At 57.5% G+C, this 55,655-nt stretch carries 58 protein-coding genes (1 of these 58 running past the window's edge); 24 read left to right on the forward strand and 34 right to left on the reverse strand.

Annotated elements, in window-relative coordinates:
- Both AC2TDJ_RS14420 and AC2TDJ_RS14425 read right to left on the reverse strand, forming a co-directional pair.
- On the reverse strand, window positions 1-1,443 hold the 5' portion of the coding sequence (locus AC2TDJ_RS14420) for a phage tail protein (RefSeq protein ID WP_480843666.1). It extends 1,026 nt beyond the left edge of the window; 1,443 of the gene's 2,469 nt are visible here — the first part of the coding sequence; it begins with the start codon at window positions 1,441-1,443; its stop codon lies beyond the left edge, outside the window.
- A gap of 473 nt (window positions 1,444-1,916) precedes the next feature.
- A complete protein-coding gene (locus AC2TDJ_RS14425; RefSeq protein ID WP_480843143.1) occupies window positions 1,917-2,804 on the reverse strand; it encodes a DMT family transporter in 888 nt (295 codons plus the stop codon).
- Between the two features lie 332 nt (window positions 2,805-3,136).
- Here AC2TDJ_RS14425 and AC2TDJ_RS14430 point away from each other — a divergent pair, with 332 nt between their 5' ends.
- On the forward strand, window positions 3,137-4,399 hold the full coding sequence (locus tag AC2TDJ_RS14430; protein WP_480843144.1) for a DEAD/DEAH box helicase: 1,263 nt from the start codon (window positions 3,137-3,139) through the stop codon (window positions 4,397-4,399).
- A gap of 84 nt (window positions 4,400-4,483) precedes the next feature.
- On the opposite strand, the gene mltG is transcribed toward AC2TDJ_RS14430, so the two are convergent.
- The 7 genes from mltG to fabD all read right to left on the reverse strand — a co-directional run bounded on the left by mltG (window position 4,484) and on the right by fabD (window position 10,822).
- Window positions 4,484-5,641: an endolytic transglycosylase MltG gene (mltG, locus tag AC2TDJ_RS14435; protein WP_480843145.1), complete on the reverse strand. Its 1,158-nt coding sequence runs from the start codon at window positions 5,639-5,641 to the stop codon at window positions 4,484-4,486.
- A complete protein-coding gene (fabF, locus tag AC2TDJ_RS14440; protein WP_480843146.1) occupies window positions 5,642-6,907 on the reverse strand; it encodes a beta-ketoacyl-ACP synthase II in 1,266 nt (421 codons plus the stop codon).
- Between the two features lie 208 nt (window positions 6,908-7,115).
- Entirely contained in the window at window positions 7,116-7,859 is a 744-nt protein-coding gene (locus AC2TDJ_RS14445; protein ID WP_480843147.1) for a 1-(5-phosphoribosyl)-5-[(5-phosphoribosylamino)methylideneamino]imidazole-4-carboxamide isomerase, read from the reverse strand.
- 123 nt (window positions 7,860-7,982) lie between these two features.
- On the reverse strand, window positions 7,983-8,522 hold the full coding sequence (locus AC2TDJ_RS14450; protein WP_480843148.1) for a GNAT family N-acetyltransferase: 540 nt from the start codon (window positions 8,520-8,522) through the stop codon (window positions 7,983-7,985).
- Window positions 8,523-8,659: 137 nt separating this feature from the next.
- Window positions 8,660-8,893: an acyl carrier protein gene (locus AC2TDJ_RS14455; RefSeq protein ID WP_008756330.1), complete on the reverse strand. Its 234-nt coding sequence runs from the start codon at window positions 8,891-8,893 to the stop codon at window positions 8,660-8,662.
- Window positions 8,894-9,102: 209 nt separating this feature from the next.
- A complete protein-coding gene (gene fabG, locus AC2TDJ_RS14460; protein WP_480843149.1) occupies window positions 9,103-9,840 on the reverse strand; it encodes a 3-oxoacyl-[acyl-carrier-protein] reductase in 738 nt (245 codons plus the stop codon).
- A gap of 43 nt (window positions 9,841-9,883) precedes the next feature.
- A complete protein-coding gene (gene fabD, locus AC2TDJ_RS14465) occupies window positions 9,884-10,822 on the reverse strand; it encodes an ACP S-malonyltransferase (RefSeq protein WP_480843150.1) in 939 nt (312 codons plus the stop codon).
- A 175-nt stretch (window positions 10,823-10,997) separates the two neighbouring features.
- On the opposite strand from fabD, the gene AC2TDJ_RS14470 reads away from it, so the two are divergent.
- Window positions 10,998-12,224, forward strand: a complete 1,227-nt coding sequence (locus AC2TDJ_RS14470) for a cytochrome b/b6 domain-containing protein (RefSeq protein ID WP_480843151.1) — start codon at window positions 10,998-11,000, stop codon at window positions 12,222-12,224.
- A 58-nt stretch (window positions 12,225-12,282) separates the two neighbouring features.
- Here AC2TDJ_RS14470 and AC2TDJ_RS14475 read toward each other — a convergent pair whose 3' ends face one another.
- Both AC2TDJ_RS14475 and AC2TDJ_RS14480 read right to left on the reverse strand, forming a co-directional pair.
- Window positions 12,283-12,867 carry a YceI family protein gene (locus AC2TDJ_RS14475; protein WP_480843152.1) on the reverse strand — a complete coding sequence of 195 codons (585 nt, stop codon included), beginning with the start codon at window positions 12,865-12,867 and terminating at the stop codon, window positions 12,283-12,285.
- Between the two features lie 126 nt (window positions 12,868-12,993).
- Window positions 12,994-13,512 (reverse strand): hypothetical protein, encoded by a 519-nt coding sequence (locus tag AC2TDJ_RS14480; RefSeq protein ID WP_480843153.1) that lies wholly within the window; start codon window positions 13,510-13,512, stop codon window positions 12,994-12,996.
- A gap of 269 nt (window positions 13,513-13,781) precedes the next feature.
- On the opposite strand from AC2TDJ_RS14480, the gene rpsF reads away from it, so the two are divergent.
- The 6 genes from rpsF to AC2TDJ_RS14510 all read left to right on the forward strand — a co-directional run bounded on the left by rpsF (window position 13,782) and on the right by AC2TDJ_RS14510 (window position 17,616).
- Window positions 13,782-14,135: a 30S ribosomal protein S6 gene (gene rpsF / locus AC2TDJ_RS14485; RefSeq protein WP_480843154.1), complete on the forward strand. Its 354-nt coding sequence runs from the start codon at window positions 13,782-13,784 to the stop codon at window positions 14,133-14,135.
- Window positions 14,136-14,162: 27 nt separating this feature from the next.
- Complete coding sequence (rpsR, locus tag AC2TDJ_RS14490) at window positions 14,163-14,390, forward strand: 30S ribosomal protein S18 (protein WP_005608650.1); 228 nt, start codon at window positions 14,163-14,165, stop codon at window positions 14,388-14,390.
- Between the two features lie 12 nt (window positions 14,391-14,402).
- Entirely contained in the window at window positions 14,403-15,023 is a 621-nt protein-coding gene (rplI, locus tag AC2TDJ_RS14495; RefSeq protein WP_480843155.1) for a 50S ribosomal protein L9, read from the forward strand.
- Between the two features lie 153 nt (window positions 15,024-15,176).
- Window positions 15,177-15,662 carry a transglycosylase SLT domain-containing protein gene (locus AC2TDJ_RS14500; protein ID WP_480843156.1) on the forward strand — a complete coding sequence of 162 codons (486 nt, stop codon included), beginning with the start codon at window positions 15,177-15,179 and terminating at the stop codon, window positions 15,660-15,662.
- Window positions 15,663-15,940: 278 nt separating this feature from the next.
- Window positions 15,941-16,642: an autoinducer binding domain-containing protein gene (locus tag AC2TDJ_RS14505; protein WP_480843157.1), complete on the forward strand. Its 702-nt coding sequence runs from the start codon at window positions 15,941-15,943 to the stop codon at window positions 16,640-16,642.
- Between the two features lie 119 nt (window positions 16,643-16,761).
- Complete coding sequence (locus AC2TDJ_RS14510) at window positions 16,762-17,616, forward strand: acyl-homoserine-lactone synthase (RefSeq protein ID WP_480843158.1); 855 nt, start codon at window positions 16,762-16,764, stop codon at window positions 17,614-17,616.
- A 100-nt stretch (window positions 17,617-17,716) separates the two neighbouring features.
- Here AC2TDJ_RS14510 and tig read toward each other — a convergent pair whose 3' ends face one another.
- The 3 genes from tig to AC2TDJ_RS14525 all read right to left on the reverse strand — a co-directional run bounded on the left by tig (window position 17,717) and on the right by AC2TDJ_RS14525 (window position 22,321).
- Window positions 17,717-19,048, reverse strand: coding sequence for a trigger factor (gene tig / locus AC2TDJ_RS14515; protein WP_480843668.1), 1,332 nt, complete (start codon window positions 19,046-19,048; stop codon window positions 17,717-17,719).
- Window positions 19,049-19,233: 185 nt separating this feature from the next.
- Window positions 19,234-20,370 (reverse strand): porin, encoded by a 1,137-nt coding sequence (locus tag AC2TDJ_RS14520; RefSeq protein ID WP_480843159.1) that lies wholly within the window; start codon window positions 20,368-20,370, stop codon window positions 19,234-19,236.
- 307 nt (window positions 20,371-20,677) lie between these two features.
- Window positions 20,678-22,321, reverse strand: a complete 1,644-nt coding sequence (locus AC2TDJ_RS14525) for an NAD(P)H-hydrate dehydratase (protein WP_480843160.1) — start codon at window positions 22,319-22,321, stop codon at window positions 20,678-20,680.
- A 169-nt stretch (window positions 22,322-22,490) separates the two neighbouring features.
- On the opposite strand from AC2TDJ_RS14525, the gene AC2TDJ_RS14530 reads away from it, so the two are divergent.
- The 5 genes from AC2TDJ_RS14530 (at window position 22,491) to AC2TDJ_RS14550 (ending at window position 26,684) form a co-directional block, all read left to right on the forward strand.
- Complete coding sequence (locus AC2TDJ_RS14530) at window positions 22,491-22,829, forward strand: P-II family nitrogen regulator (RefSeq protein WP_480843161.1); 339 nt, start codon at window positions 22,491-22,493, stop codon at window positions 22,827-22,829.
- Between the two features lie 34 nt (window positions 22,830-22,863).
- A complete protein-coding gene (glnA, locus tag AC2TDJ_RS14535) occupies window positions 22,864-24,270 on the forward strand; it encodes a type I glutamate--ammonia ligase (RefSeq protein WP_480843162.1) in 1,407 nt (468 codons plus the stop codon).
- Between the two features lie 145 nt (window positions 24,271-24,415).
- Window positions 24,416-24,694: a hypothetical protein gene (locus AC2TDJ_RS14540; protein WP_480843163.1), complete on the forward strand. Its 279-nt coding sequence runs from the start codon at window positions 24,416-24,418 to the stop codon at window positions 24,692-24,694.
- A gap of 90 nt (window positions 24,695-24,784) precedes the next feature.
- On the forward strand, window positions 24,785-25,579 hold the full coding sequence (locus AC2TDJ_RS14545; protein ID WP_480843164.1) for a lytic murein transglycosylase: 795 nt from the start codon (window positions 24,785-24,787) through the stop codon (window positions 25,577-25,579).
- A 199-nt stretch (window positions 25,580-25,778) separates the two neighbouring features.
- Complete coding sequence (locus tag AC2TDJ_RS14550; RefSeq protein WP_480843165.1) at window positions 25,779-26,684, forward strand: hypothetical protein; 906 nt, start codon at window positions 25,779-25,781, stop codon at window positions 26,682-26,684.
- A gap of 35 nt (window positions 26,685-26,719) precedes the next feature.
- Here AC2TDJ_RS14550 and AC2TDJ_RS14555 read toward each other — a convergent pair whose 3' ends face one another.
- The gene (locus AC2TDJ_RS14555; protein ID WP_480843166.1) at window positions 26,720-27,463 is read right to left on the reverse strand and encodes a heme-dependent oxidative N-demethylase family protein; all 744 of its coding nucleotides are present in this window, start codon (window positions 27,461-27,463) and stop codon (window positions 26,720-26,722) included.
- Window positions 27,464-27,587: 124 nt separating this feature from the next.
- On the opposite strand from AC2TDJ_RS14555, the gene dddP reads away from it, so the two are divergent.
- The gene (gene dddP, locus AC2TDJ_RS14560; RefSeq protein WP_480843167.1) at window positions 27,588-28,931 is read left to right on the forward strand and encodes a dimethylsulfonioproprionate lyase DddP; all 1,344 of its coding nucleotides are present in this window, start codon (window positions 27,588-27,590) and stop codon (window positions 28,929-28,931) included.
- Between the two features lie 4 nt (window positions 28,932-28,935).
- Here dddP and AC2TDJ_RS14565 read toward each other — a convergent pair whose 3' ends face one another.
- Window positions 28,936-29,130 (reverse strand): hypothetical protein, encoded by a 195-nt coding sequence (locus AC2TDJ_RS14565; protein ID WP_480843168.1) that lies wholly within the window; start codon window positions 29,128-29,130, stop codon window positions 28,936-28,938.
- A 241-nt stretch (window positions 29,131-29,371) separates the two neighbouring features.
- Here AC2TDJ_RS14565 and AC2TDJ_RS14570 point away from each other — a divergent pair, with 241 nt between their 5' ends.
- A complete protein-coding gene (locus tag AC2TDJ_RS14570) occupies window positions 29,372-30,586 on the forward strand; it encodes a bifunctional alpha/beta hydrolase/OsmC family protein (protein WP_480843169.1) in 1,215 nt (404 codons plus the stop codon).
- 52 nt (window positions 30,587-30,638) lie between these two features.
- Here the strand turns inward: AC2TDJ_RS14570 and AC2TDJ_RS14575 are convergent, their stop codons facing one another.
- The 5 genes from AC2TDJ_RS14575 to AC2TDJ_RS14595 all read right to left on the reverse strand — a co-directional run bounded on the left by AC2TDJ_RS14575 (window position 30,639) and on the right by AC2TDJ_RS14595 (window position 33,089).
- Window positions 30,639-30,962 (reverse strand): hypothetical protein, encoded by a 324-nt coding sequence (locus AC2TDJ_RS14575; protein WP_480843170.1) that lies wholly within the window; start codon window positions 30,960-30,962, stop codon window positions 30,639-30,641.
- Between the two features lie 10 nt (window positions 30,963-30,972).
- The gene (locus AC2TDJ_RS14580; RefSeq protein ID WP_480843171.1) at window positions 30,973-31,533 is read right to left on the reverse strand and encodes a hypothetical protein; all 561 of its coding nucleotides are present in this window, start codon (window positions 31,531-31,533) and stop codon (window positions 30,973-30,975) included.
- Between the two features lie 140 nt (window positions 31,534-31,673).
- Window positions 31,674-32,261 (reverse strand): biotin transporter BioY, encoded by a 588-nt coding sequence (locus AC2TDJ_RS14585; RefSeq protein WP_480843172.1) that lies wholly within the window; start codon window positions 32,259-32,261, stop codon window positions 31,674-31,676.
- Window positions 32,262-32,337: 76 nt separating this feature from the next.
- Window positions 32,338-32,760 (reverse strand): DUF6314 family protein, encoded by a 423-nt coding sequence (locus AC2TDJ_RS14590; RefSeq protein ID WP_480843173.1) that lies wholly within the window; start codon window positions 32,758-32,760, stop codon window positions 32,338-32,340.
- On the reverse strand, window positions 32,757-33,089 hold the full coding sequence (locus AC2TDJ_RS14595) for a hypothetical protein (RefSeq protein ID WP_480843174.1): 333 nt from the start codon (window positions 33,087-33,089) through the stop codon (window positions 32,757-32,759). The genes AC2TDJ_RS14590 and AC2TDJ_RS14595 overlap by 4 nt, the downstream gene beginning before the upstream one ends.
- Before the next feature lie 88 nt (window positions 33,090-33,177).
- Here AC2TDJ_RS14595 and purB point away from each other — a divergent pair, with 88 nt between their 5' ends.
- From purB to AC2TDJ_RS14615, 4 genes are all read left to right on the forward strand, one after another.
- The gene (gene purB, locus AC2TDJ_RS14600; protein WP_480843175.1) at window positions 33,178-34,482 is read left to right on the forward strand and encodes an adenylosuccinate lyase; all 1,305 of its coding nucleotides are present in this window, start codon (window positions 33,178-33,180) and stop codon (window positions 34,480-34,482) included.
- 376 nt (window positions 34,483-34,858) lie between these two features.
- Window positions 34,859-35,401, forward strand: coding sequence for a tetratricopeptide repeat protein (locus tag AC2TDJ_RS14605; protein WP_480843176.1), 543 nt, complete (start codon window positions 34,859-34,861; stop codon window positions 35,399-35,401).
- 68 nt (window positions 35,402-35,469) lie between these two features.
- On the forward strand, window positions 35,470-36,558 hold the full coding sequence (locus AC2TDJ_RS14610) for a flagellar motor switch protein FliG (protein ID WP_480843177.1): 1,089 nt from the start codon (window positions 35,470-35,472) through the stop codon (window positions 36,556-36,558).
- Between the two features lie 133 nt (window positions 36,559-36,691).
- Window positions 36,692-37,615: a lysophospholipid acyltransferase family protein gene (locus tag AC2TDJ_RS14615; RefSeq protein ID WP_480843178.1), complete on the forward strand. Its 924-nt coding sequence runs from the start codon at window positions 36,692-36,694 to the stop codon at window positions 37,613-37,615.
- Here AC2TDJ_RS14615 and AC2TDJ_RS14620 read toward each other — a convergent pair whose 3' ends face one another.
- Window positions 37,616-38,314: a DUF1223 domain-containing protein gene (locus tag AC2TDJ_RS14620; RefSeq protein ID WP_480843179.1), complete on the reverse strand. Its 699-nt coding sequence runs from the start codon at window positions 38,312-38,314 to the stop codon at window positions 37,616-37,618.
- Window positions 38,315-38,541: 227 nt separating this feature from the next.
- Between AC2TDJ_RS14620 and acnA the strand changes: the two genes are divergently transcribed.
- The 3 genes from acnA to AC2TDJ_RS14635 all read left to right on the forward strand — a co-directional run bounded on the left by acnA (window position 38,542) and on the right by AC2TDJ_RS14635 (window position 43,717).
- A complete protein-coding gene (gene acnA, locus AC2TDJ_RS14625; protein WP_480843180.1) occupies window positions 38,542-41,232 on the forward strand; it encodes an aconitate hydratase AcnA in 2,691 nt (896 codons plus the stop codon).
- Window positions 41,233-41,352: 120 nt separating this feature from the next.
- Window positions 41,353-42,855, forward strand: a complete 1,503-nt coding sequence (locus tag AC2TDJ_RS14630; protein WP_480843181.1) for a BCCT family transporter — start codon at window positions 41,353-41,355, stop codon at window positions 42,853-42,855.
- Window positions 42,856-43,015: 160 nt separating this feature from the next.
- Window positions 43,016-43,717, forward strand: coding sequence for an SDR family NAD(P)-dependent oxidoreductase (locus tag AC2TDJ_RS14635; protein ID WP_480843183.1), 702 nt, complete (start codon window positions 43,016-43,018; stop codon window positions 43,715-43,717).
- 22 nt (window positions 43,718-43,739) lie between these two features.
- Here AC2TDJ_RS14635 and AC2TDJ_RS14640 read toward each other — a convergent pair whose 3' ends face one another.
- The 10 genes from AC2TDJ_RS14640 to yajC all read right to left on the reverse strand — a co-directional run bounded on the left by AC2TDJ_RS14640 (window position 43,740) and on the right by yajC (window position 50,647).
- Window positions 43,740-44,279: a DsbE family thiol:disulfide interchange protein gene (locus AC2TDJ_RS14640; RefSeq protein ID WP_480843185.1), complete on the reverse strand. Its 540-nt coding sequence runs from the start codon at window positions 44,277-44,279 to the stop codon at window positions 43,740-43,742.
- Window positions 44,272-44,430, reverse strand: a complete 159-nt coding sequence (ccmD, locus tag AC2TDJ_RS14645) for a heme exporter protein CcmD (RefSeq protein WP_480843186.1) — start codon at window positions 44,428-44,430, stop codon at window positions 44,272-44,274. The genes AC2TDJ_RS14640 and ccmD overlap by 8 nt, the downstream gene beginning before the upstream one ends.
- On the reverse strand, window positions 44,427-45,200 hold the full coding sequence (locus AC2TDJ_RS14650) for a heme ABC transporter permease (protein ID WP_480843188.1): 774 nt from the start codon (window positions 45,198-45,200) through the stop codon (window positions 44,427-44,429). The genes ccmD and AC2TDJ_RS14650 overlap by 4 nt, the downstream gene beginning before the upstream one ends.
- 60 nt (window positions 45,201-45,260) lie before the next feature.
- On the reverse strand, window positions 45,261-45,917 hold the full coding sequence (gene ccmB, locus AC2TDJ_RS14655) for a heme exporter protein CcmB (protein WP_480531669.1): 657 nt from the start codon (window positions 45,915-45,917) through the stop codon (window positions 45,261-45,263).
- Complete coding sequence (gene ccmA / locus AC2TDJ_RS14660; protein WP_480843190.1) at window positions 45,914-46,528, reverse strand: heme ABC exporter ATP-binding protein CcmA; 615 nt, start codon at window positions 46,526-46,528, stop codon at window positions 45,914-45,916. Before ccmA ends, ccmB begins: the two co-directional genes overlap by 4 nt.
- A 67-nt stretch (window positions 46,529-46,595) precedes the next feature.
- Window positions 46,596-46,949, reverse strand: coding sequence for an Mth938-like domain-containing protein (locus AC2TDJ_RS14665; RefSeq protein ID WP_480843192.1), 354 nt, complete (start codon window positions 46,947-46,949; stop codon window positions 46,596-46,598).
- A 9-nt stretch (window positions 46,950-46,958) separates the two neighbouring features.
- Window positions 46,959-47,705, reverse strand: coding sequence for a sulfite exporter TauE/SafE family protein (locus AC2TDJ_RS14670; protein WP_480843193.1), 747 nt, complete (start codon window positions 47,703-47,705; stop codon window positions 46,959-46,961).
- A complete protein-coding gene (gene secF, locus AC2TDJ_RS14675) occupies window positions 47,698-48,666 on the reverse strand; it encodes a protein translocase subunit SecF (RefSeq protein ID WP_480843194.1) in 969 nt (322 codons plus the stop codon). The genes AC2TDJ_RS14670 and secF overlap by 8 nt, the downstream gene beginning before the upstream one ends.
- A 1-nt stretch (window position 48,667) precedes the next feature.
- Window positions 48,668-50,329, reverse strand: a complete 1,662-nt coding sequence (gene secD, locus AC2TDJ_RS14680; protein ID WP_480843196.1) for a protein translocase subunit SecD — start codon at window positions 50,327-50,329, stop codon at window positions 48,668-48,670.
- Between the two features lie 33 nt (window positions 50,330-50,362).
- Window positions 50,363-50,647, reverse strand: coding sequence for a preprotein translocase subunit YajC (gene yajC / locus AC2TDJ_RS14685; RefSeq protein WP_480843197.1), 285 nt, complete (start codon window positions 50,645-50,647; stop codon window positions 50,363-50,365).
- Window positions 50,648-50,848: 201 nt separating this feature from the next.
- Here yajC and AC2TDJ_RS14690 point away from each other — a divergent pair, with 201 nt between their 5' ends.
- Window positions 50,849-52,510 carry a mechanosensitive ion channel family protein gene (locus AC2TDJ_RS14690; protein ID WP_480843199.1) on the forward strand — a complete coding sequence of 554 codons (1,662 nt, stop codon included), beginning with the start codon at window positions 50,849-50,851 and terminating at the stop codon, window positions 52,508-52,510.
- An 87-nt stretch (window positions 52,511-52,597) separates the two neighbouring features.
- Window positions 52,598-53,890: a serine--tRNA ligase gene (serS, locus tag AC2TDJ_RS14695; RefSeq protein WP_480843201.1), complete on the forward strand. Its 1,293-nt coding sequence runs from the start codon at window positions 52,598-52,600 to the stop codon at window positions 53,888-53,890.
- A 53-nt stretch (window positions 53,891-53,943) separates the two neighbouring features.
- Here serS and AC2TDJ_RS14700 read toward each other — a convergent pair whose 3' ends face one another.
- Both AC2TDJ_RS14700 and AC2TDJ_RS14705 read right to left on the reverse strand, forming a co-directional pair.
- Window positions 53,944-54,492 carry a helix-hairpin-helix domain-containing protein gene (locus tag AC2TDJ_RS14700; RefSeq protein ID WP_480843203.1) on the reverse strand — a complete coding sequence of 183 codons (549 nt, stop codon included), beginning with the start codon at window positions 54,490-54,492 and terminating at the stop codon, window positions 53,944-53,946.
- A gap of 89 nt (window positions 54,493-54,581) precedes the next feature.
- Complete coding sequence (locus tag AC2TDJ_RS14705; protein ID WP_480843205.1) at window positions 54,582-55,568, reverse strand: fatty acid desaturase; 987 nt, start codon at window positions 55,566-55,568, stop codon at window positions 54,582-54,584.
- Between the last annotated feature and the right edge of the window lie 87 nt (window positions 55,569-55,655).

The following is a 55,655-nucleotide window of genomic DNA, read 5'->3' on the forward strand; positions in this document are numbered from 1 at the left end:
CTGGGCCTGTTCCAATCGGTCGATCCTGTAAAGCCCGCCCGGCCCTCTTTCTGATTCAGTAAACCGGACCACATCACCGGCGCCCAGATGCATCTGTGACGGAGGTAGCGCAAAACGTGCGGTCTCACGCGAAATCCGTGCCTCGCTGAGCCATCGCTCGACGGTCTGGCGACCTTCGGCACGCGTCAGTGACAATGGCATTTCGTTGACGGCCACGGCGTGTGTCCTGTCATCGGGCAACACAGCTTCCTCGGCAACTACGTCGTGATCGGCATCCGATTGCACGAACCGCAGTCGGACCCGACCAGTCATCTCAGCCTCTGCTTCACGCCGATACTCAACGCTGCCTTCAATATCTGAACTAATGGCTATGTATTCCGGATCCAGGTCCACGACCCCGCTTCCGTCCCGCATCCGAAAGGCAAGCACGCCATCCCGTTCAATCGCATCAAACCCATAACGAAGCATCAACGGTTGTAATGCCTGACGAGCATCCATGACATCCTGCATCGCGTACCCACGCACGACCCCGTGAAGGGCCGAGACATCAATATCCGTCACACCCGCGCCGTGACAGATCTCGGTCACAACCGAGGCCAAGGTACGCGATCCGGATCGACCGTTCAGCCAGTGTCCGCGCGCGTAGTTTTCACCGTCGCTCCATTGGGATCGCAAGTTCGGAAAGGTCGGAAATGGGCGCGCGTCCCAGGCCCACACATAGGCATTCGACAAATCAATCATCGGCCCATTGTAGACTTCCGAAACCGGGTTGATCAGCGGATCAGCCCAATAACCCAGAAGCGCCTTCAGGTATTGCACTTGAATGTAGTCATCCCGCATACCGTTGGAATATTTCGGTAAACTCGACTCCGAAGATTTCGGGTCAACAAACTTGTTGGGTTGGTTCGTTCCCTTGTCGACAGCGGCGCACCCCAATTCATCCACCCATCCTGCATCGAATTGCGGGCCCCGCAGCCCTTCGGGATCATGCGCCGAGAACGCCTGCGCCTCGGCCCCGTTGGGCCAAACCAGCTTGCGCTCGGAAGCTTTCCAGACCGGCCGACGATCCGGTGGTGAACACTGTAATATCCCGCTATCGCCAAAGACCATCACATCGCGCACCTGATCGTAGGTTTCGCCCACCAACGCCACACGACGCGCCTCACCTTGATCCAGCGGCTTGGCCCCCTCAACCATCGATCGCACCCATTCAGACCCGGCCCGCGTCTTACCCGCGCCGCGGCCGCCCATGATCACCCATGACCGCCAGTCGCCCTCGGGCGGCAGCTGATGCGGCAATGCCCAGAACTCGAACAGGAAAGGGAGGGCACACAGCCCTCCCTCCCCGATCTCACTCAGAAATCTCTCCCGCACCGCAGCATCGGCGGAGGCGAGCCAGCCTGCACCCGATTTCAAATCGAGCGCGCTCAAGGTCGAGCGCATACCCCCCTTGGGCAATTCCGGCTTGTCTGTGATGTTGTTCGACAAAGCTTGTCTCCACTTTCTGACAACTTCGGATCAGCCCCTCTAACTGCCCGAGTTGCTTGGCTGAACCAGCAAGATCTGCATCCTCCCCGGTTCCGATTTGCCTGCGCAGTTCTTCCGCTGCCTGGCGCAGATCGCGAATGGATGCCTCTAGCGACTGCAAAAGTTCTGCCGTCTGGGAAATCCGCTCTTCCGGGGTAATCAAAGTCATGTTTGCCTGTGACCTCATGCGTGAGTTTTCTCCGCACGAGAGAACCGAAAAACGGCCACCGGGTCGCCCCGTGGCCGTCGCCCACTTCTTCTAGCATGTCACAACCTATACGCGATTAAGCGCGCAAAGTCAATAAGTTGCGCAACACGCGCGCAACACGCAGCGCACGGTGGGTTCAGATTTCAACAGCACTCGCGCCGCAAAAATTCTCAGGGTCAATTCAGCCCCTCGCTATTTCCAGCAAGGCCGCACTGACGATAAGAGTGGCGCCGATCAGCTCTCGCAATCCGAACGGTTCGCCGGAAAAAATCGCAGCAGAAACCAATCCGACAACGACTTCGCTCATTAACAAAAGCCCCACTCGTGCGGGTGTCAGCTTGGTCGCCGGCCAGATCGTCAGAAACATCATTGGAAGGGTGTAAAAGGCTGAAAGAAGTGCAATCGGCACAACAGCCACAATTGCTGCGCCTTCAGGGTTTTGAGAAGCGACACCGGTACTGAAGGGAATGCTGAACAAAGACAAAACCAATGCACCGGCGACAAAGGCGAAAACCTGTCCCGAAACCGATACTCCCGCAGTGCGATAAAGGCCAAGTGTTCCCAGTGCCCACGTCATTCCGGAAATCAACGCCAACCAATCGCCGGTGTTTCTTGGCCACGGAATGGCCTGCTCTCCGCCAAGCACGATAAACATCCCACCCAGACCACACAGCAACCCCAAGACCCGAGTTGGGCTCAATCGCTCGCCCAGAAACAGAAAACCAAGGATCGTTCCCCAAACCGGTGTCAGATAAAACAAAAGGATCGAACGGACGACATCTGTGAACACCAGACTGATCGTGAACAGGCTGAAGGCGGCACCAGTAAACATGCCGCTGAGGATCAACCCTCGCCAGTCCTCTATGAGCGTTAGCCGCTCGCGCCACACTAATGGGAACAAAACGACGATCGCCGAAGCGTACATTACGATACCAGGCCAGGGGCCTTGCAACCCCTGATCCACGAAATAGCGCACCGGAATCCAGTACAGCCCCCACATCATCCCACCGATTACAAGGGCAATGCTGGCCGTTTTAAGATTGGAACCTTGTATAGCTCTGAATGTCATCACCTATCCCGGCATTTCCGCCCACAGGTATCCGGGATAGGTTATGCCTTAGCAAGCTCCGAGAGTGATCGAAGCTTGACAATCCTTCCCACACAGCGCATGAGCGCCCAAACACAGCGCTGACGCGTGAGCATTGGCGGGCCAATCGGCCCCTACAGCGCCCAACACTCTCCAGTTCCCCTTCACGCAGGGTTCTTGACGCGATGGCCGGATGGCGCAGGAACCGCCTGCACGTCCCGAGGCCTCGCACAACCCCTGCCCGGTCGCGCAGTGCGCGGCCAGATCAACGCGTCCGCGCGCTTTGCCGCCCGCGGATTACAAAGGATAGCTACTTGTACGACTTCGACATGCTCGGCCTTGCGCCAGCCCTGAACGACGCGCTGAAACGCGCGAATTTTTCTCAACCGACCCCAATTCAGAACCAGGCAATACCGCTGGCCCTGAATGGCCATGACATCCTGGGTCTTGCCCAGACCGGTACTGGCAAAACACTCGCCTTCGGCTTGCCTCTGATCGACCACTTGCTGGCGCAACCCGGCAAACCGGATCCCAAGACGGCGAAGGCACTGATCCTTGCCCCGACCCGTGAACTGGTCAACCAGATCGCCGACAGCCTGCGCAATCTGACACAGAAAACCAAACTGCGCGTCGCCACCGTGGTCGGCGGACAGTCGATCAACACACAGATCATGTTTCTCGCCCGCGGCACCGACATTCTGGTCGCCACCCCGGGCCGACTTATCGACCTGATGGAGCGTGGTGCCGTTGACCTTGGTTCTGTTCGCCATCTGGTTCTGGATGAAGCAGACCAGATGCTCGATCTGGGCTTCATCCACGCCCTTCGCAGAATTGCACCCGCGCTGGGCACGCCCCGTCAAACCATGCTGTTCTCGGCCACCATGCCCAAGCAGATGGAGGAACTGAGCCGCGCCTACCTGACCAATCCGCAGCGTGTGCAGGTTTCGCCTCCGGGCAAGGCTGCTGATAAGATCACCCAGTCTCTGCACTTCGTCAGTAAACCCGACAAACCTGCAAAACTGCGGGAAATCCTGTCGCAAGATACAGGCGCCCTTACTCTGGTCTTCGCACGAACCAAACACGGCGCAGAAAAGCTGATGAAAGGGCTGGTTGCCGATGGCTTCAACGCTGCGTCAATCCACGGCAACAAAAGCCAGGGACAGCGTGACCGCGCAATCAAAGCTTTCCGCGCAGGTGATATCAACATCCTCGTCGCCACAGACGTGGCTGCCCGCGGTATCGACATCCCCGGCGTCGCCTATGTGTTCAACTACGATCTGCCAGAGGTGCCTGACAACTATGTCCACCGCATCGGCCGCACGGCGCGCGCCGGACGCGAGGGTCAGGCCATCGCGTTCTGTGCCCCCGATGAGCTCGATCAACTGCGCCAGATCCAAAAACTGATGAAGATCGAAATCCCGGTCGCCAGTGGCACCATGCCCGAGTTTGCGGAGCCAAAAAAACCGGCGCGTCAGCAGCGCAATCGCCGACGCGGCTTCAAGCCCAAGCCCAACTCTGGCGCACAACAGCCCGCACCGAACAAGCGCCGCCGTCCGCGTCGCCGTTCGGCTGCCTAAAACAAAATCTCATCGGCAAAGCATCTGCCCGCCGATCAGATTAGTTTCTACCGTTTTCAGGAAGCGGACCCACCCGGGTCCGCATCAATTACCCGAATTTCGCTGGGCTTCGATTTCCCGCCATTTCGCAACATTGCGGTTGTGCTCTTGCAGCGTTTCCGCAAAGGCGTGACCGCCTGTACCATCGGCGACAAAGAACACAAAATTGGTGTCGTCCGGGGCCACCGCCGCCTCCAGGCTGGCCAGCCCGGGATTGGCGATCGGCGTTGGAGGCAAACCATCGATCAGGTACGTGTTCCAAGGTGTTGCACGCCGAAGCTCACTTCTGCGCAAACCACGCCCCAGAGTCCCTTGCCCTTTGGTTACACCATAAATAACCGTCGGGTCCGTCTGCAGCTTCATTCCCTGGTTCAAACGGTTCACAAATACGCTGGCCACCTGTCTGCGCTCTTCCGGAACGCCCGTTTCCTTTTCGATGATCGAAGCAAGGATCAGCATCTCTTCCGGGCTTTCAAGCGGCAGCCCTTCTTGGCGCGCTTCCCATACTGTGTTGATCCTCAGCTGCTGCTTTTCCGCCATATCCTGTAGAACGGCGTTGCGATCCTCTCCCGGCGTGACTTCGTAGCTATCCGGTGCCAACATCCCTTCCGGCGGGATTTCCGCCACTTCGCCGGCCAACACGTCCACCGATTTCAGCGCTTCAACAACCTGCCAGCTGGTGACACCTTCTGCGAGCGAAACACGATACCGCGTATCGGCTTCATCGCGTTTTTTAGCGTAGATTTCCGGGGCTTCCTCTTCCCCTACTTCGAATGCGGCGATTTCGACGAAGTTCAAGGTGGCAGGGTCCAACTCGCGCACACGCGTTTGCATACGGTTGATACCGATGCGGTACTCGATTTCTGTACCGCAGGTGCTTGCACCGCTGCGTGTGATCTCGTCAACGATCTGCTCCATCGACGCGCCCTCGCGCACCAGAAAGCTGCCGGCTTTCAGCTGCTGGGCCTTGTCCGAGTAATCCGCTGCCATCCGGAAAATCATTGCGTTGCTGATGGCGCCCTGATCCTCAAGATCGCGGCTGACCCGCGTCATGTTGGATCCGCTTTTGACCTGCAGACAGATAGCGGTTTCCAGCGGGCCCTCAGCCTTGTATTGCGATTGCCCCCACAGGATCAGACCGCCCATCAGAAACAGGCCGACCACCAGGATGGTCAGCGCGTTCGATGCTAAGGCCCGCCACATTTAACTGACCTTTCCGAAGATCACACTTGCATTGGTGCCGCCAAACCCGAACGAGTTCGACAACGCCACGCTGATTTCCCTTTCGCGCTTGGCGTTCGGCGCGAGGTCCAATGGCGTTTCCACTGCTGGATTGTCCAGGTTGATCGTCGGCGGCGCGACCTGGTCGCGGATGGCGAGGATCGAGAAAATCGCCTCGATCGCGCCCGCAGCACCAAGAAGGTGACCAGTTGCGGATTTGGTCGAACTCATCGTTGCGTTTGCGGCGTGCTCACCCAGCAGGCGCTCCACTGCACCCAACTCGATTGTATCCGCCATGGTCGATGTGCCATGCGCGTTGATGTAATCCAGATCCTTCGGCTCAAGTCCGGCACTGCGCAGCGCCGCTTTCATCGATCGTTCAGCCCCGTCGCCGTCCTCGCTGGGTGCGGTGATGTGATAGGCATCACCCGACATGCCATAACCCAGAACCTCAGCGTAGATCTTCGCTCCTCGTGCCTTTGCGTGTTCGTAGTCTTCAAGCACCACGATCCCGGCGCCCTCGCCCATTACAAATCCGTCCCGATCAATATCATAGGGTCGGCTGGCGGCCTTTGGATTGTCCGCATATTTGGTCGACAATGCCTTGCACGCGTTAAAACCGGCAATTCCAATTTCGCAAATGCAACCTTCGCCACCACCGGCAATCATGACATCGGCATCGCCCGAACGAATGATGCGGCTGGCATCTCCGATGGCGTGAGCACCTGTCGAGCAAGCCGTGACCACCGAGTGGTTCGGCCCCTTGAACCCAAACCGGATCGACACCTGACCCGATGCCAGGTTGATCAGCGCGCCCGGAATAAAGAACGGGGACACCCGGCGCGGACCCTTGTCGCGGATCAGGTTCGCGGTTTCGGCAATCGACCCAAGCCCGCCGATCCCGGAGCCGATCAAGACACCTGTGCGCAGACGATCCTCTTCGTCTTCGGGCAACCAACCGGCGTCCTTGCAGGCCATCTCGGCCGCAGCAATCGAATAGAGAATGAAATCCTCGATCTTGCGCTGTTCTTTCGGCGGCATCCAGTCGTCCGGGTTGAACGTCCCGTTTGTGCCATCCCCTCGGGGTACTTCGCAGGCATAGGTCGTGGTGACCCCGCTTGCCTCGGCATCAAACAGGGTGATCGGGCCCGCGCCGGATTCTCCGTCCAGCAGCCGTGACCAGGTTTCCTCGACCCCACTGGCCAAAGGAGTGACCAATCCCAGACCGGTAACAACGACTCTGCGCATGAAATGCCTCTTGCCTGCTTCCTGTTATGAGAACCGCTCATACCCCGGCCCGGGGTCCGGGGGCAAGAGCTTCGGCATAATCCATACCGGCATCATGTCGCTCAATCCACCAAAAGCGGTCCTGATTAATCGGGAAAGATCACAACAAACAAAGACCCACCCCACGTCACAATCGGACGTGAGGCAGGCTGGGTTGCTTGTGATGAAATTACTGGAACTGGGCTACCGGCTCGTGCGCAGTTTTTGCGACCGCCAATGCTTCTTCCACCGTCAGTGTCTTGCGGAACAAAGCTCGACCAACAATCGCGCCCGAGATGTTGTGGATATACGCCAAACGAGAAATATCGTCGGCCGTGCGCACCACACCGCTGGCGATGACAGGGGTACGGGACTTTTCCGCCAATCCCGAAATCAGCCCCAGCTGCGCCTCGACATCTTCCATGTCGCTGTCAATGTCCGTGACCACGATTGCCGAGAATGGCGCATCGGCGAAAGCTTCGATGAAAGCATCCGGGGTAAACGCGCTTTGGCTGCGCCACCCTTCGGTCATCACATAGCCTTGCCAAACGTCAACGGCCAGAACGATCTGATCGGGATAGAGCTTTGCCAATTCCTTGACCAGATGGGGATCAAACGCCGCCAGCGTTCCAACGACGACACGCCCTGCGCCCTTGTCGATCCAGTGTTCGATCCGCTCGCGAGTGCGCATTCCACCAGCCAACTGAACGGGCATCTCAGCCGAACGAATTATCTCTTCGATCAGTTCAACATTGGTGTCCCGCCCTTCGATCGCATCGAAATCGGTCAGGTGCATCCATTCGGCCCCTGCCGCAGACCAGCTGCGCGCAGTCTCGACCGGGTCCACGTGCCAGATCATCGGCTCGTCCAGACGGCCTTTCTCGAGGGTCACGCAGCGACCGTTCTGCAACTCCATCGTGGGGTAAATCATCATGACCCAAATCCTCCGCTGAATCATTCTGCAACTTCACGATACCATACACGCAGAGTCCGGCGTCAAATCTCATAAGATCGGCAAAGTCGAGTCATTTTGCGGCATTGCGGCAGAGGACGTGTTTCACGCCAAAGCAGGAGGGCCGTTCCGCCGAAACAGATGCACCGGAGTATTCCTATACTCGGCTTCGCGCAGCAGCTCATACCCAAGTTTCAATGCAAGGTTCTGAGATACCGTGTTTTCCGCATTGACCATCGCCACCAGAGGTCCCGGAATGACCCTATCGAACCACTCATGGGCTGCCTTCGCGGCTTCATAGCCGTATCCCTGCCCCTGGCCTTCCGGCGCCAAGACCCAACCGGCCTCCGGGAACGAGTCGAAATCCGATCCCAAACAACGATTTCCATAAAAAAAACCGGCCTGACCTATCAATGTGCGATTCGACTGAAGCACAACGCCCCACTGACCAAATCCAGTCATCTGCCAGTGCCCGGCATTGCGCAGAAAGGAATCCCACGCCTCGCCCCTTGTTCGGGGCGTGCCGCCAACATGGCGCACAACCTCGGGGTTGCTCCAGATTTCAGCGAACCGCCCGAAATCCTCGGGCCGCATCGCGCACAGCGTCAGGCGCGCCGTGTTTATCATCGGGGTGGATCTTATCATGCCCTTGCCCGCTCGAAATATGCCTCACGGGTCAGACTGCGAACCACCTGTTCCGCACGCAAGAATAAATTCTGTCAGGCCATAAAAAACGGCGCCTCCGTTGCCCGGAAGCGCCGATTTTTTCAACTCCGAAGCTCTTAGGAAGCTTCGCTGATGAATTTGACCGCGTCGCCGAAGGTCTGGATGGTTTCGGCTGCGTCATCTGGGATCTCGATGCCGAACTCTTCTTCGAAGGCCATGACCAGCTCAACAGTGTCCAGGCTGTCGGCACCCAGATCGTCGATGAAGGACGCGTTTTCCGCAACCTTGTCTTCTTCCACACCCAGGTGCTCAACAACGATCTTTTTTACGCGATCTGCGACGTCGCTCATATCTATTCCTCATTCCATTTCAGGGCGATCCGCCCGGTTCTGCCCTTGCCCGATCGGGTTGGCCTTTATGTGCCCGTTCCGGGCGTTTGGGTCCCGGATGCCCGGGAAATCAGAGAACCGGCCTATTCGACCGGTTCCTACGCATGTGCGCCGCCTATAGCACAGACAACGCCCAAGGCAAACGCTTTCGCGCCAACCCCGAATTGCGATTACAACATGGCCATACCGCCATTCACATGCAAGGTGCTTCCGGTAACATAGCCTGCCTCGGGGCTGGCCAGATACAGAACAGCCGCCGCGATTTCACCCGGTTCGCCCATGCGACCCGCGGGAACCTGCCTGAGCAATCCGGCCTTCTGATCATCGGTCAGTTTTTCGGTCATCGCTGTCGTGATAAAGCCCGGGGCCACCGCGTTCACGGTTATTCCACGCGTCGCCACCTCATGCGCCAATGCCTTGGAAAACCCGACCATACCCGCCTTTGAGGCGGCATAGTTCGCCTGACCGGGGTTGCCGATCGCACCAACCACGGACGAGATGTTCACAATCCGGCCCCAGCGTGCCTTCATCATGCCGCGGATGACGCCTTTGCACAGCTTCATGGTCGCCGTCATGTTCACATCAATCACGCTCTGCCACTCTTCATCCGACATCCGCATGAACAGGTTGTCCCGCGTGATGCCCGCGTTGTTAACCAGGATATCGACCGATCCCATTGCCTCGGCTGCCTGTTTCGGCAGCGCCTCGACAGCGTCCGGGTCGCTCAGGTTGCAAGGCAGGACGTGCGCACGCTCGCCCAACTCATCTGCAAGCGCCTGCAGCGGTTCGACCCGCGTGCCGGACAATCCAACGGTTGCGCCCGCACCGTGCAGAGCACGGGCAATATCGCCCCCTATACCGCCCGACGCACCAGTGATCAGCGCGTTCTTACCTGTCAAATCAAACATTCGGTTTCCCTCTTGTCTCGTCGTTGTTGACGCAGTCTTTAGGTTACTCTTCGACCTGAACGGCCTTTTGAACATCTTCCGGAGATCCAACCGCTTTGCCCGCAATGGCGCGGTCGATCTTTCGGATCATACCGGACAGCGCCTTGCCGGCACCGATCTCCCAAGTCTCGGTCACGCCCTGCACCGCCATATACTGAACGCTTTCACGCCACCGAACCGAACCGGTGACCTGTTCGACGAGGAGTGTGCGGATCAAGTCCGGATCAGTGACCGCTTCGGCCCGAACATTGGCAATCAGAGGAACCGCCGGCGCTTTGATCTGAACATCGGCTAAAGCCTCGGCCATCGCATCGGCGGCCGGTTGCATCAGCGCGCAGTGGAAAGGAGCGCTGACCGGAAGCATCACTGCCCGCTTCGCGCCCTTCTCTTTGGCGATTTCGGCTGCACGCTCAACAGCAGCCTTCGCGCCTGACACCACAACCTGTGTCGGATCGTTGTCGTTGGCCGCCTGGCACACTTCACCCTGCGCGGCCTCCTCGGCCACCGCGCGCACAGCGTCCAGATCCAACCCAAGAATGGCGGCCATCGCGCCCTCGCCCACCGGCACGGCACTTTGCATGGCCAGACCACGGGTCCGCAACAAACGGGCCGTATCGCCAACCGATAACGAGCCCGCAGCAGCAAGCGCCGAGTATTCTCCCAAAGAATGCCCCGCAACAAAGGCCGCATCGGTGATCGCAACACCTTCTGCCTCAAGCGCGCGCATGGCCGCCATCGAGGTTGCCATCAGCGCAGGTTGCGCGTTTTCGGTCAAGGTCAGATCTGCAATATCACCATCCCAGATCAATGTGCTCAGCTTTTCACTCAGGGCTTCGTCGACCTCATCGAAAACGGCCTGGGCGGCCGGGTATGCCTCGGCCAGAGCTTTGCCCATTCCTATGGTCTGGGCGCCTTGCCCGGGAAAAACGAACGCGCGTGTCATTGTTGCCTCTTGGATGTCGTCAGGTTGCGGCGGGGTGTAAACTGACTGACCGTCTGGCACAAGCGTTGCCTGCTTTCTGCATTCGGGCACCATTGCTGTGCGTTCTCTCATACTTGTGTCAATTCCCGCCAGCTTTACGTTGAGCGCAACCACCGAATCCCGGAGCGTTCAATCCATGGCATCGACCAATTCCTTTTCCAGTTACGGCAGCGTAACTAAGACCTTTCACTGGCTGACGGCCTTGTTGATCTTCACCGCGCTTCCGCTGGGTTTTGTCGCCGAAAACCTGGCACATGCGGTATTTGACCCGGCCGTTCCGACAACCGAGGACGACATCACCCGGGCGGCACGCCTGTTCTCGGTACATAAAACCGTCGGTGTTTCGGTTTTTTTTGTCGCGTTGGCCCGAATCCTCTGGGCAGTAACGCAAACAAAACCCGGTCTTCTGAATGCCGAGAACAAGCCTGAGGCCTTCGCCGCCGAAACGGTGCACTGGTTGCTTTATGCCTCGCTCGTTCTGGTGCCGCTGACGGGATGGATTCACCACGCCTCGGCCGAGGGGTTTGCGCCCATCCTTTGGCCAATCGGACAAAACCTGCCCTTCATTCCCAAGTCGGCGGCCCTGTCAGAGTTTGTTGCCGACCTGCACTGGCTGTTCATCTGGGTGCTGCTTGGCGCACTGGCCCTGCACATTCTCGGCGCGTTGAAGCATCATGTCGTCGACAAGGACAGCACTCTCAGTCGGATGCTGCCGGGCCGCGCCGACGCACCTGAACCGCCTCAGCAGGAACACTCCGCCCTTCCCGTTATGGCTGCATTGGTTGTCTGGATCGCGGTTCTGGTCGGCGGCTGGTTTGCGGGCGTTTTCACTCACCATTCTGATGCAGACACCGACACGGCCGAACTGACCGAGGTTCAGTCTGAGTGGCAGGTTCAGGACGGTACCCTGTCGATCACAATCACACAGCTTGGAAGCCCGGTGACCGGCACATTTGCCGACTGGACAGCAGCCATCGCTTTTGAAGAACCCACTGAGCCAGGCCTCGCAGGCTCGGCCAATGTCACCATTGCGATTGGCTCTCTGAGCCTGGGCACGGTCTCGGATCAGGCCAAAGGCGCAGACTTCTTTGATGCCTCCAGCTTTCCGACCGCCACTTTCAAGGCCGACCTGTACAAAACGGATTCAGGATTCGAGGCCCGCGGGCCGCTGACCATCCGTGACCAAACGCTGGATATCATCTTGCCATTCACACTGGACATTCAGGGCGACACAGCTGGCGTGACCGGGGTCGTTGACCTTAACCGCCTCGATTTCAATGTCGGTGAATCTCAACCGACCGAAGAGTCGCTGGGTTTTGGGGTTGCCGTCTCAATCGAACTGACAGCAACCCGTGCAGAATAAAGAAAACCGCCGGGGCTGACGGCTCCGGCGGTTTCCATTTCGGGGGCTCGGCTCCAAGTTACTCGGCCTTCTGCGCCTCGATCGAAATTTTGACCTCAACCTCGTCGCTGACAAATGGTGCGAATTGGCCGAGATCAAAATCGCTGCGTATCAGAGTGGTGGTGGCATCAAAACCGGCCCAGGGTTTGTTGGCCATCGGGTGATTACCCACCTGGTTCAGCTTGGCATCCAGAACGACCGACTTGGTCACACCGTTCATGGTCAGATCGCCGGTGATATTCGCTGTGTTTTCACCAGTGACCTCGATCCCGGTCGACGTGAAAGTAACAAGGTCGCCCTCGGCTGCACCAAAAAAGTCGTCGGTCATAAAGTGATCTTCGCGCGGCTTCCAACCGGTGATCATTTCGACAACAGGCAGGGAAACGCTCACGCTCGACTCGGCCGGATTTTTCTGGTCGAACATGATTTCGCCTTCAAAGCCCGAGAACATGCCGGTCGTGGTGGAATACCCAAGGTGGTTGTATGAGAATACGACCTGGCTGTGGCTGGGATCCAGAATGTACTTCTCGGCACTTTTGTCATCGACAGCAAACGCCGAAGTCGCCGATACGGCCAGAGCAGCAGCAAGAAGGGTGGATTTCATAACAATCTCCGCAATTTTGTGAATGCAAACCGAACGGGTTGCTCGCCAAAGTAAATGTGCCGCCCAAGGGCGGCACACAAGGTCAATAGATTCACAATTTCTGTTCCTTTTTGAACAGATCGGAATTTACGCGAAAATCGGAACGTTTTGGCTCAACTGCCCTTTCAGCGCCCGGCTGACATCCGCCGATTCCAGCGGCAGCTTCATCAGCAGGCTACCGTCCACGTCGAACAGTTCCACCTGACCTTCGTCAAACCGCGCACCTCCCAGCGAGTCATAGCTGCGGCGCAGCACGGTTTGGGGGCGTCCGTTTTCATTCTTCTGCAAAATGCGCACTTCGCGACGGATCGGATCGAAATAGGCATCCGGGCGGGCGTCCAGAATTTCGATGGTCAACAGGCTGACACCTGCGATCAGGAACATAAGTGATGCAGCCAGTTTGATCGGCCAAACGTCGGTTCCCATAACCGATCCGGGCATCAACCACATTGAAAAGGCCGATACGATCATAAAGGCGCCAATGACACGGAAAAGGATCATCCGTGCTTTCCAGTTCGGCGCAAATGTGATCAGAACGGGTACGGATTTGTCAAAAGCGGCGCCGGTCGCGGCTTGCTTGATGGTATTCGTATTCGTCACGGCCATTTGTCTCGCCCTGTCTTTAGTTCCGGTGGTCCGGGTGCTCCCGGCTTAATGAACAACCTCGGGTCGAAAAGCGTCAGGAATTGGGCGGTGCAATGGAAATAGGGCGACTTCACAATGGCATATGTGGCAGGGCTTGCCCCTCGCGCGGAAACGTGTATATGGGGCCATCCTTCGCAATACACATGAATCGCGCAGCCTCTCGTGGCAGGGTCGCGAAGGATCGGACAGCCCCGCCTTTGAAATGCGCCTTGATATAAACAGGAGTGAACATGCCACTGTATGAGCATGTAATGATCGCGCGTCAGGACCTGTCCAACGCGCAGGCCGAAAGCCTGATCGAACACTTTGGCACCGTGCTGTCCGACAATGGCGGCAACCTCGTCGACAGCGAGTACTGGGGTGTCAAGACGATGGCCTACAAGATCAACAAGAACCGCAAAGGTCACTACGCGTTTCTGAAAACCGACGCCCCTTCGGGTGCGGTTCAGGAGATGGAGCGCCTGATGCGTCTGCACGAAGATGTCATGCGCGTTCTGACCATCAAGGTCGACGGTCACGAAGACGGCCCGTCGGTTCAGATGCAGAAACGTGACGACCGTGGCGACCGCCGCGAGCGTCGTTGATCAACGCCTGAGATAAGGACATAAACCATGGCCGCAAAACCATTTTTCCGCCGCCGCAAGGTCTGCCCGTTCTCGGGTGAGAACGCGCCGAAAATCGACTACAAGGACACCCGTCTGCTGCAGCGCTACATCTCTGAGCGCGGCAAGATCGTTCCTTCGCGCATCACCGCCGTTTCGGCGAAAAAGCAGCGTGAACTGGCCCGTGCTATCAAGCGCGCGCGTTTCCTCGCCCTGCTGCCCTACGCCGTGAAGTAAGGAGAGACTGACATGCAAGTTATCCTTCTGGAACGTGTTGCGAAACTGGGTCAGATGGGCGACGTCGTTGACGTCAAGCCCGGCTTTGCCCGCAACTTCCTGCTGCCCCAAGGCAAAGCGCTGAGCGCGTCCGAGGCCAACATTGCCTCGTTCGAAGCCCAGAAAGCGCAGCTTGAGGCCCGCAACCTGGAAACCAAGAAAGAAGCTGAAGCACTGGCTGAAAAGCTGGACGGCCAGCAGTTCATCGTGATTCGTTCGGCGTCCGATGCTGGTGCTCTGTACGGCTCGGTCACTCCGCGTGACGCTGCAGACGCCGCGACCGAGGCCGGCTTCACCGTCGACAAGAAGCAGATCGCTCTGGTCGCGCCGATCAAGGAGCTGGGCCTGCATTCGGTAGCAGTTAACCTGCACCCCGAAGTCGAAGTCGAAATCAAGATGAACGTCGCCCGTTCGGAAGAAGAAGCCGAACTGCAGGCATCTGGTAAATCGATTCAGGAACTGGCAGCTGAAGAAGAAGCCGCCGCTGAATTCGAGATCGCCGAACTGTTCGACGACATCGGTTCGGCCGCTTCGGAAGACGAAGAGCTGGTAACCGAAGAAGCTCCGGCCGAAGAAGACGAAGCAAAATCCTGATCGGGCTGCCATCGAGAAAATTTGGGGCCGCGCTGTTTCAGCGCGGCCTTATTTTTTGCACGTTTTGCGCGCAAGTTTCTGCCTGATCAACGCCTTTAGCTTGCGGCCCGGTCCTGCCCGCCTAATATCGCCGCAATGTCCGGGAGAGTTTTAATGACAAATACCTTTCGCCGCAGTCTGCTAACCTTTCTGTTGCTGGCACCTCTTGCCGCCTGCGGCGGACCCAACACGGCAGACCGCGCTGATACATTCAATCCACCGCTTTATCCAAACGAAACACCCGAATTGCGGGCCTCGATCAACAAATGGGCGGATGAATACGACATTCCACGCGAATTGGTTCACAAGCTTGCAATCCGGGAAAGTACGCACCGACCCTGGGCTGTAAACCGCCCCTATTATGGGTTGCTGCAAATCCTCCCGGCAACCGCTCGTTCCATGGGATACAAGGGCAATGCCCAAGGGCTGCTGGACGCCGACACCAACCTGGAATTCGCCGGAAAGTACCTGCGCGGCGCCTGGCTGCTGTCCGACGGCGACCAACAGCGCGCCATTTTCCTGTATGCCAAGGGCTATTATCCCGAGGCCAAGAAACGCGGAATGCTGGTAGAAACCGGTCTGGTCCCGGCTGCCGAATAAGCTTGAAAAACGCGCAAAACCTACCAAAGGTGCACGCATATCAAGGTTGATCAATACCGGTTTTCCGTAGCTCCAGCCGGGTATCCACTGAACGCCGCACCAAAAACTTAATAAAAACGTGCAATTAGAGAGCATGTTTCTCTAAAAGGCAGACATTTACCACATCTTCTTGTCATATACCTGAAAATATGGTGTTTTAAACAGCGCTAGGAGGGTGGGAGAATTTTGCCTGGCGTAATTGGGGTCGCCCGTACCGTCGGGTTTAGGTAGTTAACCTTATGGAAATTGTAGATCTCAGCACCCTTCCCCAAGAGGATACTCATTACGATGAGTTCCTTAAGCAGGTCTGCGACAAATTCGAGATGGATCATGCCGCATATGCGGGCATGAACCCGGCTGCCGGCACCATACATGGGCATGTGACCTATGGGGACGACTGGAAAGTCCATTACCAGGAACAGGGCCTGCACCTGATCGATCCGACATTGCACATGAGCCAGCGCAGCATTGCTCCGGTGGACTGGAGCCGGCTGGAACGTAGCAAGAATTTTCAACGGGTATTCCGGGACGCTCATGACTTCGGGATTCCGGATCAGGGCATTACCATTCCGGTTCGCGGCCCCTATGGCGATATCGGATTGCTGAGCGCAACACGCGATTGCAGCCGCGATGAATGGAAAAAACTCGTCCCCAACGTTATCAGCGATCTGCAGTCGCTGGCTGTGCATATTCATGACAACGTCATGACATCCGACGCCCTCAGCCGGATGCTGTACCACCCCACTCTGTCAAGCAGAGAGCTGGAGATACTTCAGTGGGCCGCAGCCGGAAAATCGCAGCAGGATATCGGAGACATTTTGTCCATTTCGCACCGCACGGTTGAGGTGCATTTGCGGTCCGCGCGCGAGAAACTGAACGCGCTGACAACGCCACAGGCGGTCGGACGGGCAATTGGAATCGGGTTAATTTACCCTGGCTAAAGCCAAATTCGAAAATTTTTGGGCTTGAAATGGCCGAGATTACGGGAAACCCCCAATAGATTCGCTGTGGGAAACCGGTAACGTTACTGTCACCGACATACCACTCGAAGGGGGATGATATGATCTTAGTAGTTGACGGGCTGAACAGACATCTGTTCAGCGAGGTTCTCGACGACATGTTCGAACTGAGGGCCAGGGTTTTCGGGGGACGTCTCGGTTGGGACGTTAACATCGAAGATGGCAAGGAAATCGATCAGTTCGATCACCTGGATCCTGCTTATGTGATCGGCCTCGACGACGGGGGGAATGTCGTCGCTGCCGTGCGTGCACTCCAGACCACAGGTCCGCACATGCTGTCAGATGTATTCTCGGCTATTCTGTGCGGCGAGGCACCGATCCGCAGCGCCACGATGTGGGAATCCACACGGTTCTGCGTCGACACGCAGCGTCTGACACGCGGTAAAGAAAAGAACTCGGTGTCCTATGCCACCTGCGAACTGATGATCGGCTCGCTTGAATACGCTCGCAGCGCGGGTATTAAGGATATTATTACCGTGATTGATCCGGTTATGGATCGCGTTCTCAAACGGTCGAACTGCGCGCCTTACGACTATGTCGGAAAGACTGTGCCAATGGGCAAGGTCCCGGCGCTGGCAGCGTTGCTGGATTGCACGGAAGAGCGCATCTCGAACATTCGCGAGTTTGCCGGCATCCACGAGGATGTGTTCATCGATGAAGAAAACGCGCTGGCAATGTTCGAAGCCAAAAAGGCCGCGGAAAAAAGCCCAGCCAATCGCGACCATAAGCCACTGACCGAACTTGAGAAATACTTCGTGGAGCAGATGAGCGCTGCCCAGACCGAAGCCGAAAAGGAGGCGGTTCTCAAGTTGATCGAGGAACTTACGGACAGATTCACGCCAGAGCAAAGGTCCGCTCTGCTCGGAACCCCCCGTGCTTTTGCTAATGAGGCCTGACCCCCTCACCTCATGAGTTCAAAAGCCACCCATGCGGAGCCGTCCAAGGTCAGACGGCTCCGCTTTTATTTTGCCCCTTTGGGAGAAAGGGAAAATTGGGTTATTCCACTTCCAGCGCTTCAACGGCCTTTTGCAGATCGTCTTTGCTGACTTCTTTGTCAGTCACCTGCGCCAGTTCGAAGACATAATCGACAACCTTGTCTTCGAAGATCGGTGCGCGCAATTGCTGCTGCATCTGAGCGTTCTGCTGCACGAATTCGAAGAACTGACGCTCCTGGCCCGGGTACTGACGCGCCTGATTCATGATCGCCTGAGTCATTTCGGAATCGGTGACTTCAACTTCGGCCTTCTGGCCCAGCTCGGCCAGCAGCAGGCCCAGACGCACACGACGCTCGGCCAGTTTGGTGTGCTCTTCGGTCGGTTCGATCGGGTCGTGATCGTGGCCTTCAACCTCGGGGTTTTCTTCATGCCACAGCTGATGCGCGATTTGCTTTGCCTCAGCGTCGACCAGCGATGGCGGCAGGTCGAAGGACACTTTCTCGTCCAGCGCATCCAGCAAGGCACGCTTCATGACAGCACGTGCGGCGCCGGCATATTCGGCTTCCAGACGCTCTGAGATCTGACTTTTCAGAGCGGCCAGGTCCTCTGCGCCGAATTTCGTGGCCAGTTCGTCATCGATTTCGGCGGCAACCGGTTCCTTCACCTCCTTGATGGTGCAGGTGAACACAGCGTCTTTGCCGGCCAGGTGCTCGGCACCGTATTCGGCAGGGAAAGTAACGTTGACGTCTTTCACTTCTTCAGCTTTGACGCCGACCAGCTGCTCTTCGAAGCCGGGGATGAAGCTGTTCGAACCCAGAACCAGCGGATAATCTTCGGCCGATCCGCCCTCGAACTCTTCGCCGTCGACCGAACCTACAAAGTCGAACACAATCTGGTCGCCATCCTTGGCTTTCGAGCCTTTGCGGCGCGCTTTGAAGTTTTGTGCGGTTTCCGCCAGATTGTTCAGCGCCTCTTCAACGGCAGCGTCATCGGCTTTGACAACCAGCTTCTCCAGCTCGAGCGATTTCAGGTCAACTTCAGGGATTTCAGGCAGCGCTTCATAGGACATCGCGACCTCGACATCGTCGCCTTCTTTCCAGTCCTCGTTGGTCATCTTGACCTCAGGCTGCAGCGCGGGGCGTTCGCCGCTGTCCTCGAAGTGCTGGTTCATCGCGCCGTCGATGGATTCCTGCATCGCTTCGCCCAGCAGGCGCTGGCCAAACTGCTTCTTCAGCAGTGCCATCGGCACCTTGCCCTTGCGGAAACCCTTCATTTCGATTTCAGGCTGCGCTTCAGTCAGTTTCTCGTTGACCTTGTCGTCCAGCTCGGCTGCGGTCACAACAATGTTGTAGCCGCGTTTCAGACCTTCGTTCAGCGTCTCGGTTACCTGCATTATGGTAGTCCCCATAGGATTCGGGGCGCGCAAAAAGGGCGCGCCGGGCAAATTTGACGCCTTCTATTTGCCCAGCCGCCCGCGTGCAAGAGGCAAAGGTCTAATGAGCCTTCATTTGCCGTCTTATCGGACAAAAAAACGCCCCGGATGAAACCGGGGCGCGTCCAGTTGACAGGGAAACAACGTCAGAACTTCCAGAGTGCCCCCAGCACCCAGGCCTCGTTTTTGTCGAACGAGGACGTGCTGTCTTCAAAGTCATGCACGCGGTACTTGAGATAGGCTTCGGTATTGATGCTCTTGATTTCCTGAATGACGGCAATACCCCATGCGCTGGTCGAGGAACCGGTGCTGTTGAAATCCGCACCATCATAGTAGTCGAAACCGAAGCCGGTTTTACCCCAAGCTATCAGGTTGTCTTCCTCGTAGCCTATCTTGCCGTAGAAATAATTCGGATCGCTTGCTCCGGCTCGCTCATCATCGCGGTTACCTGCAGCGACCGTGAAACTCAGGCCACTTTTCAATAGAACCGACGCCGACCCGATCACATCCTTTCGGTTGCCCGAGTTGTCGGCACGGTCGCGCACCGCATAGGCCAGGCCACCCTTGACCAAGGCTCCGTTTGCAAGCGTTCTGTCATAGTACAGCGCCGCGTCATAGTAGTCATCGTCGTCGCTTGAGGACAGAATGTTCTGGCCGTACGCAATTGCTGCCGTGAAGCCGCCACCGAATTCAGGCGTGTCATACCGAACCCGCCCTCTGCGAGAGCCATCGAAATCGTCGCTGCTGTCGCCAACTGTAATGTTGCTCAGCATGCCGTTCACATTTCGATAGAAAAAGCCCGAGTTTTCATCATTGGTAAACGCATAGAGCGCCGTACCGACATAAGAGGCATCAACTTCAGCCGCACCGTCCGAGGCCATACTGCCCTGCCCGGCTGAAACTTTACCCCAGTCCTCGTTTCCAAGGGCAAAATCCACGTGGCGGATATCTTCGCGCGTCCAGCCACTGAAATTCGTGCCGAGCTGGCTCCATTCACTGGAATTTGGCAGACCCAACCCGGTTTCGAAACGAAATGTAAATTCGTTGCTGCCATATGGTTGCAACAGGCGCAGCCCGACCCGGCTGTTCGACAGATTATGGTCCAGAACCCGTGTCTCGGTCTGCTGCCCGTCATCCACCGAGATCAGGGCCGGGTGCAACTGACCGTATAACAGCACATAGCCACCGCTGTTGTTGTCATACTTCAGCTCGGCGGCTGCGGGAATTGCCGTCGTCGCGGCCAGAATCGCCGCGATGGAAGTTCGCTTTAAACTCACTGTCATGTCGTCCACCATGAATGGTTCGGGTTGTTACATACTGCCAGATGATCACAAAAATTTGTGTTTCCAGAGATGGCCCATTCAAGTTCTGCCTTCATTGCTTTTCAGCCACAGCCCTCTCAAAAAACCGTGGCGATTATTTCTCATTATCAATGCTTTAAAGCTTAGGTACGATGAAACCGATGCCAAGCCCAAGGAAATTCTGACGCCGAGCTCTGCGTCTTGCAAACACCCGCCATGCATGTGCCGGGACACAGCGGCGAAAGCTTGCCACTTTTTGCAGCCTTCGGCCATTTATCGCCGATCATTACTAGATATCAAGTTCTCTGAATATGGCAGGAAGCTGCTCGGGCAGGTCTTCCGCAATCAGACCCGGGCCAAACGTTAGTGCGCATTCAACGTGCAGCCAGGCAGCCGTTTCAGCGGCTTGCATGGGTTCAAATCCCCGCGCCAGCAACCCGGTGATAAATCCGGCCAGAACGTCGCCGGAACCCGCTGTCGCAAGCCACGGTGCAGAACGCTCGTAATGGGCCGAATTGATCGCACACCGCCCGTCGGGCGCGGCTATCACCGTGTCGGGCCCCTTGAACAGAACCACACACCCAGCCCGTTCTGCCGCCTCGCGGGTTGCGTCCACCTTGGAATAGGCCGGGCCTTTGTCCGGAACTGCGGACAGTTTTCGGGCGATATCGGGAAAAAGCCGTGCAAACTCGCCGGCATGTGGCGTGAGGACACAGTCCTCATGCAAAAGGTCGAACAAAGCTTCAGGATCATCTTCAAAAGCAGACAAGGCGTCGGCATCGAGCACAGTGCCACGGCCAGCCGCAAGTGCCGCAGGGACCAAAGCCGACGCGCGCTCCATGCCGAGCCCCGGTCCCAGACACAGCGCATTCAACCGTTCATCCTGCAAAACGCCGGACAAGGCTTCCGCATCCTCAATCCGGCGCAGCATGATCGCCGTAATCTGGCTCGCCACCTCCAACTGCGCCGAAGGAGGCACTCCAAGTGTTACCAACCCCGCCCCCGTCCGCAGAGCCCCACGCGCCGCCAACCGCGCCGCACCTGTTGCACCCGGCCCACCCGAAAGCACCAATACGTGCCCGTGCGCGTATTTGTGACCTGTCCGGCCTTTCTCCAGCCAGCTGCGTAACGGTTGCCCCACCAAGGTCACGACATCACCATTGTCACCATCGGATTTCAGCCCGATATCTTTGACAACCAGCCTGCCGCAATACACGTGTGCCTCGTCAAGCGTGTGTCCGGTTTTCCTCGAATGGAACGTCACGGTGAGTGCCGATCTGGCACAGCGCCGCCCATGTTCCGGAAAAACGCCACCCAGAACCTTACCTGAATCCGAACACAGCCCCGACGGCATATCTATCGCAACTGTACGCGGCGGCACTATCTCCGTACCGGCCCCGCTGTCGCGCATATCCCATGCGGTTTCGGCATCATCATGCGCCCAGAGGACCTCACATAATGCAGGATCATCCACCGGCCGTGTAAGACCCGTGCCGAACAGCGCATCAACCTGAAGGTCCGGATGCGGTATTCTGGCTTCAGCCAGATTGTTGACATCGACGACGCGGCCCCGCCACCGTTCGAAATTCGTCCTGGCATCCGGGGGTAATTTCGAAGGATCACCATGCAGAAGAACTTCTACATCCCATCCCATGTCATGCAGCAGTCGCGCAACGACAAAGCCGTCTCCACCGTTGTTGCCCGGCCCGCACAGCACGACACCCTGCAACGGCTGGTCTTCATCTTTTCCCAAATACTCCGGGGAGCGCGAGGGGCTGGCCCCTCGCCTTTTCAGCTCCGGCCACTCTTCGAAAATAGCCTCGACAACGCCACGACCGGCGCGTTCCATCAGCTCCAGACCAGTCACCTCACCGGACTCAATCGCCGCCTGTTCTAACGCCCGCATCTGTGCCGCTGTCAGCAATTCCGTCATCTCAAACCCCTGCGAGATTCAATTTCGATTACTTTTTGTGCAACACGGCTAAAAAATAACCCACCACCTGATTTCAGTGCATAGGATTGCGGCCAAATCCGCAATCACATTGCCGCACGATCTTAGACGTGATCAGTGCGGTCGTGACAACCATGTGAGGTGAGCCGGGATGAAAAAGATCGAAGCGATCATCAAGCCGTTCAAACTGGACGAAGTGAAAGAGGCATTGCAGGACGTCGGCATCCAAGGCCTCAGCGTGATCGAGGTAAAAGGGTTCGGCCGTCAAAAGGGCCACACCGAACTGTATCGCGGTGCGGAATACGTTGTCGACTTTCTGCCCAAGGTAAAGGTCGAAGTCGTTCTGGACGACGATCAGGTCGATGCAGCAATCGACGCCATCGTCTCGGCCGCAAAAACTGACAAGATCGGCGACGGCAAGATCTTCGTCTCGCCCGTTGAACAAGCCATTCGCATCCGTACCGGTGAGACCGGTTCGGAAGCACTGTAACAAGACCAATCTTCAAATCAGAGGAAACAAGAGTATGAGCAAGGACGCAGTTCTTCAGCTGATCAAGGACGAAGGCGCCGAATACGTCGATGTTCGCTTTACCGACCCGCGCGGCAAGTTGCAGCACGTGACCCTGATGGCCGACCAGGTTGACGAGGACTTCCTGGAAGAAGGCTTTATGTTCGACGGTTCGTCCATTGCGGGCTGGAAGTCGATCGAAGCATCGGACATGAAGCTGATGGTCGACACCGACAGCGCCTATGTCGATCCGTTCTACGCCGAAAAAACCATCTGCGTACATTGCTCGGTTGTCGAGCCCGACACTGGCGAAGCTTATGAGCGTGATCCGCGCGGCACCGCTCAGAAAGCCGAAGCATACCTGAAGGCATCAGGCATTGGCGATGCAGCATTCTTCGGTCCCGAAGCTGAATTCTTCCTGTTCGACGACGTTCGTTTCTCGAACACTATCAACAAAGTATCGTACGAAGTTGATGCAACCGACGCATCGTGGAACACCGACACCGAGTACGAGATGGGCAACATGGGCCATCGTCCGGGCGTCAAGGGTGGTTACTTCCCGGTCAACCCGATTGACGAAGCACAGGACCTGCGTTCTGAAATGCTGTCGACCATGAAGCGTCTGGGCATGAAGGTCGACAAGCACCACCACGAGGTTGCGTCCTGCCAGCACGAACTGGGCCTGATCTTCGACAGCCTGACCAAGCAGGCCGACGAACTGCAGAAATACAAGTACGTCATCCACAACGTTGCGCACGCCTACGGCAAATCGGCTACGTTCATGCCGAAACCGATTGCAGGTGACAACGGCACCGGCATGCACGTGAACATGTCGATCTGGAAAGACGGCAAACCGCTCTTCGCGGGCGACAAGTATGCTGACCTGTCGGACGAAGCCCTGTGGTTCATCGGTGGTGTTCTCAAGCACGCCAAAACCCTGAACGCCTTCACCAACCCGTCGACCAACAGCTACAAACGCCTGATCCCGGGTTTTGAAGCCCCTGTTCTGCGCGCCTATTCGGCCCGAAACCGTTCGGGTTGTGTCCGTATTCCGTGGACCGAAAGCCCGAAAGCCAAGCGCGTCGAGGCTCGCTTCCCCGATCCGGCCGCAAACCCCTACCTGGCGTTTGCCGCGTTGTTGATGGCCGGTCTGGACGGCATCAAGAACAAGATCGATCCGGGCGAAGCCATGGACAAGAACCTGTACGATCTGCCTGCCGAAGAACTGGCTGATATCCCGACCGTTTGCGGCAGCCTGCGTGAGGCTCTGGAAGCTCTGGCATCGGATCACGACTTCCTGCTGCAGGGCGACGTGTTCACCAAGGACCAGATCGACGGCTACATCGCACTGAAGATGGAAGAGGTCGAAACCTACGAGCACACCCCGCACCCGGTTGAGTACGGCATGTACTACAGCTGCTAAGCACAAGGTTAGCGGAAAAACGGAAGGGCGCCATTTGGGCGCCCTTTTGTTATTCCAGGGCTGACACCGTCAAGCACCTTGACTGGCGCGCGAGAACGTAACAGCTTTTCCGCATTGAACAGTTTATTTGCCCGAGGAAAAAGCAATGCGTCTGATGCTGAAATTCACGATCCCGGTTGAAAAAGGCAATCAGGCTGAAAGGGACGGCACCTTGGGGCAGGCAATTGACGCACTGGTGAAAGAGGTCAATGCCGAAGCGGCCTATTTTGCGCTTGAGCACGGGAAACGCATGGGCATCGTGGTATTTGAAGAAAGCGATCAGGCCCGCATGCCAGTCATCAACGAGCCATTGTTCGCTGCTTTGAACGCGTCAATCGAGATTCAACCCGTGTTGACTGCGGAAGACCTGCAGCGCGGATTATAGGCTGTCTTTGAATTGCCTGGGCCAGTGTTCTTTCATCACACCAAATGCACCAACCCGACGGGAGTTTTCTGCTTCCACAGGATAAAACGCATGTCGCGCCTCGCTTTGCTACTTGTTGCTGCTCTCACCCTGCCCATTGCGGCCTTGGCCGCACCATGCGGGAATACAGGCAACGGGTTTGAAGAGTGGAAGAAGGACTTCTCCAAACAGGCTCGCAAGGCCGGCGTCAAGAAAAAGGGTTTGCAAGCTCTGGCGCAAGCTCAGTACGCCACCCGCACGATCGCGGCGGATCGCAATCAGAAAAGTTTCAGATATTCGCTGGACAAGTTCATGCAGGTGCGCGGCGCCAACACGATCGTGGCCCAGGGGCGCAAGAGAAAGGCCGCCAATCCACAATTCTACGCCGCGCTGGAACGCCAGTACGGCGTTCCGGCCGGTGTTCTGATCGCCATTCACGGAATGGAAACAGGCTTTGGTAACTTCATGGGCGACAGCCAGATTGTTTCAGCAATCACGACATTGGCCTACGATTGTCGCCGATCCGAGTTCTTTATTCCCCATGCAATTGGGGCACTGAAACTGGTCGATGCAGGCAGCATCACAGTGGCAACAAAGGGGGCAAAACATGGCGAACTGGGCCACACTCAGTTCCTGCCCGGCAATGCGCTAAAGTATGGTGTGGACGCCACCGGTGACAGGCGCGTGGATTTCTACAATATGACCGACGCATTGGCCTCGACCGCGAATTTCCTGCGAAAGAAAGGGTGGAAACCGGGTCGGGGCTACCAACCCGGGCAACCGAATTTCGAGGTGATAAAACAGTGGAACGCCGCAACTGTTTATCAACAGTCCATTGCCATTATGGCACTACGAATCGACAACTAGACCGATCCGGTTTCGGTCACAGCCTGCCCCAGTTTTAGCCACATTGCTGCCACAGTAATCACAGGAAGCCTTAATTCCTTTGGTTTCCAAGGCGTAATCAATGTTGCCGAATTTTGATTTTTTTCCATTTTCGTCAAATTCTCCCCCTTATCGCTGGATAACATCTTGTTTCAGAAAGAACGCGACAAAGGAAAATGCTGTGACTGCAAAGCACAGATACCATGGTGGCCTTCAGTTCAGCGGCGACGCTGACAAAGCGCTGGAGCGGTTCAGCGATATCGTTGCAACCACGCTGGAAGACTACGGCCATCTGGTTGAACGCAAAGCGTTGCTCAGCGCAACCGAGGCCAGCATCGTCTCAAGCCAATATCTGGTGCGCCTTGCGCTCGAGACTCAGGGTTCTGACGAAACCGACCGTTACGAGCGGATGGACCGGGCTGCCGGCCTCAAGACCCTGACGCGTTCCGCCCCCTCGATTCCCCGCAATCGTCTTTCCCTTACGATATCTCCGGTGTCGGACCTGCTGGATGATACCGAGATATCCGAGATGATGCTGGTTGTGACGCTCTATCGGATGGTCGATATCTGCTCGACCCAGCGGATCGAATGGCTGTCGCCCAATACTGTTCTTACCGTCGAACAGTTTCTCGGCGCTTTCGATTCCTTCAGCCCCCGCAAGCCCCGAGACCGCAGGCAAATATTCAATTCGGTCAGCGGACAGTTTGCTGGCATCAAACTGCCGGAATCCGTTGCAGACGTCGTAGATCCGGTTAAGCCTAAACCGCGTCCGATCAAGCTGACGGACGATCAGCTGCTGAGTATCGCGTTTCGAACTGAACCCGAACCGCCACTGCGGTTGGAAGACCCTGTCTCTGCGCAGGACGACGTTGAGCGCCCCAGCGATATTTTGCGTTTGACCAGCTGGGGAATGACGGGTGCAGTGGCCAGCATTTCGGCCCCCATTGCGATCTCAATGGCGGCAGTGAACCTGATCCGCGGCGAGGATTTCCGTCTCAACACACAAGTTCTGGCGCTGACCACAGCCATCTTCGGCCTCAACACCAGCGGTGCGATTGCTGGCGTTGTAAACGCGATCAGCATGTAAAGAAATTACCAAGACCCTCCTAGGAGGCCCCGCCATCAGGCGGGGTTTTCCATTTTTACCAATTGTTCAGCGGGCAAAACATAGGTGTGGATCGAAAACACAACGGCCTGTGTCTGCGGCAACCGCAATAGAGTTTGCCGTTCGCTGCGCAGGTAACGGGCTGATCCCCGATCCCGGATTTTGCGCGGATCCTCGGCGCGGCGAGGCTGAAATAGCTCAGCGTCCTGATACCAAAGCGCGTTGAACCGCCACAACGGACGACCGGGCTGAATGCCATCGAACATTCGCTGAACCCGACGGGCGATATTGGCGTCATAACTTTCGACGGGCTGGTGAATTCCAATCAACGGCCGCATGAATTTCTCGGACAGACGCCAACTGGCGGGAAAGCACAGTATGGCTCCGGTCAGAACATGTTCATCGCCCTGCTTTTGCAGAATGCAGAAATCCTCTTGCACCAGTTGGCACAGGGTCTCCAGCGGATTGTCCCGATCAATGAAAACGGTAACTCCGTCCGCGCGAGTGGCCCGCTCCGAGGCACCCGGATAGGCGTGCAGCAGAACGGTTTCCAGCAGCTCCTGAGCCGCTGGTTTTGCGGATAGGTCCAAGGCCAGAACTTCGTCGCGGCGCGTTTCCAGCAAGGATTCGCGGAGTTTCATCTGTGCCGCAAAAGCCTCGTCCCGGTGCAGCCAGGTTGCCATAGTTGCAGGCTGAATACCGGGCAACTTTTGTTCAACAAGCGGATCGTAAGGGATTTGGGTCTGTAGAATGGTCTTCATGAGACTGGTCTATCATTCAATCTGTTACCTGTCGGTCTAAAAGCGACTCCCGCCTCGTCGCAAAACACCGCGACGGCAATTCCGTGTTTCTTCACCCTCGGGCCAACAGGTAAGGAGGCGCGCCATGAACCGGCACTACAGGGATACCCGCAAGATTGACCCGACCCGGGGGTCTGTGCTTGGCGACGGTACACCGAACGATAACGACCGGATCGAGATCGGGCCGACTCAACTGGCCTTCTCGGAATGGGCTGCTGCGGGCCTGACATTACCGAACCTCGAAAACATGCGCGAGCATCGCTGGAAACGGTTGACCCAGGGGATTGTTGATCGGGGGTATGGCGGGCTGCTGATGTTCGACCCGCTGAACATCCGTTATGCCACCGACAGCACCAACATGCAGCTTTGGAATACACACAACCCCTTCCGGGCTGTGCTGCTGTGTGCCGACGGATACATGGTGATCTGGGATTACAAGAACTCGCCCTTCCTGTCCAAGTTCAACCCACTGGTGCGCGAACAACGCTCGGGCGCAGACCTGTTTTACTTCGACCGCGGGGACAAGGTGGATGTCGCAGCAGATGTCTTCTCGAACGAGGTGCGCGTCCTGATCGACGAGCACGGCGGCGGTAACAAGCGTCTGGGCGTGGACAAGATCATGCTGCATGGCCTGCGTGCGCTCGAGGCGCAGGGCTTCGAAATCATGGAAGGCGAAGAGCTGACCGAAAAGACCCGCGCCATCAAAGGCCCGGATGAAATTTTGGCCATGCGATGCGCAAGCCACGCTTGCGAAACGGCTGTGGCAGAGATGGAGAAGTTTGCCCGCACCAATGTAGGGAACGGCAAAACCTCCGAGGACGACATCTGGGCGGTTCTTCACGCCGAGAATATTCGCCGTGGTGGTGAATGGATCGAAACCCGTCTTCTGGCCTCGGGCCAGCGTACGAACCCATGGTTTCAGGAATGCGGCCCGCGGATCACGCAACAGAATGAGATCATTGCTTTTGATACCGACCTGATTGGCTCGTACGGCATCTGTATCGACATCTCTCGCACATGGTGGATCGGCGACCAAAAACCGCGCGAGGACATGATCTATGCCATGCAACACGCGCATGAGCATATCATGACAAATATGGAAATGCTGAAACCCGGTGTCATGATCCCGGAACTGACGGCCAATGCGCATAAGCTGGACGACAAGTTTCAGGCGCAGAAATACGGCTGTCTGATGCACGGTGTCGGCCTGTGCGATGAGTGGCCGTTGGTTGCCTATCCCGATAAGGCGGTCGAGGGTTCATTTAATTACCCGCTGGAACCCGGCATGGTCTTGTGTGTTGAGGCTTGCGTCGGCGAAGTTGGCGGAGATTTCTCGATCAAGCTGGAAGATCAGGTCCTCATTACCGAGGATGGTTATGAGAACCTGACCAAATATCCTTTTGATCCGCATTTGATGGGGCTGGCCTAGAGTATCAGTTCGACCAATTCGACCGCCGGACATTGCCGTGCCAGTCTTCTGGTGCCGTATCAATCACTTGCGGTGTAGTTGGATTGCTCGCAGGCCAGAGCTGACCAAGCGTGAACCCGATCACACCGGCCACGGCAATCATGACCAATAGATCCGGGCGGACAAGCCCGTTTTGCGGGGCTGAAGCAGTATTTGCCATTTAGGCCTCCTTGGCTGACAAATTCGGATGGCCTTAACATGAGTGCGTTCGCAGCTTAATAAAATCGAATATTTGACGACATTCAAATCACAAAACGTGAAGCTTTGAAAAACGCTTAAATACCGGACTTGATCGTTTGCTCGCACCATACTCACCTTCCTGTGACGCTTCTTACATAGGGGTTGAGACGTCCGCCTTATGTACACAGTATTGTCGTCAACCCGAGATGTAAGGAATTGCCATGCCCACCGAACGCACCACATTTGCCGGTCATGACGGCAACCAGCTTGCCGCGCGACTTGATCTTCCGGATGGGCCGGTTCTTGCTACAGCACTGTTTGCGCATTGTTTTACGTGCTCCAAGGACATTCCCGCTGCCCGCCGTATATCGGCGCGTCTGGCCGCAATGGGTATCGCGGTGTTGCGTTTCGATTTTACCGGGCTAGGCCATTCCGACGGCGAATTCGCCAATACGACCTTTACCTCGAATGTCGAAGACCTGATCGCCGCCGCACAGTATCTGGCAGGCCGGAACATGGCCCCGGACCTTCTGATCGGGCATTCGCTTGGCGGCGCGGCGGTGCTGCGTGCACGCGCGGGCATCCCGTCGGTCAAGGCAGTCGTTACACTGGGTGCACCAGCCGACCCAAGCCACGTCTCTCATCATTTCGAAGCAGCACTGCCCGAGATTGAGCAGGAAGGCAGTGCCGAGGTCATGCTGGGCGGCCGCCCGTTCCGCATCGGAAAGGCCTTTGTGCATGACATTTCGGAAACCGCACTGACACAGGCCATCACCGAACTTAAGGCCGCGCTCCTGATCCTGCATGCGCCGCGGGATGAAACCGTCAGCATCGACAACGCCAGCACCATCTTTCTGGCAGCAAAGCATCCCAAGAGTTTCGTAACCCTCGACGATGCCGACCACCTGATTACGCGCCCTGCGGATGCTGAATACGCCGCCGAAGTGATCGCAGCCTGGGTGTCACGTTATGTCAAGCTGTCGCCCCCGGCCCCGCCTCCCGGCGCCCCCGAAGGCGTCGTTCGGGTGACCGAGGTCGACCCCGCCGGGTTTCTGCAGGACATTCAGTCCGGACCGCGCCACCACGCGGTTGCGGACGAGCCTGCGTCGTATGGCGGAACCGACCGGGGCATGTCACCATATGGTTTTGTGGCCTCGGGTCTTGGGGCCTGTACGTCGATGACAATCCGAATGTATGCCCGACGCAAACGCTGGCCACTGACCGGGATCACCGTTGATGTGTGTCACGACAAGGTCCACGCACAGGATGCTGGCCTGAACGGAGACGGCAAAGTGGACCAATTCCGCCGCAAAATCCGCCTCGAAGGTCCTCTGGATCAGGACCAGAAAGCCAAGCTGTTGGAAATTGCGGACAAGTGCCCGGTGCACCGCACCCTTGAAGGCTCGGCACATATCACGACGGAACTACTTGCTTAGGAGCGCTTCCTTCAAAAGAAACGGGCCGCATATGCGGCCCGTTTGATCGTTATCACCGACGCGGTGCCGGGCGATGTATCGGTGGCCTCGCAGCGGGTGGGCGCGCAACCGGAGGACGCGGTCGTGCCGGCGGCTTTGCGATCGGTGGCGTGGGACGCGCAGGTGGTCTGCCTTCGGGTGGCCGTGGGCGATCAGGCAGATTCACATCCACGTCTACGTCATGGTAATAATCGTTCCACAGCATCGAGTCGTAGAACGGGTCGTACCCATACCCCACGCCGACCCCCAGCGTGACTCCGTCGCAGGCCGATAGCGTGAAAGTCGAAACACCAAGCGCAAGTGCCAATGCAGCGCGTCCGAGGATTTTGCGTGTCATCTGAACCTCCTCACTGCGCGGACCGGAATGACGCGAACACATCATTCATCACATCGACATAGCCCGGATCCGCCCCGTCGCGCAGGATGGCGACGATAACAGCCACACGGTTGCGCGGCAGGTCGATTACCGTGGCGGTAAAGTTGATGCCGCGCCCGTCGCGGGTTCCGGTTCCTCGGATCACCCGCGCGGGCAGGCCGCCAATCCGGGTGTCACTGGTGCTTGTTACGGTTGGCTCTTTCACCAGAAACTTGTCGATATCTTCAAGATACTGCAGTCCGTCATTGATGGTCGCTACGCCAGCGGGCGAAACGAAGCCCATCCAGACATTGTCGTCTGTGATCGGCCGGACCCCCATAACCCGCGCCACGCCCCTGGAATCGCCCAGTTCAGTATCCTCGATTTCACGCGGCCCGCCGGTCCGCAACGCCCAGAAGTCGGGAACTTCAAAGCGAAACAGTGCCCGGCCCTGGTCCGTATATGTCACCGGTGTATCGGCCCAGGACGGAGCCACGCCACCCAGCCACAACGCGGCGCAGGTGACGAGTGCTGAACCAAATAAAATACGCATATCTCAATAACCTGATCGTTTCTCAGGCTTCAGATTGGCTTGCCTACATGCGTTTTGTCCAGAAATACGTTGGGCTGGCAAAAAAACAGCGCCCGAAACATGTCGGGCGCTGGTTCAAAAAATTCCATTAGGCAGCTGAATCAGGCGCGTGCGTTGCCCACCAGTTTCCACAGGCCCGGGATCAGCAGCGCAGCCAGAGCCAGCTTGATCGCGTCCCCCAGCAGGAATGGCGTCAGACCCCATTCCAGGATCGGCTTGTCCCAGCCATATAGCTGGCCCAGCCACAGCAGGCCCGGAACATAGATCAGGACATTGGCCAGAAGCAGAGCTAGCGCCAGTTTGCCAACCGACCGATCCCAGCCACGCGCCGCCAGCGCGCCCAGCAGAACCGTGGCCAGCAGGTAACCGACAAGATAACCGCCGGTGCCACCCATCATGTAGGTCAGACCAAATTTTTCGGCCGACGAGCCGGCGAAAACGTCAAAACCCAACGCGCCGATCAGCAGATAACCCAGCATGGTTGCAAGACCCAAGCGGGCGCCATAGGCGGTGCCGATTGTCAGCACGGCAAAGGTTCCCATGGTGATCGGAACCGGCCACATCGGCACTTTGATCTTGGCGGCGATGGCGAGGGCTACGATACCCAGAGCCACCAGAACCACCTGTTTGACACGCAGAGCTGTTCCTTCGCGCGGGCCAATTGCATTGGCCAAGACGTTTGCATTCATGGTGTTTTCTCCCTCAGAGAACCAGGACTCTGCGTAAGAAATGCCCTGTCACGGCTTCCACTGCAAGATGATTACGCTATCGCAGCATGTACCGAGTATCCATTTCATAGGACTTTCTGGGTCCCGACACTATCCAGCGGACTTCCCATCGCGGCCATTGGGAAAAGTCGTATCGCGCGTCGTAGCTGTCCGGGGGACAGTCGTGATGGTCTTCCGGGTGCGATAAACCCAATTGCAAGGTGTGAAAATAGCGGTCGTCGTCGAAATGGATCGCGATCGCGTCCCCGACCTCGCGCCACAGATACGTTCGCGTGCCTTTGACGGCGGGCTGGTTTGGGATGTGCAGAGTCATTTTTTCTTCGTAGACCAGCCCGGCATCCGCCGCGCGCAGCGTCGCTTGCCCCTCGGCGTGAATCACGTGCCCTGCCCTGGCGTCGCGAATTGTGCGCGTAAGGCGCCAGTCACCTGCAAAATCCACCAGACCCTGTGGCAACGTCACTTGACGATGGTCCCGTCTGTCGTGTTGCCACTATCGTCAATGAACCGGATAGTGTCTCCGTTCTGCTGTATGTCGTAACAGGCCCACAGGTCCGCAGGCGGCCAAAGCGAGCAATACCGATCCTCGCGCACCGTCCAACGGCCCGCGCTGGGGCGCCCCGAGAAATACTGCGTCAGCATGGTTTCATCGAAGGTCTGCCAGATGCCTTCGCCGTAATCCAGTTTTTGCCCCGACAGCGCCGCCAGGATTTCTTCTCCGGTCAGCGTGCGAAACTCCTCGGCCGTCAAAATACCCGGCCAGATCGACATAATCAGGGCAAACCGTCTCATACCCGCACTCGCGCCTTGTTCCCTTGAGCGCGCGGGTTTAAACCCCGCGCCAACGCCTAATCCCAATCATAAAAAGGTGCTGCCGCCAATGATTCCCCGCTATTCCCGCCCTGAAATGGTCGCCATCTGGTCGCCCGAAACCAAGTTCCGCGTCTGGTACGAGATCGAGGCGCACGCCTGCGATGCAATGGCCGATCTTGGCGTCATCCCGCGCGAAAACGCCGAGGCAGTGTGGAAAGCCAAAGATGTAGAATTCGACGTGGCGCGCATTGACGAGATCGAAGCGGTCACCAAGCACGATGTCATCGCATTCCTGACCCATCTGGCCGAACATATTGGCAGCGAAGAGGCGCGTTTCGTGCATCAGGGCATGACCAGCTCGGACGTTCTGGACACCTGTTTCAATGTGCAGTTGACCCGCGCCGCAGACATCTTGATCGCGGACCTTGAAGGTCTGTTGGCCGCCCTGAAGCGTCGCGCCTACGAGCATAAGGACACCGTCCGCATCGGCCGCAGCCACGGCATCCACGCCGAGCCGACCACCATGGGTCTGACCTTCGCCCGTTTTTACGCCGAGATGGATCGCAATCTGTCCCGTATGCGCGACGCGCGTGCCGAAATCGCCACCGGCGCGATCAGCGGCGCGGTCGGTACCTTCGCCAATATCGACCCCCGCGTTGAAGAACATGTCTGCGACCAGCTGGGTCTGGTGCCTGAGCCGATCAGCACTCAGGTCATCCCGCGCGACCGCCACGCCGCCTTCTTTGCCACTCTGGGCGTCATCGCCAGCAGCATCGAGAACATCGCCATCGAGATCCGCCACATGCAGCGCACCGAAGTTCTGGAGGCCGAAGAGTTCTTCTCGAAAGGCCAAAAGGGTTCCTCGGCGATGCCGCACAAGCGCAACCCTGTGCTGACCGAGAACCTGACCGGTCTGGCGCGTCTGGTCCGTATGGCCGTGGTGCCCGCGATGGAGAACGTGGCATTGTGGCACGAGCGCGACATCTCACACTCGTCGGTCGAGCGCAACATCGGCCCCGACGCCACCGTGACACTGGATTTCGCCCTGTCGCGACTGACCAGCGTGGTCGACAAGCTGGTCGTCTACCCCGAAAACATGCTGGCCAACATGAACAAGTTCCGCGGTCTGGTGATGAGTCAGCGCGTACTGCTGGCTCTGACCCAGGCCGGTGTCAGCCGTGAAGACGCTTACCGGCTGGTGCAGCGCAACGCGATGAAGGTCTGGGAAGAAGGCAAGGACTTCAAAACCGAACTACTGGGTGACCCCGACGTGACCGCCGCGCTGAGCACCGAAGAGATCGAGGAAAAGTTCGACCTCGGGTATCACACCAAACACGTCGACACGATTTTTGCACGCGTCTTCGGCGAATAGGCCGAGGATTTCATGATTGCCCCAGGGCCCGGCCGCAATTCGCCGATTGGGCCTTGTTCTTTGCCAGATCGGCAAAAATCGGATATGATCTGGGTGCATTTTCCGCAAAGGAGAAACACCATGATCCGAACTCTTCTCTGCTCATTGGCGTTGGTTTGTGTTGCCTCGGCCGGGCTTGCCTGCAGCGCGCATACAAAGCAAACCCAATCCTGCGCAGAAGGCACATTCTGGGATACCGAATCCCAAACCTGCATGAAAATAGTCAATAGCTGACAATTTTCTTTCCTACTTGTGAATAAAAGCGACCGACGGGCTGTTAGCTTTCTTGAAGATCGCACTATTCTTCTGACAGCAGCCCCGAATACGGAGTAGGAAAATGCGCCTTGTATTAGTTTCAGCAATTGCCCTTCAAGCATTTGCCTTTGCACCTGTCGCTCATGCCGCAGGCGGCGGAGACAGCAGCCCGCCAAAGCCCACCAATACCACCAAGAAATGCCTGTTTGGCCGCGTCTACGACGAGGCAAGGGGGCGGTGTGTCAAACCAAACAAGACAAACTTTTCCGAAGAGCAACTGTATGATGCCGTGCGCGAACTGGCTTATGACGGCCAGTATGAACACGCTCAGAGCATTTTGCGCATCATGGACCAGAACGACGACCGTGTTCTGACCTATTGGGGTTTCACCTACCGCAAACTGGGGGAGCTGGAACTGGCGAACGCATTCTATGAAAACGCCATTGCCACCAACCCGGACAATTTGTTGGCCCGCAGCTATATGGGTCAGGGCTTTGTTTCCGAAGGAAAAACCGATCTGGCGATTGCGCAGTGGCGTGAAATTAAGGCGCGTGGCGGTGAAGGGACATGGGCCGAAGCGTCGCTGCGCGATGCGATCCGGACGGGACTGACCTACAGCTACTGAGGTTCAAGGTTTCTTTACCCGATTCTCCGTAATCTGCCTGGTGACGCTCAAAATGACATGACAGGCAGATGCAGGATACGAAGGCATTGGTACAGGTGGCGCCGGGTGCTCAGAAACCGGTCGCTGAAACGGATGACGCGCCTCAGGTTGTTCCACGCTCTCTGAGCAACAGAGAGAAAGCAGCCGTCATTGTGCGGCTGCTTTTGAATGAAGGCGCGGACATACCGCTGGAAGAATTACCCGATCCGCTTCAGGAACAACTGACCCATCAATTGGGGCGCATGGGATTGGTAGACAGGGTCACGCTGGCAGCGGTGGCACGGGAATTCGCCGACGCGTTGGACAGCGTCGGGCTGTCTTTTCCCCACGGTCTTGCGGGCGCGCTGGATGCGGTGAATGGCAAGATCGCGCCAGCGACAGCGGCTCGGTTGCGCAAGGTGGCGGGTGTCCGGCAAATCGGCGACCCCTGGCAACGGTTGCGCGAGGTTCCGGTGGAAGATCTGGCCAAAATGGCGCAGGCCGAAAGCACTGAGGTCGCCGCTGTCATGCTGTCGAAGCTCGAAACCGCAATGGCCGCTCAGCTGCTGGGTCATCTGCCCGGCCCTACGGCGCGGCGGATCACCTATGCGGTGTCGAAAACCGCCAATGTCACACCAGAGGCCGTGGAACGGATTGGCTGGTCTCTGGCCGCCCAGCTGGATCAGCGCCCTACCCCGGCTTTCAAGGATGGTCCGGGCGCGCGCGTGGGGGCGATCCTGAACCAGTCGGCAGCGACCACAAGGGATGGATTGCTGACGGCTCTGGACGAAGAGGATGCGGATTTTGCCAGCACGGTACGAAGATCAATATTCATCTTCTCCCATATCCCGACCCGCATTCAGCCCCGCGATGTCCCGGCGATTTTGCGCAGTGTCGAGCAACCGGCATTGGTGACGGCACTGGCCGGAGCCAACACCGAAGGCGATCGGGCAGCTGCAGATTACTTGCTGTCAAACATGTCCTCTCGCATGGCCGATAACTTGCGCGAAGAGATGTCCGAGCGCGGCAAGGTCAAGCAGGCGGACGCCGAGGCGGCCATGTCAAGCATTGTCGCAACCATCCGAGGGCTGCTGGATGAAGGCGCGATCGCATTGATTGAAGAGGACGACGCAGATTGAGCGCGGCACGTTCGCTCTCTCTGGCTGCAATCTCGGCCACCCACGGGTGATGCACTCTTACGAACACTTGTGAACGATTGGCAGCGACTGTATGTCTGGTGCCGTATTTCACAACACCTGGTGAGTTCTCCCCATGCCTGCAGAAAAGTCGGAACTGAGCCGATTTGAGCTTGGAAAATACTTCATTGCCAATCTTTTCCTGAAAGGCGTGATCGGCGGGATGGGTCTGCTGCCATACGAACGTCGCATAGCGACCATGGGCGCCATCATGAGGACACTGGCGCCTGTTGTTGGTTTCAACAATCGTGTGCGGCGCAACCTGAAACTTACCTGCCCCGAATTGCCAGAAGAAGAAGTCAATCGCATCAGCAGCGCCGTCAGCGATAATGCAGGGCGGGCGATCATGGAGCATTTCTCGGCCGAAGGCTTTATCGAGCGGCAAAGCAAGGCCAAAATATCCGGCCCCGGTATCGGGGCGTTTGACAACGCGCTCGCCGAGGGCCGCCCTGTCATGTTTATCACCGCGCATTTCGGGCACTATCTTGCCGCGCGGGTCGCTCTGCAGGCCCGCAACGGTAAGCCAATCGGATGCCTGTATCGCCGTATGGCCAACCCCTATTTCAATGACATGTATGTTGAGGCCTTCTACAAAACCGGTTCTCCGATGTTCGAACAGGGTCGCCGGGGCATGGTCGAAATGGTCCGTTCACTGAAAAGCGGCGGTATTATCGCCATCGTCTCAGATCTGCATGCGCAAGGCGGAGAGGAACTGACCTTCTTCGGCAAACCGGCGGTGACGTCGGTTCTGAACGCGGAGTTGGCGATCAAATACAAGGCTGAACTAATCCCCTGCTATGCCGTCCGCCAGCCCAACGGCATCGATTTCGAGATCATTTTACACGACCCCGTTCCGCACACTGATCCAAAGACCATGACGCAATTCACAAATGACGATCTGGAAGCCATGGTAAGAAAGCATATGGGTCAGTGGTTCTGGATTCACCGACGCTGGAAAGCATGGAGAGGTTTGGGTGTTCAGCCCGAGGATATGCCCTGACTATTTGACCCGGGCCGCTGCAACGATCGGACCATGTCTGTTCCGTTGAACCAGAACAACCGCCGGCAGATCATGCGCCAAAGTGGCCGTGAACTTCTGCGGCGAGGCCCCGTCCCATTGTCCGGCAATCTGCCAGCTTTCCACAACATTGGCGTAGTCCAACTCGTGCCCGGCCAATTCACCACGGCGGATCGAGGCGTGACGTATCGGTGAATACTGCACGACCCGAACGTCATAAATCTCGCCTTCGGGCAATTCGATTGGTGTGACGTTGACGGTGACCTCGTTACCGGAACGCATGGCACTGACTTCCGCCTCTGGTGCGGCGGTCAGATGCGCATTGATTATCCGATCCAGTTCCCGTTTCTGTGCACCCACAACGTCATGCTGACCGTTTATCACCATTTGCGGAGTATAAATCATGGTCCGCCCCCCTTCGCGCGCATAAGCGCGCTGGCGGTCGGTGTGACCGGGGTCAGCGTATTCATCCTTCCAACCGATATAGTCCCAGTAATCCACATGCAGAGCCAAGCCTATCACGTCATCGCGCCGGGCCAGATCGTGCATGATCCGGTCCGCCGGCGGGCAGGACGAACACCCTTGCGAGGTAAAAAGCTCCACCACGACCGGATCGGAACCGGCCTCTGCAACTGGGGCAAGGATCAACGATGCCAATGCGACTGCGGCGGGCTTCAACATGATGCAACTCGGTCTGATGGGCGATGCCTAGACCCTAAACTGATATCGTTTCACCCACCAATCAACGTTTCTTGAGACCTGAAAGGGGTCTAAATCAAAAAAATGTGTGCAATGGTATACAAAAATTGCCGCAGGTGGCCTGTTGGACCTTGAACCGGCGCCCTTGGTGATGCAGATACCCCTCAGCGAATCCCAAAATCCACGTCATTTGAGAGGGAGGCCATTAGATGCCCATCAAAGTCGGACAGGATACCGCCAAGACACGCCGCAGCCTGAGCGTGAATGGCAAGTCCATTTCCTATTACTCGATCCCCGCCGCGCAAGAAGCCGGTCTGGGCGATTTCTCGAAACTCCCTGCCGCACTGAAAGTGGTGTTGGAGAACATGCTGCGGTTCGAGGATGACGGCTTCTCGGTCTCGGTTGACGACATCAAAGCCTTTGGTGAATGGGGTGCCAATGGTGGCAAGAACCCGCGCGAAATCGCCTATCGACCAGCCCGCGTTCTGATGCAGGATTTTACCGGTGTTCCGGCCGTTGTTGACCTGGCTGCGATGCGTGACGGAATCAAGGGTCTGGGTGGTGACGCGCAGAAGATCAACCCGCTGAACCCGGTTGATCTGGTCATCGACCACTCGGTCATGATCGACGAATTTGGAAACCCGCGCGCGTTCCAGATGAACGTGGACCGCGAGTACGAGCGCAACATGGAGCGGTATCAGTTCCTGAAATGGGGCCAGAACGCCTTCAACAACTTCCGCGTTGTGCCCCCCGGCACGGGTATCTGCCACCAGGTAAACCTGGAGTATCTGGCCCAAACCGTCTGGACCGACACCGACCAAAACGGGGATGAGGTCGCCTACCCCGACACGCTGGTCGGCACCGACAGCCATACCACCATGGTTAACGGCATGGCCGTTCTGGGCTGGGGCGTTGGCGGCATCGAGGCTGAAGCCGCAATGCTGGGTCAGCCGATCTCGATGCTGATCCCCGAGGTTGTGGGCTTTGAACTGACCGGAGAGCTGGTCGAAGGCACCACCGGCACCGACCTTGTTCTGAAAGTCGTCGAGATGCTGCGCGAAAAGGGCGTGGTTGGCAAATTCGTCGAATTCTACGGTGAAGGTCTGGACCGTCTGCCACTGGCCGACCGCGCGACTATCGCCAACATGGCACCGGAATACGGCGCGACCTGTGGCTTCTTCCCGATCGACAACGAAACCCTGCGCTACCTACGCAACACCGGTCGTGACGAAGATCGCATCGCTCTGGTCGAAGCTTATGCCAAGGAAAACGGTTTCTGGCGTGGCGCGGACTATGCCCCGATCTACACCGATACTCTGTCGCTGGACATGGGCACCATTGTCCCCGCGATCTCGGGTCCGAAACGGCCGCAGGACTATGTTGCACTGACCGACGCCAAATCCGCTTTCACCAGGGAAATGGAAGAGACCTTCAAGCGTCCCATGGGCAAGGAAGTCGCTGTCAAAGGCGAAGACTACACCATGGAATCGGGAAAGGTCGTGATCGCCTCGATCACTTCATGCACCAACACCTCGAACCCTTATGTGATGATCGGTGCGGGTCTGGTGGCACGCAAAGCGGCCGCTTTGGGTCTGAACCGCAAGCCGTGGGTCAAAACCTCTCTGGCTCCGGGGTCGCAGGTCGTGTCCGCTTACCTTGAGGCCGCTGGTCTGCAGGAAGATCTGGATAAGATCGGATTCAACCTTGTCGGTTACGGCTGTACCACTTGTATCGGCAACTCGGGTCCGATCCAGCAGGAGATCTCGGAAGCCATTGCCGAAGGCGACCTGGTCGCGACGTCGGTTCTGTCGGGCAACCGGAATTTCGAGGGCCGTATCTCGCCGGATGTGCGCGCCAACTATCTGGCTTCACCGCCGCTGGTCGTGGTCTACGCTCTGGCCGGTACGCTGGATATTGACCTGACCACGGAACCAGTCGGTCAGGACAAGGACGGCAATGATGTCTACATGAAAGACATCTGGCCCACCCAGAAGGAAATCGCCGAGTTGGTCGAACAGACCGTCACCCGCGAAGCGTTCCAGTCGAAATATGCAGACGTCTTCAAGGGCGATGAGAAATGGCAAGAGGTCGAAGTTCCGCAGCAGGAAACCTATGACTGGCCGCCGACCTCGACCTACATCCAGAACCCGCCCTACTTCCAGAGCATGGGAGCCGAACCCGGCACGATCTCGAATATCGACGGGGCCAAGGTTCTGCTGATCCTGGGTGACATGATCACCACCGACCACATCTCGCCCGCAGGTTCCTTTGCGACGACAACACCGGCAGGTAAGTACCTGACCGACCGTCAGGTTCAGCCGCGCGAATTCAACTCGTACGGGTCGCGCCGTGGCAACCACGAGGTCATGATGCGCGGCACATTCGCCAACATTCGCGTCAAGAACGAGATGTTGGACGGTGTCGAGGGCGGCTACACCAAAGGCCCCGATGGCGAACAGACCTCGGTCTATGAGGCGTCAATGGCCTATCAGGAACAGGGTGTTCCGCTTGTCGTCTTTGGTGGCGAACAGTACGGGGCGGGTTCCTCGCGTGACTGGGCGGCCAAAGGCACCGCGCTGCTGGGCGTCAAGGCTGTGATCGCCGAAAGCTTTGAGCGTATCCACCGTTCGAACCTGGTTGGCATGGGCGTCATCCCGTTCGAATTCACTGGCGGCGACACCCGCAAGACGCTGGGTCTGAGGGGCGACGAAACCGTTTCGATCCACGGGCTGGACTCGGTTGAGCCCCTGCAGGAAGTGCCCTGCACCATCGTCTACGGTGACGGCACCGAGAAGACCATCACCCTGAAATGCCGCATCGATACCGCGCCCGAGATTGAATACATCGAAAACGGTGGTGTTCTTCAGTACGTTCTGCGGAACCTGGCCAAAGCATCGTAATTCGAAAGCGCTATTAACAACCCAAACCCCCGGCCAATCGCCGGGGGTTTTTTGTTTACTGGCCATTCATTCGAAAATCTGAAACTGTTCGACCGAATTGGTTTGCGGAAACTCATCGCCATGAAGAAACCCAACGCCTTGCTGATCTGTTCACTCAGCGTCATCGCGGTGATCGGGATTTGGGGCGTCATCGACATTCAGAGTTTGGTGACCTGGGCAAATGGCATTGTTCAACAAACCTTCCGCAGTCGCGGATGGTTCGTGATGCTCGCAGCCTCTGGTATGCTGATCGGATGCCTCGTTCTGGCGTTTTCTCCCTATGGCAGCATTCGACTCGGACGGGATGATGAGGAGCCGGAGTTTTCCACCGTCACCTGGATTTCCATGCTGTTCTCTGCTGGGATGGGCGTCGGCTTGCTGTTTTGGGCGGTGGCAGAACCACTGACGCATTTCAACTTCATCTCAGGCATGGCGCCGGACTTCATCGCGGCGCAGCAAGCCATGCTGGCAACGAACTTTCACTGGGGCTTGCACGCATGGGCCATTTACGGCTCAACCGCCCTCACCATCGCCTATTTCAGCTTTCGGCGCGGAACGGGGATGATGGTCAGTGCGCCGATCAAAAGCCTGTTCCCCGGCGAACGCTGGGCCGAGCGCGTTGGGTGGCTGTCGGACTTCATGGCAATTGTCGCCATAGCCATCGGTGTTGGCGGTTCCATGGCCATGGGCGTGTTTCAGGTGGCAGACGGCATTGCCGTCATGGGCGGTCGGGATACGGTCGGTGCCATACTGATCGGTACGGTTTTTGTCGCAATGGTTGCCGCATATGTGCCCGCACTTCTGATCGATCTGGGCCAGGGTATGGCGCGCCTGTCAAACGCCGCGATGCTGATTGCCATCAGCCTGGTGGCGTACACCGTGGTCCTTGGCCCTACGGAGTACCTCTTGAACACGGTGGTTCAGGGATTTGGCGACTACGTCACCAATGTCATACCAAGGGGCTTTCAAACTTTTACGTTCTTCGGGGATGACGTCGCCAGATGGTTCAGCGACTGGACACTTACCTATATGGTCTGGTGGATCGCCTGGGGGCCGTTCGTCGGCGTGTTCGTCGCCCGCATCTCTCGCGGTCGAACGATCAGGGAATTCGTGATCGGCGTCTTGTTCGCACCCACATTGTTTTCCATCCTTTGGTTCGGCGCGTTCGGCGGCATCGGTTTGTTCGAAGCCCTGAACGGCGCAGGTGAGTTGCTGGCTTTGACCCAGACCAATATCGAACGCGTGACCTTTGCCCTGCTCGACCGGCTACCGCTATCGTTGATCACCACACTGGCAACGGTGCTGGCGGCGTTCCTGTTCATTGTAACAAGCGTCGTCAGCGCTGCCTTCGTCCTGGGGACATTCTCGACAGAGGGGGATGAAAACCCGCCCCCGCGCGTTCGGCTGATCTGGGGCGCGTTGCTGGGGCTGCTGAGCGTTGCGATGATCCTGTCGGGCTCGGTGGACTCGGTGAAGATCCTGATTTCGCTGGGTGCCCTACCCTTTGTATTTATCTCGGTTCTGCTGATGGTCTGCCTGTTTCGCGGACTGCGAGAGGAGGGGCAGCGCGATGCTGATCGGTGATCTCACGGACACTCTGATGAATCTGGTCACTTTCGCCTTCATCGCAGCAATGATCTGGATCCTGGTGCGTAGGTAACCCGAACCGGCGCAACAAATTCATTGGCGGATTCAAGGAAAATCGGCATTGAATCCCGGGCGTTTTGCCGGTCTTTTGTCCGATATGGACAAAGTAGCTTTGATAACCGGCGGAACACGCGGCATTGGCCGGGCCATCGTCGAAGACCTGAGCCGTGATCACAACGTCGCTTTTACGTGGAATTCCACTCCACCGCCGGCGCCACTTCAATGTGAAAACGCCCTGCCCATCCAATCGGACCTGACACAGCCGGACCAAGCCGAGGCCGTGATTGCGCAGACCATACAGCGGTTTGGGCGGCTGGATGTCATCGTCAACAACGCAGGTCTGGTGAAGATGACACCCAAAGAGGAGTTCCGGTTCGACGATCACAGGGCGATTCTGGATCTGAATCTGTTGGCTCCGGCTGCACTCTTGTCGGCTGCACTACCGCATCTGAAACGGGGTGCAGCGATCGTCAGCATTTCATCCATGAATGCCGTTTTGCCGCCACGGGATGCCGCCACTTATGGCGCCAGCAAGGCAGCGCTGAATCTCTGGACACGCGCTATGGCGAAAGAGCTTGGGCCAGAGGGCATTCGCGTCAATGCTGTGGCTCCCGGTGCGATCAACACCCCCGAAGCGCCTCGGTCAGACGACCTGACTGCCATATTCGTTGCGGAAACGGCATTGGGCCGCGTGGGCGTGCCTGAAGACATCGCCAGGGCAGTCCGGTTTCTGGCCTCGGATGATGCTGCGTTCATTACGGGTGAGACGCTGTCGGTAACAGGCGGCTACAGGCTGTAAAAGGCGCAACGCGGATCAGGGATCAACCGCCTGCGGCTTTCTCCAAAGCGGGTCGAATGGTGTTTTCGATCACACGCTGCGTGACCGGTCCTGCGAACCTCAGGATGATCGTGCCTTCCCCATCGATCACATAGGTTTCGGGTACGCCGTAGACACCCCAGTCCAACCCCATGCGGCCCTGCTCATCCCGACCGATTGCACGGTAAGGATCACCAAGTTCCGTTAGGAAGGCTTCGGCATTGTCCAACTGGTCTTTGTAATTGATGCCATAGACCGGAATTCCTTCGTCCGACAGGGCCTGAAGGTTGGGATGTTCGACCCGGCACGGCGCGCACCAGCTGGCCCAGTAATTGACAAGCTTGACCTCGCCATCGCGCAGCGTGGCATCGTCAAAGCTGGCTTTGCCTGCGAACTCGGTCAGGACCACCGGAGGAGCGGGTTGTCCCTCGCGCGCAGAGGGCAGCGCGTTGGGATCGTCGCGGAACATCCCAATTCCCGCCAGAACGGCGAAGGCACCAAAAATCAGCGGCGGTGCAAGCATCAGAGGCGAAATCTTAGCCATTGCGCGTCATCCTTTGCTCGACCTTCTCCATCTCGGCCCGAACCTTGCGCCCTCGCATCACGCTGAGAACCACCAGAGCGACCAGCAGAAAGATGGACGCTCCATAGGCGGACAGGACCGTATCAGAGTATTTGCCCAGATCGGGTATCATCCGTTTACCCTTTCCCTTGCAAGCAACGCCTTGATCCGGCGCGCCCGAATTTCAGTGCCGGTGCGATAGAACACCAGCGCAATGAACAGCAGCACGAAACCAACGATGCACAGCAACAGAGGATAGAAATAGATGTTGCTGACCTTCTCCTCGGTGTCGGCGCCTGTCACGGCTGCCGCCCGCATGACCGAGGCCCCCTGATGCAGGCCCTGGTTCCAGAAATTCACTGCATATCGACTGAGGATGGCAAAGACCGACCCCACCAGACACAGAACAGAGGTCAGATCAGCGGCGGTGTCCGGGTCTTCGATGGCTTCCCACAAGGCCACATAGCCCAGATAGAACAGAAACAGGATCAGGAACGAGGTCAGGCGCGGATCCCACGCCCACCAAGTGCCCCACATCGGCTGGCCCCAGATGGCACCGGTTGCCAGCGCAATCAGGGTCATCACGATCCCGATCGGAGCAGCTGCGCGCGCAGCCAGCGCGCTGACATGGTGACGGCGCACCAACCACACCAGCGAGGTCGCCAACATCATCAGCCAACAATTGATTGCCATCAACGCGGCCGGAACGTGCAGGTAGATAATCTTGACTGTCGACCCCTGCTTGTAGTCGTCCGGTGTGAAAAAGAACCCCCAGATAAGCCCAACACCCAGACACACAGAGGATGTAATCCAGAAGAACGGCAGTATCCGTTCGCTGGTCGCGAGGAACTTCCTCGGGTTGGCGTATTCCCAGAGGGCGTTGGCTTTGGCTGCGATAGACATGGGCCTTATCTAGTCCGACTCGGTGGTGTTCTCAATTGACCTCAGTCAAGATTGATCGTGTTATCGAAGATTGATGCGTAGCACCGCAGCGCTGGCAAAGGGCAGCAAAGCGACGGTTGCGGCAGTGATCCCCGCCAACATAAGCAAGGGCGTTTGCGTTTCCATCCCCGTGGCACCGCGACGGGCAACCTCGGCCCCGAAGATAAGGGTTGGCACGTAAAGCGGCAGCACCAGAAGGGAAAGCAGCAAACCGCCACGTTTCAGACCAACGGTCAGCGCCGCGCCGAAGGTTCCGATAACGCTCATGGCCGGGGTTCCGATCAGCAGTGAAATCACCAGCCAGAAAAAACCCGGCACCGGCAGGTTCAGCAGCACGCCCAGAAATGGCGCGGCCAGAACCAGCGGCAGGCCCGTGGTCAGCCAGTGTGCCAGCGCCTTGATCGTCACGACAGATTCCAGTGGCAGGGGTGCGGTGGCCAGCAAATCCAGCGAACCATCCTCCCAATCCAGCGCCAGCAGACGATCCAGTGACAACAGGCACGCAAGCAATGCGCCCAGCCACAACACACCCGGCGCGATGGTTGACAGCAACGAGGACTGCGGGCCGACGGAGAACGGCACCAGCACCGTGACAATCAGGAAGAACGCCAGACCCAGACCGAATCCACCACCCGCGCGGAAGGCCAGTTTCAGGTCACGCAACAAAAGGGCGATCACAGAAAACCTCCGTCAAAATCGTCGATGGGTTTCGGTTTGGCCTTATTGGGGCCGACATCCAGCACCTCACCATCCAGGCCAAGGTCGATATGGGTGGCAATCAGGGCCGAACCGCCCTGTCGCAGATGCTCGCGCACGGCATCCGCAAACATTTTCACTGCATTGCGGTCGAGTGACACGGTGGGTTCGTCCAGCATCCAGATCGGACGTCCCGTCACCAGCATCCGAGCCAGACCCAACCGTCGTTTCTGACCGGCCGACAGATTGCCCGCTTGCCGGTCTGACAATTCATTCAGGTCGAACGCGTCCAGCGCTGGCTGAATACCGTTTGTCCCAAAAACAGCCGCCCAGAAGGTCAGATTCTCGGTCACGGTCAACGTAGGCTTTAACCCGTCCGAGTGAGAGGCATAGGCAATCTGGTCATCGGCCCCCTCAATCCGACCATGCAGCGGCGGCTGAAGGCCCGCCAGAGTACGCAGCAAGGTGGTTTTGCCGATCCCATTCGGACCGCGCAGTATCAACGCCTTGCCTGGCTCGAGGACGAAGTTCAACTCTTCGAGCACGGGCACGCCACCACGGGTGATGGCCAGATCGGATACGGTCAGTGTCATGGGGTTCCGCTTAGCCGATTGCCGCCAAAGGCAAAAGGTCGGATTTGCCGCAGGCCATGCGTCTGGCTCAGAGCGGCAACAGGGCCAGTGCAACGCGGCGGCCTTCGGACAGCAATACGTTGTATGTGCGACAGGCCGCAGGCGAATTCATGATCTCGACACCCATTCCTGCTTCTTCCAGTGTGATCCGCAGTTCCGCAGGGATATGAGACAGGTCCGCGCCCGTACCGATGAACAGAACGTCCACATGGTCGGACAATTCCAGCAACGTTGATTGATCGGAATATCCGCCCCAGGCTACTGTTCCGGTGGGGCCGGTCAGAACGGCCCCTTCATGAACCTGCCCGCCGATGCGGAAAAAGCCCGGCCCATACCCATCGATTGGAACGGCGTTGTTGTAGGTGATTTCGTTCAGGCGCATGAGGGTCTTCTAGCCCCAAAGTGGCAGGCCCGACAAGGCCGCAACCGCAATCGCCAGATAGGACGCCCCGCGATACAGCTTTTCCTGTTCAGGTCGAAACAGCCAGCCGCCCAGCCAGTTCCCCGCCATGTTCGGGATCGCCAATAACAGGCCAAGAACACTGGCCATCAGTGTGACGCGCCCCATCCCCAAAAGATACCCGAGGATCAGGAAGTCAAAGGCAAAGAGAAACAGAAGGATCGTCGCGCGTATCACCTCAACCGGCAGCGGACGGGCCATGTAGAACAAAATCACAGCCGGGCCGGGTATCCCCGCGACTCCTCCCAATAGCCCTGCCATGCCGCCAATAAAGGCGACCATCGCTCGCGATACCTGGCCCCGATAACGCAGGCCCAGGATCAGGATCATCACCATAGACAGTGAAATCAGGCTGACCGCATAGCGAAAGACTTCGGGCGCGACCTGCGTCAGCAACCACAGACCAACTGGCAGGATCAGGGCACAGCCGACCAGAAGGCGTACAAGGTCCGGTTTGCTGACCGCGCGCCAGGCCCGGCGCAGGTTGGGCAACGGGCCGAATATATCCATGAAGGTGAGCGCGACTAGGGCGCTGAATGGGTTCAGGTACTGGCCCGCGACCGGCAGAAAGATCAATGCGGTTCCAAATCCGGAAAATCCGCGCACCAACCCTCCCATGAAGGCCGCCAGCGCGATGATGGCCAGCCCCGAAGGGGACTGGCCGAAATACTCAGGCATCGATGTTGGCAAACTGGTTGCCCGCCGTATTCGACGGTTTCGACCAGTCGCGTTTGACACCCAACCACAGCAGGATTGTCGAGGCCACGAAGACCGAGGAATACGTCCCCACGATCACGCCCCAGATCATCGCAAAGACAAAACCGCGGATCACGTCCCCGCCCAGCACATAGAGCGAGATCAAGGCCAACAGTGTGGTGACCGAGGTCATCACTGTCCGGCTGAGCGTTTCGTTGATCGAGATGTTCAGGACCTCTTTCAGATCCTTCTTCTTGTACTTCCGCAAGTTCTCGCGAACCCGGTCGAAGACCACAACGGTGTCATTCAGCGAGTAACCCACAATGGTCAAAAGCGCCGCAATGATGGCCAGGTCAAAGCGGATCTGAAGCTCTGAGAATATCCCGATGGTCAGGATCACGTCATGGACCAGCGCGGCGACCGCACCCAACGCGAATTGCCATTCGAACCGCAGCCAGATGTAGACCAGCACCGCGCCAATGGCGAGCATCACCGCGATGACGGCAGTTTGGATCAACTCGCCCGAGACTTTTGGACCAACGGATTCGACAGAAACGAACTCGATGTCCGGAGCAGCGGAAACCAGCGCCTCTTCCACAGCCGAGATTGTCGCCGCAGAGACGGCTTCGGCATCAGCCTGTGCCTGTATGCGGATCATTGCCACGTTTTCATCCGGGCCGAAGGTGGGGTCAAAAATCTCGGTGATTGTCACATCACCCAGTTCCAACGGCGAAATAGCGTCGCGATAGGCACCGACATCGATTTCCTGAGCGGATTGCGTGCGGATCGTGGTCCCGCCTCGGAAGTCGATACCGAAGTTCAGCCCCTGCAAAAGGAAGGACGTAAAGGCGATCACCATCATCAGGCCGGAGATTCCCAGCCAAATCTTCCAGCGGCTGAAGAAATCGAACGAGGTGTTTTGCGGTACGAGTTTCAGTCTCATGTCAAACCTCGATCATTTTCGGACGGCGGCGTTCAAACCACATGACGATCATCAGGCGTGTCACGAAGATCGCGGTGAAGACCGATGTCAGAATGCCCAGCCCCAGAGTAATCGCGAAGCCGCGCACAGGGCCACTGCCCATGGCAAACAGGATCGTTGCCGTGATGAACGTCGTCACGTTGGCGTCCAGAATCGCGGACAGTGCCTTTTCATAGCCCAACTCGATAGCGCGCGCAGGACCTTTGGCGGATTTCAGTTCCTCGCGAATACGTTCAAAAATCAGCACGTTGGCGTCCACCGCCATACCCACTGTAAGAACGATCCCCGCTATACCCGGCAAGGTCAGTGTGGCCCCGATCAGAGACAGCAATCCAAACAGCAGCCCCACATTGATGATCAGCGCGATATTGGCAAAGACCCCGAACAGGCCGTAACTGAGAGCCATGAAGGTCAGTACTGCGGCAAAGGCCACAATGGTGGCAACCTTACCGGCGTCGATGCTGTCCTGTCCAAGTTCCGGGCCAATGGTGCGTTCTTCAAGGAACTCCAACCCCGCTGGCAACGCACCGGCGCGCAGCAGGACGGCCAGATTGGTGCTTTCCTCTACGGTGAAATTGCCCGTGATGATACCCGAACCGCCTGGGATGTGGCTTTGGATCACCGGGGCTGAAATGACTTCATCATCCAGAACGATGGCAAAGGGCGCGCCGATGTTTTCCAACGTGTAGTCACCGAATTTCCGCGCCCCGGTCGTGTTGAATCGAAAGTTGACCGCCGGACGGCCGTTCTGGTCGAACGCGGGTTGCGCGTCCACCAACTCTTCGCCGGTAACGACAGACGCGGCTTCAATGGTGTAATACACGCCGCTTTCGTCAATTGACGGAACCACTTTTTCGCCGATCCCTGGAACTGTGTCCGGGTCCGTGCCGCGTCCAGCGACAGGATTGAAGGTTAACTGAGCTGTGGTCCCGATGATCTCTTTCAACTCGCCTGCACTGCCGATGCCCGGCACCTGAATCAGGATACGGTCGGCGCCCTGACGCTGAATAGTCGGCTCGCGCGTACCGACCTCGTCAATCCGGCGACGCACGATTTCCAGCGATTGACGCACTGTACGGTCGTCCGATGCCAGCTTCTCGGCTTCGGACAACTGCACAACGATCGTGTCGCCTTCGGCCCGCGCCTCAATATCGGTTGCACCGACGCCGGTCAGCGTCTGCACCTGACGGGCAAGACCGCGCACAACTTCCAGGGCTCTGGATATCCCTTCGGGCTGGCTGATCTTGATGCGAATCTCGTCCGGGTCCGAGGGTTGCTTGCGGATGGTGCCAACGGTGGCGCGCTCGTCACGCAGCGCATCGCGAATTTCGGGCCACATGGCCTCCATCCGGGATTCGTAGACGTCAGCGACTTGTACTTCGGCCAGCAGATGCGCGCCGCCTCTCAGGTCGAGCCCCAGATTGACCAGTGATGACGGCAGCCAGTTTGGCCACTGCGCTGCCTCGGCCTGCATTTCAGGGGTGTCGATGCCAAGCTCGATCGCGGCCTTGGCATCGTTTGATTGTTCGACGCGCGTGTAAAACGCATTCGGCAGGGCCATGAACAAGCCGGTCACGCAGACCGCCCAGATCAGAACCCGCTTCCAGGTGTCAATTTGCAGCATTACCCTGCCTTTTCAAGGGATTGTGGCGTGACGTTACTTCGCCGGTTCGGTCTTGTTCAGAACCTGGGCAATGGTTGCCTGAACCACACGCACCTTGACCCCTTCAGCGATCTCGACCTCGATCTCGCCGTCATCCTTGACCTTGGCCACTTTGCCGATCAGGCCGCCCTGCGTGACTACCTGATCCCCGCGACGCAGCGCTTCTACCATCGCTTTGTGTTCTTTCATCTTTTTCTGCTGCGGGCGGATCAACAGAAAATACATGATCCCGAAAATCAGGATCAGCGGGAGAAACTGGGCAATTGCGCCACCTTCCATGGGATATTCCTTTGTTCAGATCTTGCGGCATCGTTCCGCAAATTTGGCGGGAACCTATGCCTTGAACAGGACGTTTGCAAGCAAAGGTGGCACGGCAACGCACCTTGGCGACCGTGCCGTGCCAAAGGATCAGGAAAAGCGTTGCAGATATGCCCTAGGCACAGTGTCCGACTCGGTTATAGTCGCTGTGTAGGGGGACCAATGACAAAGCCGTTCAAGCCATTCCTTTTGCTGTCTTATTTTCTCACGTCACTTGTGCTGAGCCTGTGGCTGGCAACATCTCTCTTGGCGCAGGAAGCAATACCGGTTGAACCGGAATCCGAGGTCGAAGACTCCGATGCGTTCATGGCACCGGTCATCGTGGATGGGGACATCCTGTTTCAGGTCCGCGGCTCAAGCGCGTTGCCTGCCCCGGAACGTGCGGAAGATGTACAGAACAAAATAATCGAAGTCGCCGAGGCCTCTGACGCCGCGACCGTAGACATCACGTACCAAGAGACGGAACTGGGAATTTGGATTCTGGCGGGCGGCACAAGGATTTCCATCGTGACCGATGCGGACGCCGAACTGGATCAGATGGATCTCAGCGTCGTGAGCGTCCTGCACGGGAACGCAATCAAAGAGGCCATTGAGGGATATCGCGCTAACCGGACGGAACAGGCCCGCGTATCCGGTGCCATCGAAGCAGCCGGATGGACCTTGGTATTCGTGCTCTTCGTCGTGGTGATCCTTTGGCTGCACCGCCGCATCAGACGGCGCACGCTGCGGTTCGTACAGCGCTACTTAAAGGATGTGGAGACGGCCACAGCCGAACATGTGCAGGCAGAGGCGATGGCCGCGCTGATCCGGTACGGGCTGAACTTCATTCTGCTCATCGTCTTTTTTCTGGGGTTCTACTATTATCTGTCCTTCATATTGCTGGCCTTTGCCGAAACCCGGTATTTTGCCCAGCTGTTGCTGACCTATCTGACCGAGCCGGTCCTGCAGATCGCCCAGGGCATAATCAGCTATTTGCCCAACCTGATCATGCTGGGGCTGATCACATGGGTTACCATGTACGTTATCAAGGGGATGCGCGTTTTCTTTAATGCCGTCGAAGCGGGAACCTTCGACCTTGGGGATTTCGAAAAGCACTGGGTCAACCCGACATTCAACATCGCACGAGTCGTCGTGATCCTCATCGCTCTGGTCTTCGCGGTTCCCTATATTCCGGGTTCGGATTCCGCTGCCTTTCAAGGTCTGACGATTCTGGTAGGGGCCATGTTGTCACTGGGCGCGAATTCGGTCGTTTCCAACATGCTTGCAGGCCTGTTCGTCATCTATCGACGATCGACCTCGATCGGGGACCGCATTCAAATAGGTGAACATATTGGCGACGTCGTCGAGATCAAGCTGATGGAGACACATCTGAAATCCATCAAGAACGAGTTGATTTCGATTCCCAACGCGCAGTTGATGAATTCCGACGTAATCAATTTTTCGAAAAAAACCGATGGCAGCGGCCTGTTGCTGCACACCACCGTTGGGATCGGTTACGAAGAACCACCGCAAAAGGTCGAGGCGATGCTGGTCGAGGCTGCGCACCGCACCAAGGGGATCAAGGCCAAACCGGAACCCTTCGTGCTGTGGACCGCGCTGGCCGATTACGCGATCAACTATCAGATCAACGGCTACACAACGCGCGGCAGCATCATACCGAAGATCCGGTCGGACCTGCATCGCAACATCGTTGCCGTATTCAACGAGAATAACGTGCAGATCATGACACCGTCCTATATGGCGGACCCACCCGAGCCGAAAATACCGGCCGAGGAATGGGATGGTCACCTGGCCCACGAATCCGAAGAGGATGCCGGAAAGTAAGTGTTATTTGCTTTACCGGTGCTACACCCTTCCCTCCATATGGTGCATAAGCGGCTCTAGTGATTCACGCATTCAAGGATCTGAGACATGCACGACATCCGCGCCATTCGCGAAAACCCCGATGCCTTCGACGCCGCCCTCGCGCGCCGTGGAGATGCGCCGGTGTCGTCAGACCTGCTGCGACTGGACGAAAGCCGCCGGGCCAAGATTCTTGCCGCCGAAACCGCTCAGGCCGAACAGAACAAGGCCAGCAAAGAGGTTGGCGCCGCCAAAGGGCGCGGCGACGAAGCTGAGTTCGAACGCCTGCGCGCGCTTGTGGCCGAGAAAAAGGCCGAAGTCGCCCGGATGCAGACCGAAGCCAAGGATCTGGACGCCCTTTTGACCGATCAACTGGCGCGCATCGCCAACCTGCCTGCCGAGGATGTGCCGCAGGGCGACGACGAGGACGACAATGTCGAGGTCAATCGCTGGGGCACCCCGCGCGAGTTCGATTTCGCGCCGAAGGAACATTATGAGATCCCCGCTGTTGCCGCCGCAATGGATTTCGAAACGGCCGCCAAGACCAGCGGCAGCCGCTTTGTGAACCTGTCCAAAGGCGTCGCCCGCATTCACCGCGCTTTGGCACAGTTCATGCTGGACACGCATATCGACAAGAACGGCCTGACCGAAACCCAGACGCCCGTTCTGGTCCGCGATGAGGCGATGTACGGCACCGATAAGCTGCCGAAATTCGGTGATGACAGCTATCAGACGACAAACGGCTGGTGGCTGATCCCGACCTCAGAAGTCACGCTTACCTATTCGGTAGCGGGTGACATTCTGGATGAGGCCGCCCTGCCCGTCCGAATGACGGCCCACACAGTTTGTTTCCGGTCCGAGGCCGGCAGCGCCGGTAAGGACACCGCCGGAATGCTGCGCCAGCACCAGTTTGAAAAGGTCGAGATGGTCTCGGTCACTCATCCAGACAAATCGGACGAGGAACAAAAGCGCATGTTGCGCTGTGCCGAGGATCTTCTGGAACAGTTGGGCATTCCCTATCGCACCGTCGTCTTGTGCACCGGTGATATGGGTTTTGGCGCGCGCCGCACGTTTGACATCGAAGCCTGGCTCCCCGGCCAGAACACCTATCGCGAGATCAGCTCGGTTTCGACCACCGGCGATTTTCAAGCCCGCCGCATGAACGCCCGCTTCAGGCCCGAAGCTGGCGGCAAGCCGGAATACGTTCACACGCTGAATGGCTCTGGTCTGGCAGTGGGGCGTTGCCTGATTGCGGTGCTTGAAAACGGCCAGAACGCAGACGGCACCGTAACTTTGCCCGAGGTTCTGACCCCCTATCTGGGTGGAAAGCTGACACTGCAAACAGACGGCAACCTGGCATAAGAAAAACCGGCCACCCGCTGGGGCGCCGGTTTTTTTCACAAGGCGGAGAAAAATTACTTCTTCGCCTTTTTCTTATCTTTCTTTTTGTCGGCCTTCTTTTTGTCGTCCTTTTTGGACTTCTTAGACTTTTTGCCTTTCTTGGACTTCTCCTTGACCTTTTCTTTGGCTTTCTTGAATGCAGCCTCCATCTCGGATTTCTTTCTGGCGGCCTTTTCTGCCTTGGCTTTGGCTTTGGCTTTTTTCTTGGCTTTGGCCTCGGCTGCTGCCAATTCGGCTGCCAATTCAGCTGCCGCGCGCTCCTCAGCGGCTTTCCGTTCCGCTTCGGCCTTTTTTGCTGCGGCTATTACCCGCGATGTCATCGGACGCGCAGTCGGTTTGCGGGCTGGAGCGCGCCGGGTCGTGGACTTGGCCGCAGGTTTTGCCGCCGCCGCCTCTTTTGCCGCCGAGATCAAAATAGAAGCCCGAGCCGTACCAATGCGCGGCACCTTGACCAGTTCCTCAGGTTTGGCCTTGGCCAGTTCTTCGGCTGTTTTGTAGCCATTTGCGCTGAGGGCCTGTGCCAGCGCTTTTCCTACGCCGCGCACATCGGTTACTGCGGTCATTGCGGGTCCTTTCGTTATCTCCTCATGCACACGTATATACGAGGCATATACACCTGCGCAAGTGTGCGCGGCGCTTATAATCGTTGACCTCAGCCGCTTTGGGCCAATTGCCGGCCCGAAGCCTTTTTCGGGAATGGGACCAGGCGTTTTGCGTCCTCGTCCCAAAGTTTAAGGTTCAGGGCCGCCACAGCCTCGGGGAACTTGATCCGGCGCGGCGTGTATTCGGGCGGCAGGTTATAGTGGCAGGCACGCAGTCGATAGGACGGGATCCGCGCATTGAAATGATGGATGTCGTGCAGTGTGATGCAAGCCACCGCGTTGTCGAACCACCACCCGAAATCCAACGCTGACGACCCTTCCAACGCGGCCAGCTTCGGATCCAGATCCGGGCGACGGTCCCAATAGGTGTCCTCGAAATTGTGCTGCAGGTAGACCAGAAAAACGCCCAGCATTCCGCCCAGCAGCGAGAACACAAGCCAGACCAGAATGCCAGTTGATCCGGCGATCAGGTATAGCAGGCCAAGGAACACCACGATTGAAAGGTTGTGCAGCAACACACCCTTCACTCCAAAGCGGACGGTGTTCTTGGGCCAGCGATAGCGGATGAAATAGGTGAACAGTGCTCCTACCGGAACCAGAATGAACGGATTGCGATAAAGCCTGTAGAACAGGCGCTTTTTCCAATCAGCCTCATTCCATTCCCGCAGGGTCATCGTATGGATTTCCCCGGTTTCGCGGTGTTCCAGATTGCCAATACCAGCATGATGCAGGTTGTGGTTCTGTTTCATCACTTCGAATGGGGCAAAGGTGAACGGAGACAACCCGTGCCCAGCCCACTCGTTTTGTGTTCGCGTCTCGAACAACGAGTGATGGCCGCAATCGTGTTGCAGCACATAAAGACGTACAGCGGAGAAGGCGAACACCACGCCAGCGGGAACCATGATGTACCAGCGATCAACGTAGACAATCGCCAGCGCCAGTGATGCAAAGTAAACCGCGAAGGTCCCGAAATAGCTGAGAGCGGCCAGCCTGTTATCCTGAATTGCGTATTGCCTTGTGTAGTCTCTTAGGTCCATTCAGCTCGCTCCCCACGACGCCTTGGCACAAAGTCATATCCAAATTAGGCGCGGAATTTCCGCGTACAAGCAGCGCGTGCGCAAACA

Source organism: Ruegeria sp. HKCCD6647-2 (assembly GCF_057221075.1).

Excerpts from the sequence above, each read along its gene's own strand:
- AC2TDJ_RS14425 (WP_480843143.1), bottom strand. The coding sequence starts at position 2,804 with ATGACATTCAGAGCTATACAAGGTTCCAATCTTAAAACGGCCAGCATT.
- mltG (WP_480843145.1), bottom strand. The coding sequence starts at position 5,641 with ATGTGGCGGGCCTTAGCATCGAACGCGCTGACCATCCTGGTGGTCGGC.
- fabF (WP_480843146.1), bottom strand. The coding sequence starts at position 6,907 with ATGCGCAGAGTCGTTGTTACCGGTCTGGGATTGGTCACTCCTTTGGCC.
- AC2TDJ_RS14445 (WP_480843147.1), bottom strand. The coding sequence starts at position 7,859 with ATGATGATTTACCCCACGATGGAGTTGCAGAACGGTCGCTGCGTGACC.
- AC2TDJ_RS14450 (WP_480843148.1), bottom strand. The coding sequence starts at position 8,522 with ATGATAAGATCCACCCCGATGATAAACACGGCGCGCCTGACGCTGTGC.
- AC2TDJ_RS14455 (WP_008756330.1), bottom strand. The coding sequence starts at position 8,893 with ATGAGCGACGTCGCAGATCGCGTAAAAAAGATCGTTGTTGAGCACCTG.
- fabG (WP_480843149.1), bottom strand. The coding sequence starts at position 9,840 with ATGTTTGATTTGACAGGTAAGAACGCGCTGATCACTGGTGCGTCGGGC.
- fabD (WP_480843150.1), bottom strand. The coding sequence starts at position 10,822 with ATGACACGCGCGTTCGTTTTTCCCGGGCAAGGCGCCCAGACCATAGGA.
- AC2TDJ_RS14470 (WP_480843151.1), top strand. The coding sequence starts at position 10,998 with ATGGCATCGACCAATTCCTTTTCCAGTTACGGCAGCGTAACTAAGACC.
- AC2TDJ_RS14475 (WP_480843152.1), bottom strand. The coding sequence starts at position 12,867 with ATGAAATCCACCCTTCTTGCTGCTGCTCTGGCCGTATCGGCGACTTCG.
- AC2TDJ_RS14480 (WP_480843153.1), bottom strand. The coding sequence starts at position 13,512 with ATGGCCGTGACGAATACGAATACCATCAAGCAAGCCGCGACCGGCGCC.
- rpsF (WP_480843154.1), top strand. The coding sequence starts at position 13,782 with ATGCCACTGTATGAGCATGTAATGATCGCGCGTCAGGACCTGTCCAAC.
- rpsR (WP_005608650.1), top strand. The coding sequence starts at position 14,163 with ATGGCCGCAAAACCATTTTTCCGCCGCCGCAAGGTCTGCCCGTTCTCG.
- rplI (WP_480843155.1), top strand. The coding sequence starts at position 14,403 with ATGCAAGTTATCCTTCTGGAACGTGTTGCGAAACTGGGTCAGATGGGC.
- AC2TDJ_RS14500 (WP_480843156.1), top strand. The coding sequence starts at position 15,177 with ATGACAAATACCTTTCGCCGCAGTCTGCTAACCTTTCTGTTGCTGGCA.
- AC2TDJ_RS14505 (WP_480843157.1), top strand. The coding sequence starts at position 15,941 with ATGGAAATTGTAGATCTCAGCACCCTTCCCCAAGAGGATACTCATTAC.
- AC2TDJ_RS14510 (WP_480843158.1), top strand. The coding sequence starts at position 16,762 with ATGATCTTAGTAGTTGACGGGCTGAACAGACATCTGTTCAGCGAGGTT.
- tig (WP_480843668.1), bottom strand. The coding sequence starts at position 19,048 with ATGCAGGTAACCGAGACGCTGAACGAAGGTCTGAAACGCGGCTACAAC.
- AC2TDJ_RS14520 (WP_480843159.1), bottom strand. The coding sequence starts at position 20,370 with ATGACAGTGAGTTTAAAGCGAACTTCCATCGCGGCGATTCTGGCCGCG.
- AC2TDJ_RS14525 (WP_480843160.1), bottom strand. The coding sequence starts at position 22,321 with ATGACGGAATTGCTGACAGCGGCACAGATGCGGGCGTTAGAACAGGCG.
- AC2TDJ_RS14530 (WP_480843161.1), top strand. The coding sequence starts at position 22,491 with ATGAAAAAGATCGAAGCGATCATCAAGCCGTTCAAACTGGACGAAGTG.
- glnA (WP_480843162.1), top strand. The coding sequence starts at position 22,864 with ATGAGCAAGGACGCAGTTCTTCAGCTGATCAAGGACGAAGGCGCCGAA.
- AC2TDJ_RS14540 (WP_480843163.1), top strand. The coding sequence starts at position 24,416 with ATGCGTCTGATGCTGAAATTCACGATCCCGGTTGAAAAAGGCAATCAG.
- AC2TDJ_RS14545 (WP_480843164.1), top strand. The coding sequence starts at position 24,785 with ATGTCGCGCCTCGCTTTGCTACTTGTTGCTGCTCTCACCCTGCCCATT.
- AC2TDJ_RS14555 (WP_480843166.1), bottom strand. The coding sequence starts at position 27,463 with ATGAAGACCATTCTACAGACCCAAATCCCTTACGATCCGCTTGTTGAA.
- dddP (WP_480843167.1), top strand. The coding sequence starts at position 27,588 with ATGAACCGGCACTACAGGGATACCCGCAAGATTGACCCGACCCGGGGG.
- AC2TDJ_RS14565 (WP_480843168.1), bottom strand. The coding sequence starts at position 29,130 with ATGGCAAATACTGCTTCAGCCCCGCAAAACGGGCTTGTCCGCCCGGAT.
- AC2TDJ_RS14570 (WP_480843169.1), top strand. The coding sequence starts at position 29,372 with ATGCCCACCGAACGCACCACATTTGCCGGTCATGACGGCAACCAGCTT.
- AC2TDJ_RS14575 (WP_480843170.1), bottom strand. The coding sequence starts at position 30,962 with ATGACACGCAAAATCCTCGGACGCGCTGCATTGGCACTTGCGCTTGGT.
- AC2TDJ_RS14580 (WP_480843171.1), bottom strand. The coding sequence starts at position 31,533 with ATGCGTATTTTATTTGGTTCAGCACTCGTCACCTGCGCCGCGTTGTGG.
- AC2TDJ_RS14585 (WP_480843172.1), bottom strand. The coding sequence starts at position 32,261 with ATGAATGCAAACGTCTTGGCCAATGCAATTGGCCCGCGCGAAGGAACA.
- AC2TDJ_RS14595 (WP_480843174.1), bottom strand. The coding sequence starts at position 33,089 with ATGAGACGGTTTGCCCTGATTATGTCGATCTGGCCGGGTATTTTGACG.
- purB (WP_480843175.1), top strand. The coding sequence starts at position 33,178 with ATGATTCCCCGCTATTCCCGCCCTGAAATGGTCGCCATCTGGTCGCCC.
- AC2TDJ_RS14605 (WP_480843176.1), top strand. The coding sequence starts at position 34,859 with ATGCGCCTTGTATTAGTTTCAGCAATTGCCCTTCAAGCATTTGCCTTT.
- AC2TDJ_RS14610 (WP_480843177.1), top strand. The coding sequence starts at position 35,470 with ATGCAGGATACGAAGGCATTGGTACAGGTGGCGCCGGGTGCTCAGAAA.
- AC2TDJ_RS14615 (WP_480843178.1), top strand. The coding sequence starts at position 36,692 with ATGCCTGCAGAAAAGTCGGAACTGAGCCGATTTGAGCTTGGAAAATAC.
- AC2TDJ_RS14620 (WP_480843179.1), bottom strand. The coding sequence starts at position 38,314 with ATGTTGAAGCCCGCCGCAGTCGCATTGGCATCGTTGATCCTTGCCCCA.
- acnA (WP_480843180.1), top strand. The coding sequence starts at position 38,542 with ATGCCCATCAAAGTCGGACAGGATACCGCCAAGACACGCCGCAGCCTG.
- AC2TDJ_RS14630 (WP_480843181.1), top strand. The coding sequence starts at position 41,353 with ATGAAGAAACCCAACGCCTTGCTGATCTGTTCACTCAGCGTCATCGCG.
- AC2TDJ_RS14635 (WP_480843183.1), top strand. The coding sequence starts at position 43,016 with ATGGACAAAGTAGCTTTGATAACCGGCGGAACACGCGGCATTGGCCGG.
- AC2TDJ_RS14640 (WP_480843185.1), bottom strand. The coding sequence starts at position 44,279 with ATGGCTAAGATTTCGCCTCTGATGCTTGCACCGCCGCTGATTTTTGGT.
- ccmD (WP_480843186.1), bottom strand. The coding sequence starts at position 44,430 with ATGATACCCGATCTGGGCAAATACTCTGATACGGTCCTGTCCGCCTAT.
- AC2TDJ_RS14650 (WP_480843188.1), bottom strand. The coding sequence starts at position 45,200 with ATGTCTATCGCAGCCAAAGCCAACGCCCTCTGGGAATACGCCAACCCG.
- ccmA (WP_480843190.1), bottom strand. The coding sequence starts at position 46,528 with ATGACACTGACCGTATCCGATCTGGCCATCACCCGTGGTGGCGTGCCC.
- AC2TDJ_RS14665 (WP_480843192.1), bottom strand. The coding sequence starts at position 46,949 with ATGCGCCTGAACGAAATCACCTACAACAACGCCGTTCCAATCGATGGG.
- AC2TDJ_RS14670 (WP_480843193.1), bottom strand. The coding sequence starts at position 47,705 with ATGCCTGAGTATTTCGGCCAGTCCCCTTCGGGGCTGGCCATCATCGCG.
- secF (WP_480843194.1), bottom strand. The coding sequence starts at position 48,666 with ATGAGACTGAAACTCGTACCGCAAAACACCTCGTTCGATTTCTTCAGC.
- secD (WP_480843196.1), bottom strand. The coding sequence starts at position 50,329 with ATGCTGCAAATTGACACCTGGAAGCGGGTTCTGATCTGGGCGGTCTGC.
- yajC (WP_480843197.1), bottom strand. The coding sequence starts at position 50,647 with ATGGAAGGTGGCGCAATTGCCCAGTTTCTCCCGCTGATCCTGATTTTC.
- AC2TDJ_RS14690 (WP_480843199.1), top strand. The coding sequence starts at position 50,849 with ATGACAAAGCCGTTCAAGCCATTCCTTTTGCTGTCTTATTTTCTCACG.
- serS (WP_480843201.1), top strand. The coding sequence starts at position 52,598 with ATGCACGACATCCGCGCCATTCGCGAAAACCCCGATGCCTTCGACGCC.
- AC2TDJ_RS14700 (WP_480843203.1), bottom strand. The coding sequence starts at position 54,492 with ATGACCGCAGTAACCGATGTGCGCGGCGTAGGAAAAGCGCTGGCACAG.
- AC2TDJ_RS14705 (WP_480843205.1), bottom strand. The coding sequence starts at position 55,568 with ATGGACCTAAGAGACTACACAAGGCAATACGCAATTCAGGATAACAGG.